Genomic DNA, 56,780 nt, shown 5'->3' on the forward strand with positions numbered 1-56,780 from the left:
TTGGTGACCTCTTCGATCACCTTCGGCATGCGGGTCATACCACCGACCAGAACAACCTCATCAATGTCGCCCGCCGACAGACCTGCGTCTTTCAATGCGGCCTGACAGGGTTTCATCGATTTCTTGATCAGATCGCCGACCAGCGATTCCAGCTTGGCACGGGTCAGTTTCATGACCATGTGCAGCGGCTGACCGTTGGCGCCCATCGAGATGAACGGCTGGTTGATCTCAGTCTGCGAGGTCGAGGACAGTTCGATCTTGGCTTTTTCCGCGGCTTCTTTCAGACGCTGCAGGGCCATCTTGTCGCTGGACAGATCGACACCGTGTTCCTTTTTGAACTCACCCGCCAGGTAGTTGACGATGCGCATGTCAAAGTCTTCACCACCCAGGAAGGTGTCGCCATTGGTCGATTTGACTTCGAACAGCCCGTCGTCGATTTCGAGAATGGTCACGTCGAACGTACCACCACCAAGGTCATAGACCGCGATGGTTTGGGTTTCTTCTTTGTCCAGACCATAGGCCAGCGCAGCCGCTGTCGGTTCGTTGATGATCCGCAGCACTTCTAGACCGGCGATTTTGCCTGCATCTTTGGTGGCCTGACGCTGAGCGTCATTGAAATACGCGGGAACGGTGATGACCGCCTGCGTAACTTCTTCACCCAGATAGCTTTCTGCGGTTTCCTTCATCTTGCCCAGAGTGAAGGCCGAAATCTGGCTTGGGGAGTATTTTTCACCGCGGGCTTCCACCCACGCGTCACCGTTGCCGCCATCCACGATGGCGTACGGCACCATTTTCTTGTCCTTCTGGACTTCTGCATCATCCACACGACGACCGATCAGACGCTTGACGCCAAAGATCGTGTTGTCGGGGTTGGTGACCGCCTGACGTTTTGCAGGCTGACCGACCAGACGCTCATCTTCGGTGAAGGCGACGATCGAGGGCGTGGTCCGCGCCCCTTCTGCGTTTTCAATGACCTTTGGCTGAGAGCCGTCCATGATGGCCACACACGAGTTGGTGGTGCCGAGGTCAATACCGATTACTTTTCCCATATATTCAATCCCTTTCTCTTCAAGGCGATGTCTCGAGGTCCGGACCCGTTATGGCATCCGGTCCCGATCTGGTTTGCGCAACAGCACTACACCATCGCGCGTCCCGGCGTATATAAGGGCGAGATCAGAGGCCTGCAAGCGGTGTAAAAGGCTGGTTTTCGGGAATCTGCGGCCTTTTTTGGTAAGGTTTTGGCAAGGATTGGGGAATCTTCAATGGCGCGGCTGCTCTTGCGCGGGTTTGACATCAGAAAAGCCTATCTGGACGTTGCGGCACAAACGCAACTGATTGAGGCGTTGCGCCCGATTCTGAAATCGGCGCCGCTGTTCCGGCCTGTCACGCCTTCCGGCAAGGAAATGTCGGTGCGCATGACCTCAGCCGGAGCGTTTGGTTGGGTCACTGACAAAAGGGGGTACCGATATCAGGCGCAGCACCCTAAAGGAACGGTGTGGCCCGACATTCCTGATACGATACTGGGTATCTGGCGCAAGCTTGCCAGCACCCAACGCGATCCGGATTGCTGTCTGATCAACTATTACAGCGAAGGTGCGCGCATGGGGCTGCATCAAGACAAGGACGAGGCCGATTTTTCTTGGCCTGTCCTGTCGATATCCCTGGGCGACGATGCCCTTTTCCGCATCGGAAACGAAACCCGGGGCGGCAAGACCGAGTCGATCTGGCTGAACTCCGGCGACGTCGTGGTCATGGGCGGCCCCGCCCGCCTGACCTACCATGGGGTAGACCGCATCCGTTTCGGTTCATCCAAACTGTTGCCCAAAGGCGGACGGATCAACCTGACCTTACGGGTGGCAAACTAGCGGCGTGCGCCCCAACTGGCCGACACATGCTGGCGGGTGTAAAAAATCCCCAGCAATCCAATTGTCAGCAATGCTAGGCCAACCCAAAGCGCGTATTCCCAACTGGAGTTACGTGGAAAGTAGTTACGAAAGATAAAACCACGGCATTGGTCAATTATGTGAAACAACGGGTTCCAGGCAAAGAAACTCAGCAAGAAGCCACCCAACGCATTCCCTACAACCATTTTGCCCGAAAAAATCATGTTCATGCGTCGATACAAGTTTTTGAGAATTTCAGAAGTCCCGGGGAACCACGGCTTGAGCGCCATGAAAACAACGCCCACCGCGCATCCCGTAAACCAGGCCAGGATCAGCATATAGAACGCGCCGCCGGGCTCTTGGATCTCCAGCGGCTCAATTATGACGCTGTAGGCGAAGAGGATCACAAGGATCGAAACCAATTGCGTATAAAGCGATCCGAAGGCAGTCGCCAACAATGCGACCATCATATTCATCGGAGAATGTAGCATCATCGGGTTGTTTCCTGCAGCCACGCCAGCGACGGTCGAGACGGCTTTGATGTGAGTCAGGAACAGAAAGACACCTGATAAGAGAAACAGGATAAAGTTACCCCGGATCTTGGCCACACGTGTGCCCAACATCGACAAGATCAGATAAAAAACGGTCACAAGTGCGAGAATTTGCACGATATTGATGATGATCGCGATCACGGCATTCGCGTGTTTTGATCGTATCCCTTGCACAACCGCATGATAAACAAGCTCAGCAGTCGTGAAAGCGCTGCCCAAAAGCGTCTGTTTTCGCTTAAAATAAAACACTCAGTACACTCTTTCCCGCTGAACTGCCTGCAAACTGCCACGAAATTCTTGCCGTTTCGTAACCGCCGCATCATAAGGCCCACAAGGATTTCGATCAACAAACTACAGCAACGGAGCATTTTTGTGACCTATGACGCCCTTATTCCCGTAATCAGACGTCTGGCGCTGGAAGCCGGGGACACGATCATGCAGATCTACGAGGCGGATGATTTCGACGTCAAAGTCAAATCCGACGCCAGCCCCGTGACCGAAGCGGACGAGGCCGCCGATGCCCTGATTTCGGCGGGCTTACGTGCTGCATTCCCGGAAATTCTGTTGGTGACCGAGGAGCAGGCTGCCTCACATTTGGAAAAAGGGGACACGTTTCTGATCGTCGATCCTCTGGACGGGACCAAGGAATTCATCAACCGGCGTGGTGACTTCACGGTGAATATCGCGTTGGTCGAAAACGGTGTTCCAACCCGCGGCGTTGTTTATGCACCGGCCAAAGGGCGCATGTTCTACACCCAAGCGGACGGTCAATCGGTCGAAGAATCCGGCGCGCTTGACAAGGCGCAAGCTGGCGACGTGACCGTGATATTAGTGTCTGAACCAGACAATTCAGCGTTGATGGTCGTCGCCTCAAAATCTCACCGCGATCAGGCGACCGAGGATTACATCAACAAATATCAGGTCAAAGACAGCAAAAGCGCGGGCTCGTCGCTGAAATTCTGTCTGGTCGCCACTGGCGAGGCGGACCTTTATCCCCGCGTCGGGCGCACGATGGAGTGGGATACAGCCGCTGGTCACGCCGTTTTGGCCGGTGCCGGTGGCAAGGTTGTTCGCTTCGATGACCACACGCCGCTGACCTATGGCAAGGACGGCTATGCAAACCCGTTCTTTATCGCCTACGCTCCGGGCGTTGACCTGAAGGAGGCCTGATGTCTGTTCTGATTGCGATCCCTGCACGCTATGCCTCGACCCGTTACCCAGGAAAGCCGCTGGTTCCGCTGACCGGGGCAAATGGCAATGCGATGACCCTGATAGAACGATCCTGGCGCGCCGCCTGTTCCGTATCGGGTGTAGACAAAGTGGTTGTCGCCACCGATGACGACCGCATTCGCGACGTGGCCCAAGGGTTCGGGGCCGAAGTGGTGATGACATCCGTGACCTGCGGGAATGGCACAGAACGCTGCGCCGAGTCGCATACTGCGCTGGGCGCTGGCTATGAGATCGTCGTTAACCTGCAGGGGGACGCCCCGCTAACCCCTCATTGGTTTGTCGAAGACCTAATCGCTGGTCTGCGCGCTGCACCTGAGGCTGGTGTTGCCACCCCGGTTCTGCGCTGCGACGGCGATGCTCTGAACAGCCTGCTGAACGATCGCAAACATGGGCGCGTTGGAGGCACCACCGCTGTGTTCGAAGCCGATCACAGCGCGATGTATTTCTCGAAAGAGGTCGTGCCTTTTACCGCAGAAACGTTTTCTGGCGACAAGCCGACCCCGGTGTTCCACCATGTCGGCGTCTACGCGTATCGCCCCGATGCTCTTGCCGCCTATCCAACATGGCCTGTGGGACCGTTGGAACAGCTGGAAGGGTTGGAACAGCTGCGGTTTATGGAAAACGGTCGAAAGGTTCTGTGCGTCGAGGTCGAGGCCAGGGGGCGTCAGTTCTGGGAGTTGAACAATCCGCAGGATGTGCCGAAACTCGAAGAGATGATGGCCGCGATGGGGTTGGATTGAACCTTTTTCCGCTGAAATTTCGTCCAAGACATCATCTACCTGAGCGCGGTACTACAATTCGGAACGAATTATGAAAAACATTCTTGTGACCGGTGGCGCCGGGTACATTGGATCTCATGCATGCAAAGCGCTGTCTCGGGCAGGGTACATACCGGTCACTTTCGACAATCTGGTAACTGGTTGGCAAGACGCGGTGAAATTCGGGCCCTTTGAACAGGGCGATCTGCTGGATCGCGCCCGGCTGGAGGAAGTGTTCGCCAAGTATGAACCCGTGGCGGTGATGCACTTTGCAGCCCTCAGCCAGGTGGGCGAGGCGATGTCCGAGCCCGGTAAATACTGGTCGAACAATGTGACTGGTTCGCTGAATTTGATTGAAGCCGCAGTTGCCGCCGGATGTGAGAACTTTGTCTTCTCGTCCACCTGCGCCACCTATGGCGAGCATGACAATGTGGTACTGGACGAAGACACGCCGCAACTGCCGCTGAACGCATACGGCGCCTCAAAACGTGCCATCGAAGATATCCTGCGCGATTTCGAGGCCGCGCACGGGCTGAACCACGTGATCTTCCGGTATTTCAACGTGGCCGGTGCCGACCCTGATGGCGAGGTGGGCGAGTTCCACCGCCCGGAAACCCACCTTGTGCCGCTGATGCTGGACGCCATCGACGGCAAGCGCGACGGGCTGACCGTTTTTGGGACGGACTACGAAACACCAGACGGCACCTGCATCCGCGATTATGTACATGTTTGCGATCTGGTCGATGCCCACGTTTTGGGATTGAACTGGTTGGAACAAGGCAAAGACAGCCGCGTCTTCAACCTGGGCACCGGATCGGGGTTTTCGGTGATGGAGGTGATCAGCCACTCCAACGCCGTCACCAACCGCGACGTGCCTTATGCAATCGGACCGCGCCGGGCTGGGGATTGCACAAAGTTGGTCTCGGGTTCTGTGCGCGCTGGCGAGGAACTTGGATGGTCGCCCAAAAGGTCCACATTAGAGACGATGATTGCCGATGCGTGGCGCTGGCATCAGAACGGCCATTACGAAAAATGAGCCTATTGTGACTGGTACAGGGGAAGAAACGCTTCCGCCCATCTCATGGGTGCAAATGTACAAGTTGCGGCTAAAACGGCAGCGATTGTTGTGGCGGTCCTTTCGCAGCCGCCATCAATTGTCCAGTCTGAGCGACCGCACGGCGAACATCATACCTAGTGGTATTCTGGCCTTCACCACGCTGCGCAATGAAATCACCCGCCTGCCCTGGTTCCTGCGCCATTATCGTGCATTGGGGGTTGATCACTTTCTGATCGTCGACAACGACAGCGACGATGGCTCGGTGCCCTTTCTCAGGAAACAGCCGGACGTGTCACTGTGGCAGACCCGGGACAGCTATCGCATGTCGCGCTATGGGCTGGATTGGCTGACTTGGTTGCAAATGTGCTATGGGCACCACCACTGGACTCTGATGGTCGATGCGGATGAGTTGTTGATTTACCCCAATCATGACACCCGGCCCCTACCGGACCTGACGAAATGGTTAGATGATCAGGGACGTGTAGCGTTTGGCGCGCTGATGCTGGATCTTTATCCCAATGGCCCGCTGGGGGAACAAGGCTATGATCCTGAAAACGACCCGACCGAGGTGGTGAGTTGGTTTGATGCCGCCCCCTACCGCGCACAACGGCAAAGCCCGCTGGGCAACCTTTGGGTGCAGGGCGGCGCGCGCGAGCGTATGTTCTTTGCCGACGCCCCACGCCGATCCCCGACGCTTAACAAAATCCCGTTGGTCCGGTGGTCGCGGCGCTACGCCTATGTGAATTCGTGCCATTCCGCATTGCCACGACATCTGAACGCCAGTTACGGAGGGCCCGGCGGCACAGCACCATCTGGTGTTTTGTTGCACACCAAATTCCTGCCCGAAGTTGTGGAAAAATCAAAGATCGAGAAAGAGCGCCGGCAACACTTTCACGATCCCGAACAGTTTGCAGACTACTATGACGGCATCACGGATCGCCCCGCCATGTGGGCGCCAGAGTCCAAGCGATACACCGGTTGGAACTCATTGCAGCAACTGGGTCTGATGGGAACAATTGATTGGGAAAGCCACAACTCAAACTAACGGTTTTTAAAGTCGTTGCTTCGAAAGATGGAAAAATGGCATAAAACGGCAATTGTCCGGTACCACTCTGGCTTGTAAAGGCTCCGGGCACGCTCGCGTAAATAACAAAGGTTGGGCAGTCGCGTGGGCCTATTGGATTCATACCGAATGAGATTGCGGCGTAAGCGCCGTTTATTGCGTTGCCTTCGAAAGCGGCGCGACCTTGTTCCCGTTTCCGTAAATACAAATTCGATAACACGGAAAGACGTCCTGCTAGTCAGCGTCATACGGAATGAGAAAATTCGCCTGCCGTATTTTCTGACCTACTACCGGCAGCTGGGCATCAACCATTTTCTGTTCGTTGATAACGCCAGCAATGACGGATCACTGGAATATCTGGCGGGTCAACCCGATGTGTCGGTCTGGCGCGCTGATGCAAGCTATAGACGTGCGTCGTTTGGGGTGGACTGGACAAACTATCTGTTGCGCAAATATGCGCACCGCCACTGGGTTCTGACCGTCGACCCGGACGAATTCTTCATCTATCCATTCTGCGATACCCGGCCGATCCGCGCCCTGACTGACTGGCTGGACGGCTGCGCCGTGCGCAGCTTCAGTGCAATGCTGATCGACATGTATCCCGAAGGGCCGGTCGAAGACGCCATCTATTCCGAGGGGCAAAACCCGTTCGAAATCGCCAAATGGTTTGATGCAGGAAATTATACGATCACAAAGAACCCGACATACGGAAATCTCTGGATTCAAGGCGGACCCCGCGCGCGCGTGTTCTTTAAGGACACGCCGAAAAAAGCGCCTGCGCTGAACAAGATTCCGTTGGTGAAATGGGACAAGCGCTATGTCTATGTCAGCTCGACCCATGCGCTGCTGCCACGCGGGTTGAACAAGGTGTTTGATGAATGGGGTGGCGAAAAAACAAGCGGTGCGTTGTTGCACGCCAAACTCATCAGCACACTGGGCGAGAAGGCCCAGGAAGAGATGGAGCGCGGCCAGCATTACCGCAGCTCTGGGGAATATCGCGCCTATGCCGAACATTTGGCAGACATGCCCGAGTTCTGGTGCGACAAGTCCGAAGCTTATATCAACTGGCGACAACTTGAGATTTTAGGCCTCATGTCAAAAGGAAACTGGGCATGAGCAATCTGGGCATCATTATGCTGGTTCACACCGCGCTGAACCGTGCCGGGCAAGTGGCCCGCCACTGGACGTCTTCGGGGTGCCCGGTGGTGATCCATGTGGACCGCAAGGTGCCAAACAAGGTCTATGCGGAATTCGTTGCCGCCTGTGCGAATGACCCGCTGATCCGGTTTTCTGACCGTCATGTCTGCAACTGGGGTGGGTGGGGCATCGTTGCCGCCTCGCAATCTGCCGCCGCACTGATGCTTGAGACATTTCCCGATGTCCGCCATGTTTTCCTGACTTCGGGGTCCTGTCTTCCTTTGCGGCCAGTGGATGAACTGGTCAATTACCTCTCGGACAGGCCGCGCGTGGATTTCATTGAAAGCGCCACTACCTCTGATGTGAGCTGGACCATCGGAGGCTTGGATCAGGAACGCTTTACCCTGAGATTTCCGTTCTCGTGGCGCAAGAACCGCAAACTGTTTGACGCCTATGTGAAACTGCAACGCGCGTTGCGCATTCGACGCCACATACCCGAAGGGCTTGTGCCGCATATGGGTAGCCAGTGGTGGTGTCTGACCCGCCAAACTCTGTCGGCCATATTGCAGGATCCAAAACGCGAGACCTATGATCGGTATTTTCGGCGCGTCTGGATACCTGACGAAAGCTACTTCCAGACGCTAGCGCGCCTGTATTCCACCCATATCGAAAGCCGGTCTCTGACACTGTCCAAGTTCGACTATCAGGGTCGTCCGCATATTTTCTATGACGATCACCTGCAGCTACTGCGCAGGTCCGACTGTTTTGTTGCCCGCAAAGCCTGGCCTAACGCGGATCGCCTGTATCAAGCCTTTCTAACCGATCAGGCCGGCGCCATGAAACCCACAGAGCCCAACCCAAGCAAAATTGACCGGGTGTTTTCCAAAGCGGTCGAACGGCGCACACGTGGGCGTGACGGGTTGTACATGCAAAGCCGGTTTCCACGGCACGGCAACGAAAACGGGCTGACGTCCTCTCCGTATTCGGTTTTTCAGGGCTTTTCCGAAGTGTTCGAAGATTTTGAACCCTGGTTGAGCAACATCACCGGCGCGCGTATCCACGGGCATCTGTTTCACCCGAAGCGCGCTGAATTCGCTGGAGGAGAAACCATCGTCAACGGCGGCCTCAGCGATTGCGCAAAGCTGCGGGACTACAACCCAACGGCTTTCCTTTCGAACCTGATCTGGAACACGCGCGGCGAAAAACAGTGTTTTCAGTTCGGCCCCGCGGACACGCAAGAAATCAACTGGCTTCTGGCTCGGGACAAGAATGCGCTGATTTCAGTCATAACCGGGGCCTGGGCGATTCCGCTGTTTCGATCAAACCTAAACTTTGCCGATATCCGCGCCGAGGCCGCGCGGCTGCAGCAGATCGAAACCAAGCAACTGGAAATCCTGTCTTCTGTCTGGACCAAGGCGCGGGTTCGCAAGTGGACACTGGCAGAATTCGTTGAATCTCCGGTCGAGCCATTGCAGACCGCGGTCGAGGATACCGGAACCACCCAAACCAGCCACCTGACCGAAGCACCAAAAATGGTGGATCTGTCAGGGTTCGGACAGTTCCTGCAAAACCTAAAGAACCAGGGGATGCACCCTTATCTGATGGGCGATTTCCCACCGGATGACAGTTTTGCCGACCGGGTCCGGCCATATCGAAAACCCTATCTGGTGCAGTAAAGATAAATGACGCCCCAATTTGACTATTTTATCATTCTTGCAGCCATGCGGACCGGTTCCAACCTGCTTGAGGCGAACCTGAACGCCATCGAAGGGGTCACCAGCTATGGCGAGGCGTTCAATCCCCATTTCATCGGGCGCTTAAAATCCGACACTCTGCTGGGCATCTCGGTGGAAGAGCGGGATCGTAACCCTTCCACATTGCTTGAGGCAATCCGGCAGGCACCAGGGGAACTGAACGGGTTTCGCCTTTTTCAGGGACATGATCCACGTGTGTTAGAGCCAGCTTTGGGCGATCCGCGCTGCGCCAAGATCATTCTGACCCGAAACCCTCTGGACAGCTTCATCTCGTTGAAGATTGCGCGCGAAACCAAGCAGTGGCAGCTGAAAAATATCAAGCGTCGTCGCGAAGCGCGGGTTGAGTTCGATGCCGAAGCGTTCATGAAATACCTGAACCGGCAGCATGAATACCACCTGATGCTGTCGCAGCGTTTGCAGCAAAGCGGCCAGACCCCATTTTACATTGCCTATGAAGACCTGAACCAGGTGCACCTTCTGAATGGTCTTGCCGCCTGGTTGGGTGTGTCAGGCAGGCTGTCGGCGATCGACGAAACACTCAAACCGCAAAACCCCGAGCCGGCGCTGGCGAAAGTGACGAACCCCGATGAGTTGGAGCAGGCGTTGTCACAGATCGACAGCTTCAACCTGCACAGCACTCCGAATTTCGAACCACGCCGACGTCCATTGGTTGCGAATTACGTTGCCGCACCAAAGACACCGCTGATGTACATGCCCATCCGCGGGGGAATGGAAAGTCCGGTAACAAGGTGGATGGCCGCGCTGGACCATGTTGATGTCGAGCAATTGCTGACCAATCAGAACAGGAAACAGACGCGTCAGTGGTTTCTTTCCAATCCCGGGCATCGAAAGTTCGCCGTGCTGCAACACCCATTGGCGCGCGCGCATCGGGCCTTTTGCAGACATATCCTCAACACAGGTTCCGGCGCCTATCCGAAAATCCGACACGTCCTGCGCAACCGGTTAAAGATTCCGATCCCCGGACAATTGCGTGATGGCAATTACCCGGTTGAGCAGCATTACGAGGCGTTTTCCGCTTTCCTGACATTCCTGCGCCAGAATCTTGCCCTACAGACCGCCATACGCGTGGATGCGGCATGGTGCAGTCAGTCGCAGGCCCTTGAGGGGATGGCGCCCTTCGCATTGCCCGACCTGATCCTGAGGGAGGATGAGGTCACGACAGCCCTGCCCGACCTGGCGCGCCGGATGGGGCACAGCACACCGCCCCTACCCGAACTCAGTGAACCGGATTCCCCGTTCACTCTGGCTGAGATTTATGACGACAAACTGGAAACGCTAGCCGCCCAGGCCTACCAGCGTGACTATATGAAGTTCGGATTTGAGTCTTGGAAACCGATTAGGGGCGCAGAGTAATCAGCGTTCCCCGGTTTACCATTGAATAGATCTCTTCGATCTCGTCATTCTTGACGGCGATGCAACCCGCAGTCCAATCTAACGTCTTTTTGGCGCGCTTACGCTCTTTGCGACGGTTCGGTTGTCCGTGGATAAAGATATCGCCGCCGGGATCGACACCCATGGCCTTCGCCTTCGCGACATCCTCAGAATTCGGGTACGAGATCCCCAGCGACAGATGATAACGGCTATTGGGATTGCGCCGATCGATCAGATAGCTGCCTTCCGGCGTACGCCCATCACCGCGCTTGGCTTTGGTGCCGTTGGGCGCAAATCCAAGATCAACCTTGTATTCTTTCAGGATCTTATCATTGTGCAGAAGATATAGTTTCCGCGAGCCCTTGTTGATGACCAGAGAGGTCACTTCGGGTCCGTTGTAAGTTAGAATTCTGGGGTTGGCCGAGGCACAAGCTGAGAGGCTCAGCGTTGCCATTGCACCCAATCCAAATGCTCGACGATCCATGTTCACTGCCTGCTGCTCTTTTTTTCTGTATTATGCCAGAAAATGTGAAAACTGAAATCACTTTTTGATGTTTTGCTGCTCTGTCAGGCGACGTTCGATGCTTTCAAGCCGCTCCAGCACTTCGTCACGATAGGCATCGGTTTTGACTTCGTCTTCGGCATGGTGCGCGTCTTGCATCGAATTCACGATCAGACCAACCAGCAGGTTTACTACCGCAAAAGTGGTCACCATGATGAATGGCACAAAGAACAGCCAGGCGTAAGGATAGATCTCCATCACCGGGCGCACGATCCCCATGGACCAGCTTTCCAGCGTCATGATCTGAAACAGTGTGTAGGCAGACAGGCCCAGATCGCCGAACCAGTCCGGGAAGGTCTGCGAGAACAGTTTGGTTGAAATCACCGCACCGATGTAAAACAGGATCGCCATAAGAAGGAACACGCTGGCCATGCCAGGCAAGGCCGAAATAAACCCTTCGACCACGCGGCGCAGGCGTGGCGCGACCGAGATGACACGCAGAACCCGCAAAATCCGCAATGCCCGCAGCACCGACAGACCGGACCCACCCGGTACAAGAGCAATGCCGACAATCACAAAATCAAAGACATTCCAGCCGTTGGTAAAAAACCTGCGCCCTGTAGCCAGCAGTTTAATCGCAATTTCAACAACGAAAATGGTCAGGCAAAGGCTATCCAGTGTTACGATCAATGGACCTGCAATTTCCATAAGGGTGGGTGATGTCTCCGTCCCCAGCAGCACGGCGTTGAAGATGATGACACCGGTAATGAACTTCCCGAAAGCTGGTGCTTCGATAAGGGTCAGCAGGCGTTGTGTGATCCCCATTCGGGTAGTCTCCTGTAAGTCTTAAGGGTTCAGGGTGAACCGTGCCGCAAGTTCGGTGTGTGACGACCATCGAAATTGGTCAACAACCTGTACCCATTCAAGGGTGTAGCCCGCATTAACAAGAATTTTCGCATCGCGGGCGAAGGTCACCGGGTTGCAGGACACATAAGCAATCACCGGGCGCAGGGCCTGCGCCAGTTCGGTCACTTGCGCCTCGGCCCCGGCGCGTGGCGGGTCGATCACCACAGCATCAAAAGACTTTAGCTCATCCGGCATCAGCGGTCGCCGAAACAGGTCCCGTGCCTCGGTCGTTATCCGTTTGAGGCCCTGCGCCCTGCGCCACCCCTGATCCAGCGCTTGCGTCATCGCTGCTTCGCCCTCAACGGCGTGAACTTCGGCCCCCTCTGCCAGAGGCAAAGAGAATGTGCCGCTGCCAGCAAACAGATCCACAACGCGCTTGGAACCACCCACAGCTTCGGAAACCGCCTTTAGTAGAGCCTGTTCTCCGTCTTTTGTCGCCTGTAGAAACGCGCCGGGCGGCGGAACAACATTTGCCTGACCAAAACGCTGAACGGGTGGCTGGCGCATGGCAATTACTTCACCATCCCAGCTGAGCCGGGCAAGACCGTTTTTCTCGGTCGCTTGTGCCAAAGTCAGCTCTAGCGGGCCGTCCAGCGGTTTGCCGCCTTTGACCGCCACATCAAGCCCGGCTTCGGACAAGGTTAGCGTCACCGCCAACACCCCTTTACGGCTGCCACCCAGAACCGCCAGTGCTTCGGCCACCGGAATGGCCGCGATCAGGGCCGGGTCGAGCAAATGGCAATCCGGGATCTTGGTGATCGTGTCTGACGCGCGGCCATGGAAACCGGCCAGAGTGCCCTTTTTGGTCCGTCGTACCGCGATCGTCGCGCGACGGCGGGACCGTTCTGGCGACGTATGGATCGGGCGCATCGACGCCTCCAACCCCTGCGCGGCCAGCGCGGTACGCACCACTTCGACCTTCCAATCCGCAACGAATCCATCTGCCGCGTGCTGCAACTGGCATCCACCACAGGATTTGTAGTGACGACACGGTGCCTTGACCCGCTGATCCGAGGGCGTCTCGACACGGATATCTGTCAGAAATTGATCCAGCAGCGTGCCGCTGACGACCTCATCCGGCAAGGTGCGCGGAGCGTAAACGGGGCCATCAGCGATGCCGTCGCCTTGATGACCAAGGCGGGTAATGGTGTAGGTTTGCGTCATGAGGGCCTGATACCGGGGCTTGGCCGGCAACAAAACCCTTATTCCGCAGCCTCGGCCTGAATGAACCCGCCTGACTGACGATGCCAGAACCGGGCATACAGCCCACCCTGGTCCAACAACGCGTCATGTGTGCCGGTTTCCACGATACGCCCTTGGTCCAGGACAATAATCCGGTCCATCTCGCTGAGTGTGGACAACCGATGCGCGATAGCCAGAACCGTCTTGCCTTGCATCACCCGATGCAAAGCCGTCTGGATCGAGGCCTCAACCTCGGAGTCCAGTGCCGAGGTTGCCTCATCCAGCACCAATATAGGCGCATCCTTGAGGATGGCGCGCGCCAACGCGATCCGCTGACGCTGACCACCGCTAAGCTTCACTCCGCGCTCGCCCAGATGTGCTTCATAGCCGGTGCGTCCGTGGGCATCCTGAAGGCTGAGGATGAATTCATGCGCCTCGGCCTTTTTGGCCGCCTCGATCATTTCCTCTTCCGAGGCGTCAGGGCGGCCGTAAAGAATATTCTCCCGCGCCGACCGATTGAACATCGCGGTTTCCTGCGTGACCATGCCGATCTGACGGCGCAAGCTGTCCTGCGTTATTCCGGATACGTCCTGACCATCTATCAAGATCGTGCCCTTTTCACCGTCGTACAGGCGCAACAGCAGCGAAACCAAGGTTGATTTCCCTGCCCCCGAAGCGCCGACAATGCCCAGTTTCTCGCCGGGGTGCACGGTCATGTTCAGGCCTGATACACCGCCAACATCCCGACCGTAGGCAAAGCTGACATGGTCAAAGGTGATCTGGCCTTCGAGCACGGACAACTCCGCCGCGCCCGTTTGATCCTCAACCCGTTCACGCTTGGCCAGCGTATTCATGCCGTTCTCGATCTCGCCAACATTGGCGTAAAGACCCATGAGGGTGAAACTGACCCAGCCTGTCATCTGGGCAATTCGGATGGAAATGGCACCTGCGGCCACAATGTCACCGGCTGTCGCAGACCCCGCTTGCCACAGCCACAGCGTTGCACCTATCAGCAAAACCGGCAGAACCCCGGCCAACAGCATCAAGATAAAGCGGAAACTGGCCGACAGGCTTCCGAACGCCAACATCTTTTCTCGCAGATCAACCATGGAATTCCGCGCGGCCTGATCTTCGAAGTCAGAGTGGGCAAACAGTTTAACGGTTTTGATATTGGTGATCGTGTCGACGACTTGCCCGGACACCATCGCGCGAGCGCCTGCCCGCGCCGCTGAGCGTTTACGGATGCGCGGCAGATACCAACGGACAAGCAGGAAATACACAACCAGCCAAGCCGCAAATGGCAGCATAACCAGCGGATGAATAGACCCTAACAAAAGCAATGAGCCCGCCAGCGAGGCCAAGGCAAACACGATCGCACTAATCGTCTCGGATACCACCGACGCCATCGCGTTGGATGTTTGCATCTGCTTCTGCGCGATCCGCCCTGCAAAATCGTCGTCAAAATAGGTGACCGACTGGCCCAGCGTCCACCGGTTCAGCTTGGCCAGAACCAACGGCGTGATATTGGGCATGACGATATAGTTGTTGGTCAACGACGAAAGCCCGAACAGGGCTGGCCGCAGTAGCATGAAAAACGCAACGACCCCAAGGATCATCCAGACGTTGTTGGCGGTCAGAAAGTTCTCGGGTCCGCTTGTGGTTGCTGCGTCAATGACCAGGCCCAGCATCCACGCAGTGCCCGCCTCCATCGCACCCGCAGTAGCCGAGAAAAACGCCGCGACGAAGATCATTGGCCATGCGCCAGACAGGCACCAGCGAATGAACGCCCCCAGCGATTGCGGCGGGGGCGTTTCGATGTTTTTGAACGGGTTTATGAGGTCGGCAATCCTCATTCAGCGGCCTCCGGATTCAGGAAGCCCCCAGATTGCCGCGCCCAGAACTGGGCGTAAAGCCCACCTTGCGCCAACAGTTCGGAATGGCCGCCTTCTTCGACGATCCGACCACCATCCATGACCAGAATACGGTCCATCTGCGCGATGGTGCTCAGCCGGTGGGCAATGGCGATCACGGTTTTTCCTTGCATCATACCGTAGAGAGTTTCCTGAATTGACGCTTCGACCTCGGAATCTAGAGCGGATGTCGCCTCGTCCAACAGCAAAATGGGTGCGTCCTTCAGGATCACCCGCGCCAGCGTCACGCGCTGCCGCTGACCACCGGACAGTTTCACACCCCGCTCGCCCACATGCGCATCATACCCCGTGCGCCCTTCTGGGTCTTGCAGATCAAGGATGAACTCATGCGCCTCAGCCTGTTTGGCGGCGGCAATCATCTGTTCTTCGGTGGCATCGGGGCGACCATAGAGGATGTTGTCACGCACCGACCGATGCAACAGGGCGCTGTCCTGCTGAACCATACCGATATGGCTGCGCAAACTGTCCTGCGTGACCCTGGAAATGTCCTGACCGTCAATCAGGATCGCGCCCTGTTCAACGTCGTAAAACCGCAAAAGCAACTTAACTAGGGTCGATTTTCCCGCACCGGACCGCCCGATCAGACCGATCTTTTCGCCCGGATTGAGGGTCAGATTGATGTGATCCAGCCCGCCGGTCTTGCGACCGTAATGGTGTGACAGATCACGGATGTCGATCTGACCCTTGCTCAACTGCAAGGGCTTGGCATTCGGCACATCCAACAGGTCAACGGGCTGGGCAATGGTCTGCATGCCTTCGGCCACGACACCAAGCTGACGGAAGAAGCTGGTCAGCGCCCACATGATCCATCCGGTCATCGCGTTCAGTCGCAGGGTCAAAGCAGTCGCCGCCGCAACGACACCCACAGATGCACTCCCTTGCATCCACAGAGAAATGGCCCAACCAACCACGCCGACGATCAGCAAACCGTTCAGAGCGACCAGTACCGCATCCATTATGGTGAAAATCCGCATTTCGACCTGAAAGGTACGACGCGTTTCTTCAATGGCTTCGCGGGCATAGTCCAACTCTTGTTCGTTATGGGCGAACATCTTGACCGAATGGATGTTGGTATAGCTGTCCACCACCCGACCCGTCACAGCCGAGCGCGCATCGGACGCAGCCTGCGAAGCCGGACCCACCCTTTTCACCGTCCAGCGCACCAGTATGGCGTAAAGCGCAAACCAGATCAGCAGTGGCAACAGCAACCGTGGATCCGCCGCCATCAACAGGATCGCAGCGCCAATCAGATAGGCAATCGAAAATGAGATGGCGTCAAACACCTGAAACACGGCCTCGCCTGCGGCAGGCGGCGTTTGCATGATCCGATTGGCAATGCGACCGGCAAAATCATTCTCGAACCAACCGACGGATTGGCGCAGAACGTGTTTGTGGGCACGCCAGCGGATCAGGGTGCCAAAGTTCGGTAGGATCGTGTTGTTTAACAACAGCACATCCACGACATGCAGCATCGGGCGCAGCAGCAGCACAAACGCCGCGACCAGGATAAACTCGGTGCCGTGGTTCTGCCAGACCTCGGCCGGAGGGCCCGACAGCAGGTCAACCACCCGGCCCATGTAGTAAATCAGGCCAACTTCAACTGCCGCAACAACGACAGAGATTAAACCAGCCCAGAAGAACACCCGCATGAACGGTTGCGAGTAATCCAGCATGAACGGCCACAACCGCGTCGGCGGCGTGTCGGTTTCCTTGTAGGCAACAAAAGGGTCAACGAGGTTTTCGAAATAGCGAAACATGGAGAGTGCTCCGGTTGAGCAGAAAATTAGTCATGCGAAGAAAGATGGCGTCAGAACACCACCCTTACGGGTCAAAGTGTTCCAGCCTTAGCTGTCCCAGATCCCGTAATACATTCGCATCCCTCCATTCATGTGACAGGGGCAAATAATCATAAACTCTTTTACTTGTCATCCCCTTTTGAGACTTCCTTTATCCGCCAAGCAGATCTTCGCGGCCCAGTGTGAACCCCGAAGCGATCCACTTCGCCTCAAGATCGGCCAGTTTCTTGCCCAGCGCAGGGCCGGTGAACTCGGGGATCAGATCAGTTGCCCTGATCGGGAAGGTCGCGCCCGCACCAACGTTGAGATCGTGCTTTATCGAGTCTAACCAAGGCTGTTCCAAAAAGGCACACCGCAATAGCGCTTCATGAAGCCCGTCCGTTTCACCGTACCGAAATCCCAATTCGGCAAAGCTGACCGGGCTGGACGCCTCATCCCGCATTCGTGTCAGGCGCTGCAATTGCGCGCGGCTCAGGCGCAGGGTTTGCGCGATCTCGGACGGCGCAATCGCCGCCAGTCGCCGCACCGGTTCCGGATCAGCGCCTGCCTGCTGTTCCAATGCAATCAACGGGGCCAATGCACGATCATCAGCACCCGGCAATAGTTGCACCAGTACTCCGGCGCTGCGCATTGCGGCGACGGATGGCGCGGGGTCTGGTGCGCCCAGAAGCTTTAAAAGTTCAGCACCCACGCGTTCGCGGGACAAGCCGGCCAGACCGTCCAGGTTGGACGCAATGGCGGCCAGAGCGTCGGGATCGAACCCTGCCTCGACATCGCCATACCAGGCGTGAAACCGGAAATAGCGCAGCGAACGCAGATAATCCTCGCGAATGCGGTTCGCGGCAGTGCCGATGAACCGGACGCGGCGCGCTTGCAGGTCTGGCAAACCGTTCAGAGGGTCCAAAATTGTCCCGTCGGGCCGTGCATATATCGCGTTCATCGTGAAATCGCGACGCGCGGCATCCTCTTCGACCTTGTCGGAAAAAGCGACAACGGCGCGGCGGCCATCAGTTTCCACGTCACGACGAAAGGTAGTGATCTCATGCGGGATGCCTTGGCTAACCACAGTGATTGTGCCGTGATCGATCCCGGTGGGTATGGCCTTGAGCCCAGCTTGCTGTGCCAGCTCGACCACTTTGTCGGGCCGCGCATCTGTGGCGATGTCAATATCCGATACCGGAGCGCCCAACAGCGCGTTGCGCACACATCCACCCACAAACAAGGCTTGGTACCCGGCATCGGTCAGGGCAGCGCAGACCTGTTGCGTTGCCGATTCCGACACCCAGTCTTCTTTGATTTGCGTCATTCGTTGATCCGTGCTGCCAATCCCCGCAGAATTCGGGCTGTTGCGCCCCAGATGTAATAAGGGCCGAAAGGTACCGTGTAGTAATACCGCCTTTGTCCCCGCCAGTGGCGCGATTCAACGATATAATTCGCAGGGTTGAGCACATGTGCAAGTGGAACTGAAAACACCTCGGCCACTTCGCCCAGTTCAGGCACTGGATGGAAAGGTTTCCGCAGGATCGCCACCACAGGTGTGACGGTGAATGAGGTCACTGTTTCATGCGTAGGTAGGTGGCCAAGAATTTCCGGCATTTCTTGCGGCAGTCCGATCTCTTCGCGCGCCTCACGCAATGCAGTGGCAGTCACGTCCGCATCGCCGTTATCCTGCTTGCCGCCTGGAAACGCTATCTGCCCCGGGTGATGCTTAAGCGCCGAGGATCGCTTGGTCAAAATCAAGCGCGGGGCGCCATCTGCGACTGAAATCGCAACCAAAACACCGGCAGGGCGCAGTTTGCGACCCTCAGGCAGGGCAAAATCGGGATTCAGGTCAAAATCACTGGACCCGTTACCGGGGCGGCGCAAGACCGCCCGCAGCTGATCTGTTGGATCAGGCGTTGTCAGCATCAAATCCGACCGTGGCAGGATCCAGCACATAATGTGCACCGCAGAACTGACAATCAGCCGTCACGTCGCCTTCGGGCGTGGTCATCTTTTCGATGTCCTTGGCCGAATAGATCGACAGGCTCTGACGAACACGGTCTTCTGAACAGGTACACCCGAATTGCACTGATTGCGCATCGTACACGCGCGGCTGTTCCTCATGAAACAGCCGGACCAACAGATCCGTAGGTGCAATCGACGGGCCGATCAGTTCCAAATCGTCGACCGTATCCAGCAGGATGTTGACGCGACCCCAGTTTTCACCTTCTTCACCATCGACAAGGTCATCTGCAGTCAGGATGTTCCCTTCGCCCTCGCCTGATGCCACGAAGGGTGAAGCCTTGGGCATGTGCTGCAGCATGACGCCACCCGCGCGCCAATGTTCTCCAACGCCCGGTTCGGTCGATTTGCCAAAGCTCAGCGAAAACCGGGTCGGCAATTGTTCCGACTGGGCGAAATACGCCTCAGCACAGGCACTCAGCGACCCACCCGCCAAAGGGGTGATTCCCTGATACGGCTGGGTCCCCTCACCCTGGTCGATCATGATGGCAAAATACCCCTCGCCCACCTGATCGAAAGGCACACCATCAGTCAGACGGTCGCGGTCAAAGCTGGCATAGGCGCGAATGCGGGCCGGCTCCCCCTCTTGCTGAGGCGCATAATAGTCGGTCGCAATCATGCGCACCGGACCTTTAGACTGAACCTGCAGGGACAGCTTCCAGCGCAGCGCAACTGTCTGGCCGATCAATGCGGTCAGCAGGGCCATCTCGGCCACCAGAGCCTCGACCTTTTCTGGATAGTCATGCTGGCTCAGGATGCCATCAAGCACACCATCCAGACGGGCCACGCGGCCGCGCATATCCGATACATCAAGTTGAAAGGGCAGGACGGTGTCGTCCCACGCGATTTTTGTTCCAAGAGACATGGGGTTTCCTTACACGCCACAGGTTGGCATACCGCCAGCATATAGGTCGAACTATTCGGGTTTTAAGGGGCCATACATGATCAGACGGTTTGGTGAAACCCCTCAGGCCGGGCGAACATATACACGCCGGGTGGGTGTTTATGCATTGCTGCCCCGAGGCCGCAGCCTTTTGCTGACCTGTCAGACAGAACCCGGACCCGATCTGCAATTGCCCGGCGGCGGAATTGATCCGGGCGAATCGCCCATCACTGCCCTGCACCGAGAAGTGTTCGAAGAAACCGGCTGGTTGATCGCGTCGCCCCGCCGCATCGGTGCTTTTCGTCGGTTCACTTATATGCCCGAATACGATTTGTGGGCCGAAAAGCTGTGCCATATCTATCGCGCGCGTCCCATCCAGCGCATGGGTCCACCGTCTGAGCCGTTCCATGAAGCCATATGGATGGACACCGCCGATGCGGTCCAATTGCTGGGCAATGACGGAGATCGCCACTTTGCCGCGCTGCATGAACAGCGGCTTTAGTGTCCGTTGTATTCAAAGAAAACAGCCGAAACATCATCATCCATACCTCGGCCAGGTGCCATCGCTTGCGTCAGCCGCCAGAACATATCGTCCAGGAACTCCGTTCCGTTTCGGTCCGGCCCGCAATCCAGCGCCATCTGTCGCAAGCCATCCTCGTCCAGCAGGCCACCGTCGGCGAGGCTGCATTCTGTGAACCCATCGAAATACAGCAATAGCCTGTCGCCGGGTTGCATTTAGAACTCGGTCCGCTGAAACGTGACGTCCGGCAGCAATCCAATAGGCAACCCGCCCTCGCCCAGAAATTCCGTTCTGCCGTCCTGACATAACAACAGCGGATGAGGGTGCCCGGCCTGCACCATTTTCACATACCTGTTGCGCAGATCTACGATGGCATAGACCATCGTGAAATACTCTTCGATCCCCGTATCCGCCATCAGTCGCGAGTTCAGGGTTTCGGCAACTTCTTCCGGCGGTAGCAGAGCATAAAATTTGTCGAACCGCCGCGCCATCGCCACGTTCTGGTCGAAATGATTGCTGGACAGATAGCCCCCAAAGCGTGCAGTCATAATCGCAGACGTGATGCCATGCCCGGACACATCGATACTGTAGAACCCAAGCCTGTTCACACCCGGAGAGAACATCCCCACCAGATCGCCGCCGATATGACCGCAGGGTTTCAGCAACATGCTGACCCTAGACTTACCGAATTCGCGCGTCAGCTCGGGTACCAGCGATTCCTGTATCTTGCGCGCCTGGATCAAGTCCCTGTCGATCGCGTCATGGGCGACGCGCAGTTCCTCAAGCGCGGTTTCGATCATCTGATTTTTCTTGGACAATTCGCGCTGCATATCCAGAATGCGCGCACCGGCTGATATACGCACGCGCAGCTCATCCGCCTCAAGCGGTTTGATCAGAAAATCATCCGCACCGGTATCCAGACCGCGCGCCACCTCTTGCTTTTCGCTTTTGGAAGTCAGCAGGATGAAGTAGCTGTATTGCTTGTTGTCCAAGGCGCGGATCGCCTTGCAGAAATCCAGCCCGCTCATCCCCGGCATCACCCAATCGCTGAGGACAAGATCCGGCGGGTCCGCTGCGCACATTTCAATCGCAACATCACCGCTATCGGCCTCAAGCACGTCAAATCCCCATTTTTTGAGCGAGGCGACCAGAATACGCCGCTGCAGGCGGCTGTCATCAACGACAAGCACCTTTTGGATCACACCAAAATCCAGATCTGATCCACTTTCTGCCTGACTGACCCTTGTCACCTTAACCCTCTGCCCAGCGGCGCTTATCAGAATGGGAAGACCCTATCGCGCCGCAGTTTAACAATGGGTGAAAGCCGAAGTTCATTCCGCTTAACCTGCTCTTTACCGGTTCTGCGGTACCAAATCTCCTGGCAGATAAAGCGAGGATGGCATGATCAACTGGTCCAGGGTCCGGCAACTAAGGGACGAGGTTGGCGCCAGTGAGTTTGATGAGGTGGTGCAGATCTTCCTTGATGAGGTGAACGAAGCCCTTACCCTGCTTCGGAACGACACCGCCCGCACCGAGTTTGAACAAAACCTGCATTTCGTAAAAGGTAGCGCGCTGAGCCTTGGGTTCGAAACTTTGGCCAAGCTGTGTCAGGACGGGGAACGACAATCGGCACAAGGGGACAGCCAGGCGGTCGACTTTGCCAATATCCTCAGCATTTTTGAACGCTCAACCGCCGAATTCAAGGCGGGATTATGCAGTTTTTAGCGAATGTCAGCGCGGCTTCTTCCTGTTCGCGACGCTACATTTCCCGGCAATTCCAGAAACCGAAATGAAGATTGAACAGGCCGGAGAGACACACAAATTGATCGTGGCTTCAGATCACGAACTGCGCCAGCGTTTCGTCTTCGGTGATGTCGGTATAGGTAAAACCCGCATCATCAAGATGCGCAAACAGGCGCACAAAATTCTCAGGCTTTCGCGTTTCGATACCGATCAGCACCGACCCGAAATTGCGCGCCGACTTTTTCATGTATTCAAAACGTGCAATATCGTCCTCGGGGCCCAGGATGCCCAGAAACTCTTTTAATGCACCCGGACGTTGTGGCAGGCGCAGGATGAAGTATTTCTTGACGCCGGAATACCTCTGCGCTCGTTCCTTGACCTCAGGCAATCGTTCGAAATCAAAGTTGCCGCCTGAGGTGACGCACACCACGGTCTTACCCCGGATAAAGCTTTGCACGTCGCCCACAGCCTCAACCGCCAGAGCCCCCGCTGGTTCCAGTACGATGCCTTCGACGTTCAACATTTCGATCATGGTGGTACAGATACGATCTTCGGACAGAACCAAGACGTCGGACAAATGGCGGGATTTCAACAGCTCAAACGGCTTTTCACCGATCCGGCCCACTGCCGCACCGTCGACAAATGTATCTACGTGATCCAGAGCCACCGGATGGCCCGCCGCCAAAGCCGCGCGCAGACAGGCGCCACCCGCCGGCTCCACGAACAGACAATGCGTCCGATCCCCGAACCATGTGGCCACGCCAGACGACATGCCACCACCACCCACTGGCAAGATGACATGATCGGGAACCCGTCCAAGCTGTTCCTCAATCTCAACCGCTAAGGACGCCTGACCTTCGATCACGTCCTCATCATCAAAGGGCGACAGAAAGTACCCACCTTGCTGGGCGCACCAGTCTTGCGCGGCGGCCAGCGTGTCGTCGAAATAGTCTCCGGTCAGGTGGATCTCGATATTGTCGCCGCCGAAAATCCGGGTCTTCTGGATTTTCTGCTGCGGCGTGGTCACAGGCATGAAAATGACACCGCGTACGTTCAGGTGTTTGCACATATAAGCAACACCCTGCGCATGATTGCCCGCACTGGCGCAGACGAACAGATCCTGCCCTTGCTGCTTTCGCATGGCATTGAACGCGCCGCGGATCTTGTAAGACCGCACCGGGCTGAGATCCTCACGCTTAAGCCAGATATCGGCGCCATAGTGGTCGGACAGGTGGGCATTCCGTTGCAACGGCGTTGCCGGAAAAACAGAACGCATCACTTGTTCGGCGGCGCGGGCGCGGGTCATGAAATCGGTCATGAACGCTTCACTCGCTTATCCCGACTAAAAGGGCAAGGAATACATATGTGTACGGGCGCGGTCAGGTGAGTTCCCGCTTTTCGATGAAGATTCCGTACATGGTTGTCAGGATGCTAACGTTGATCATCGGCAGAACCAAAGTCCCAAAAAACACCGTCAACAAGATTCCCAGCACCGGAATGATTGCCAGAGCCGTAAAAACAAGCTGCACAAGAAATTGGAACAGGAACGAAACAACGAGCAGCACCAATACCGAGCCTGCGATACCCTGCGTTTTGGTCCATGCTTCGCCGAGTGTGATGGGGTCCCCAATGGCGGCTGCAGGCAGGATAATCGACAGCCGGTAAAAGCACACCAACAAAAAGACCACGTAAACCAAAAACAGGATGATCGACAAACCCGCGAGGCTTTCCCCAAGCAATGCAAAGACCAGCCCCATTGGCATCCACGCGACTACCATCAGTATTCCCAACATCAAGGCGCGTCCTAAATAGGCGAGAATTCTATCGAACCGAAAGGTTGGGAAGATACCAGTGGGATATTCTTCGAGCAGGATATAGCGGTGCCAAGAAACCGCGATCCAGAAGATTGTGACAAGAAGCACGGCGATCAGGCCAATAACGAATAGAAAAATACCGCCTACTGAAGCTCCCGGTGGCAATTCTCCTGCGCCTTCGTCAAAAGCTTCCAACGGAAAACCTGACACCATGAATAACGCTACGATCAACGCTGTTGCGATCAAAGCAGGACCTACAGTAATCTGCAGAACCTGTTTGATGTTCCCAAATACCATCCGCACGGAATGGACAAAAATCTGCCAACCCAACATCTTTGAACCGCCCTCTCAACCAAGCCTTGTTTTATATACAAGTGTTTCACCCCAATTCAGACCCTGCGTCAACGCAGATAACTTGCCCCCGCTCACAAAACCCGTTAGGGGCCAATCGTCTTACGAATAAGGGGAAGTCAGATGTCCGCGCCCAAGAAAGTTGTTCTGGCCTATTCCGGTGGCCTTGATACTTCGATCATCCTGAAATGGCTGCAGACCGAGTATGGTTGTGAGGTCGTAACCTTCACTGCCGATCTGGGTCAGGGTGAGGAACTTGAGCCAGCGCGCCAAAAGGCCGAGATGCTGGGAATCAAGCCCGAGAATATCTTTATTGAGGATGTCCGCGAGGAATTCGTCCGCGATTTTGTCTTCCCCATGTTCCGCGCCAATGCGCTGTATGAGGGTCTGTATCTGCTGGGCACCTCGATCGCGCGCCCGCTGATTTCGAAACGTCTGGTTGAGATTGCTGAAGCCACCGGTGCCGACGCGGTGGCCCACGGCGCAACCGGCAAGGGCAACGATCAGGTGCGGTTCGAACTCGCGGCTTACGCGCTGAACCCCGACATCAAGGTGATCGCGCCCTGGCGCGAATGGGATCTGACCAGCCGGACCAAGCTGTTGGAATTTGCCGAAGCGAACCAGATCCCGATCGCCAAGGACAAACGCGGCGAGGCACCCTTCTCGGTTGATGCCAACCTGCTGCACACTTCGTCCGAGGGTAAGGTTCTGGAAGACCCTGCCGATATGGCGCCCGACTATGTCTATCAGCGCACGGTTCACCCCGAGGATGCGCCGAACGAGCCTGAATTCATCGAGATTGGTTTTGAAAAAGGCGACGCGGTCAGCATCAATGGCGAAGCGATGAGCCCCGCAACCATCCTGACCAAGCTGAACGAATATGGCGGCAAGCACGGCATTGGGCGTCTCGATCTGGTCGAGGGTCGCTTTGTTGGCATGAAATCGCGCGGCATCTATGAAACACCGGGCGGAACCGTCCTGCTGGAAGCGCACCGTGGTATCGAATCCATCACCATGGACCGTGGCGCAATGCACCTGAAGGACCAGTTGATGCCGCAATATGCGGAGCTGATCTATAATGGCTTCTGGTACTCGCCTGAGCGAGAGATGTTGCAAGCTGCAATCGACAAGTCGCAGGAACATGTCACCGGAACCGTGCGCGTGAAACTGTACAAAGGTTTGGCCTCGACCGTTGGCCGCTGGTCGGATCATTCGCTCTATTCTGAAGAGCATGTAACCTTTGAAGACGATGCCGGGGCATACGATCAGAAAGACGCGGCTGGCTTCATCCAGTTGAACGCGTTGCGTCTGAAACTGCTAGCCTCGCGCGAAAAGCGTCTGTCCAAATAATTCTTGCCATCGTTGCAACGACGAACCCGGTGCCCGAAAGGATGCCGGGTTTTTCTTTGTCTTCGCTGACAAGTCAGTTCCAGTAGCGTCACCCTTGCCTGCTTTGCCTGTTTGTCTTTACGCAAAGGTCAACGGGGAAAGGACATACCATGCTTCAGGACATCGCCGACGGGATCCAGAAAGGTCTGAACGGCAAGACATTTGACGGCTCTCTCAAGTTCGATTGCGGTGATGACGGGGTGATCGTGCTGATCGACAATCAGGCGACGACACAAGATCAGGATGCAGACTGCACGATCCAAATTTCACAGGAAAACCTGACCAAGCTGCTGACCGGCAAGCTGAACCCAATGACCGGCGTGGCATTGGGCAAGCTCAAGATCTCGGGCAATATGGGTGTGGCAATGAAGCTGGGGCAACTGCTGGGGTAAGCGCCGATAAACTCGTCTCACCAGCGCGTGACAAACCATGTCAGCGGATTGCAACGGCAGAAAAGTAGGGGCAGCCTGATCTCAGAAGGAGATCTGCCATGACCCGGACCACATACCTCTGTTTCGTTAAACCGTCGCTTCTGTTTGTCCTGATCACACTGGCCGCGATGCTGCGTGCCCTGCCCGCGCCAGCTGCCGGCACTGAAACCCTGACCGTCGCCGGAGGGTGTTTTTGGTGTGTTGAATCCGATTTTGAATCGGTTCCCGGCGTGATTGGCGCCGTATCCGGCTTTACCGGCGGTAAGACTGCCAATCCGACTTATGACCAAGTGACGAAAGGTGGCACCGGACATTACGAGGCTGTTCAGATCACCTTCGACTCTTCGCGGGTTTCCCGTGAAACACTGCTGAGCATGTTCTTCCGTTCCGTTGATCCAACCGATGCGGGTGGCCAATTCTGTGATCGCGGCAACAGCTATCGCACTGCTGTTTTTGTCTCTAACACAGGCGAAAAGGCGTTGGCGCAGAAAGCCAAAGCCAATGCGCAGCAGGCGCTGGGTCAAACCGTAGTTACCCCCATCTTGAACGCGGGCACCTTTTACCCGGCCGAAGCTTACCATCAGGATTACTATAAGGGCGACAAGCTGGTGCTCACCCGCTTTGGTCCGAAACGCCAGAAAAACGCATACAAAGCCTACCGCAAAGCCTGCGGTCGGGATGCGCGCGTCAAGCAGCTCTGGGGTAGCAACGCACCATTCGCCGGATCCTAACCGAACCGGGCTTCCAGCACCTCTTTGAGGTCGGGAATAACATCCGCCGTGCCGTGCCGCGTGACCATCAGGGCCGCGGCACGATTTGCTTGTGCAATCGCCTGCGGCATCGGCAACCCGCGATCCATTCCGGCCAGAACGTAACCGGTAAAGGTATCCCCCGCGCCGGTCGTGTCCACGGCTTTTACTTTGTGTGCCGAAATCTCAAGTGCCTCACCATCCTTGGGTAGGTAGCGCGCGCCTTTAGACCCCAACGTGACCAGTACATGCTTAACAGGCAATTCAGCGACGGATTGACCCGTACTTTCGCGCAGCTGTTCTGCTTCGACCTCATTCAGGATCAGGAAGTCCAGATAAGGCAGCACCGCCTGCACGGCATCAGCCTGAAACGGCGCGGCGGCATAGCAGACGGTCAGTCCAAGATCACGGCCCATGCGGGCGGCCTCGACCTGGGCGTTGGTCTCGTTCTGCATAACCAGCAGATCACCGGGAACAGCCTGCGATAAGGCCTGTCCCAGCTGATCCTGCTCGATGGCGTGGTTCGCGCCGGGATACAGTATGATTTGGTTCTCACCCTGCTTGTCCACCGCAATGATCGCGTGACCTGTGGGCGCGTCGACCTCGGCGATGAACCGGGTGTCGACGCCGTATTCAGTCATACGGTCCCGCGCCCAGCGCCCGTCAGATCCCACGCCGCCGATATGCGCCACACGCGATCCGGCACGCGCCGCTGCAACGGACATGTTGGCCCCTTTGCCACCCAAAAACCGCTCCAAGTTCGAAGCGGCCAGGGTTTCACCAGCAGTGGGCAGATGCGGCAGGGCATAGATCATGTCCGCATTGATCGAGCCTAGGTTCCAGATCGTCACGGTTTATCCAATATCGCAAGAGGCCAGAATGGCCATGTTCAGAATGTCATTTGCTGTCGAGCCGGTCGAACAGATCTGAATCGGCTTATCGACACCGGTCAGGATCGGGCCAATGACGTTCGCGCCACCCATCTCTTGCATCAGCTTGGTCGAGATCGAGGCCGAATGCCGTGCTGGAACAATCAGGATATTCGCCGGGCCCGTCAGACGCGAGAAGGGATAAGCCTCCTGCTGTTCCACGTTCAGCGCCACATCCACGGTCATCTCGCCATCATATTCGAAATCGACGCCTCGCTTATCCAGAATCTCGGGCGCAACATGCATTTTCTCAGCCCGCTCAGATACCGGATAGCCGAAGGTGGAAAAGCTGACAAAGGCAACGCGTGGGTCCAGCCCCAAATGCCGCGCGATCGAGGCCGAGCGTTCGGCGATATTGGCCAGGTCATGCTCATTCGGCCATTCATGGACCAGCGTGTCACCAATCAGAACGATCTTACCCTTGTGCAACAGCGCCGTCACACCAACGGCCCCATGTTCGGCATCCGCGTCAAACACATGATTGATGCGCTCCAGCACATGTGCCGATTTCCGCGTTGCACCGGTGACCATGCCATCGGCGTGACCATGCGCCAACATCAGGCAAGAGAACACATGGCGATCCCGCGCGGCCAGACGATGGATATCCTTGCGATCAAAACCACTGCGCTGCAGACGCTTGTAAAGGAAATCCTTATAGGCTTCGAGATGCGTGGTTGTGGAGGCGTTAATCACCTCCAGCTCGCGCACCGCGTCCTCCAGACCGGCGGCTTCCAGCTTTTCCTTTACATCGTCTGGACGACCAACAACCAGCGCCTTGCCAAAGCCCGATCGCTGATACATCACCGCCGCGCGCAAGACGCGTGGATCGTCGCCTTCGGCAAAGATCATCCGGCTTTGCGCCTGACGTGCGCGGGCGTTCAGGCCGCGCAGGATGCTGGCGGTCGGGTCCATGCGGGATTTCAGGCTCAGCTCATAGGCGTCCATGTCGATGATCGGGCGGCGGGCTGCCCCAGTGTCCATCCCGGCCCTTGCCACGGCGGGCGGAATACGGTGAATCAGGCGTGGGTCGAACGGCGTCGGGATAATGTAATCCCGGCCAAAAGTCAGAGATTTGCCATAGGCCATGGCGACCTCATCCGGCACATCCTCGCGCGCCAGATTGGCCAGTGCATGGGCACAGGCGATCTTCATCTCGTCATTGATAGCGCGGGCGTGAATGTCCAGCGCGCCGCGGAACAGGTAAGGGAAACCCAGAACGTTGTTCACCTGGTTCGGATAATCGCTGCGCCCGGTGGCGACGATGGCATCAACACGAACCTCATGCGCCTCTTCCGGCGTGATCTCAGGATCTGGGTTCGCCATGGCAAAAATCACGGGATTGTCCGCCATGCTGGCAACCATATCCTGCGTCACCGCGCCTTTGACCGACACGCCAAGGAACACGTCCGCGCCCCTCATCGCCTCTTCCAATGTGCGCAACTCGGTGGTGATCGCGTGGGCGGATTTCCACTGGTTCATGCCCTCGGTTCGGCCTTGGTAGATCACGCCCTTGGTGTCGCAGACGATGCAGTTCTCGTGTTTTGCACCCATCGACTTGAGCAGCTCGATACAGGCGATACCCGCAGCGCCCGCGCCATTCAGGACGATTTTCACGTCTTCGATCTTTTTGCCCGAGATACGCAGCGCATTCAGCAGACCCGCCGCACAGATCACGGCCGTGCCGTGCTGGTCGTCGTGGAAGACAGGGATATCCATCTCTTCCTTCAGGCGCTGTTCGATGATGAAACACTCAGGCGCCTTGATGTCTTCCAGGTTGATACCACCAAAGGTCGGTCCCATCAGACGCACGGCGCGGCAGAATTCGTCCGGGTCCTCGGTATCCAGTTCGATATCGATCGAGTTCACATCAGCGAACCGTTTGAACAGGACTGATTTGCCCTCCATCACCGGCTTCGAACCCAGCGCACCCAGATTTCCAAGGCCCAGAACCGCCGTGCCGTTCGAGATCACCGCAACCAGATTGCCCTTGTTGGTGTAGTCGTAAGCAGTCTCTGGGTTTTCGGCGATAGCTTCGCACGGAACCGCCACACCGGGGCTGTAGGCCAGCGACAGGTCGCGCTGCGTGGTCATGGGAACGGTGGCCTGAACCTCCCACTTGCCGGGTGTCGGGTCGAGGTGAAAGGCCAGCGCCTCTTCTTTGGTGATCTTCGCTTTGGGCATGTGATGGGTCGTTTCTTTACATCTGCGGGACTTTTGCCTCATAGCGCAGGCAGGCGCGCGCCTCAACGAGAATACTTTTCACCTTTCGTCGAGATGGGTGGATTTGTAAGGTCGCGACCGGAATACGCCAAAAGGGGTCAGCCTTGTCCACAGTCACGCCGATGATGGCGCAATATCTCGAAATCAAAGAGGCGCATGCCGATGCCTTGCTGTTTTACCGCATGGGCGACTTTTACGAGATGTTCTTTCAGGACGCCGTCAACGCCGCCGAAGCGCTGGACATCGCCTTGACCAAACGCGGAAAGCACAACGACACCGATATTCCGATGTGCGGCGTACCGGTCCATGCGGCCGAGGGGTATCTGCTGACGCTGATCCGAAAAGGGTTTCGCGTAGCCGTCTGCGAACAGATGGAAAGCCCGGCTGAAGCCAAGAAAAGAGGCTCTAAATCAGTTGTAAAGCGCGATGTTGTGCGTCTGGTGACACCTGGGACGTTGACCGAAGATGCCCTGCTTGAGGCACGCCGCCACAACTTCCTGGCCGCCTATGCCGAGGTTCGCGACGAGGCCGCGCTGGCTTGGGCCGATATCTCAACTGGCGCACTTCACGTGATGCCTTTGACCTCAGTGCGCCTCAGTCCCGAACTGGCCCGGCTGGCACCATCCGAGTTGATCGTGGCCGATGGTGTGCAGGACAAACTGAACGAACCCGTTATGGATCTGGGTATCTCGCTGACCCCAATCGGGCGTGCCAGCTTCGACAGCACTGCGGCGGAAAAGCGCATCTGCGGGCTGTTTCACGTGGGCGCACTGGACGCGTTCGGCAGTTTTGGCCGCGCCGAAATCTCGGCCATGGGCGCACTGATCGACTATCTGGAAATCACGCAAAAGGGTAAACTGCCGCTTCTGCAAACCCCATTGAAAGAATCCGAGGACCGAGTCATTCAGATCGACGCCGCCACACGGCGCAATCTGGAACTGACCCGATCCCTGTCCGGTGGCCGCGCTGGTTCGCTGCTATCTGTGATGGATCGTACTGTCACACCGGGTGGCGCAAGGCTATTGGATCAACGACTTTCCAGCCCATCCCGCAATCTGGATATCATCCATGGGCGGCTGGATGCTGTAACTTTTGCGGCCGAAGACAGCCTGATCACATCAGACCTGCGCGAGGCTTTGCGCAAAACCCCAGATCTGGACCGGGCGCTGTCCCGCCTGTCACTGGATCGGGGTGGCCCGCGGGATCTGACCGCCATTCGCAACGGCCTGACACAGGCCGCCGCAATCGCTGAACTCTGCGCGAGTCAAGACCTGCCGGTTGTCCTAGCCACCGCCCTGCAAAATCTGGTCGGATTTGACGACCTGCTGAACCTGCTTGACGAAGCGCTTGTGGCCGAACCCCCATTGCTGGCCCGGGATGGCGGGTTCATCGCCCCGGGTTATGATGCCGAACTGGACGAAGCCCGCACCCTACGCGACGAAGGTCGTTCCGTCATTGCCGGGTTTCAGCAGAAATATGCAGAACACACCGGCATCACGTCGCTCAAGATCAAGCATAACAATGTGCTGGGCTATTTCATCGAAACAACGGCTACCCATGCCGACAAAATGCTGAATCTTCCATTTTCGGAGACCTATATCCACCGCCAAACAACCGCCAACCAAGTCCGGTTCACGACAATGGAGCTGTCCGAGATCGAGGCCCGCATTCTAAACGCCGGAAACTTGGCACTTGAGGTAGAAAAGCGGCTCTATGCAAGGCTTTCTGGTGAAATTCTGGATAAGGCCGCACGGCTCAACCAAGCCGCGCGCGGTTTGGCTGAACTGGATCTGACCACTGCTCTGGCCGATCTGGCGCGTGGTGAGAATTGGTGCCGCCCACAGGTTGATGCCTCGCGCGCGTTCGATGTTCAGGGCGGAAGACACCCGGTGGTCGAACAGGCATTGCGCCAGCAAAACGGCGACGCCTTCATCGCCAATGACTGCGATCTCAGTGCTGATAAAGGCGCGGCGATCTGGCTGCTGACAGGTCCCAACATGGCCGGTAAATCGACCTTCCTACGCCAGAATGCCCTGATTGCCCTGCTTGCCCAGATGGGCAGTTACGTGCCTGCGGAACAGGCGCATGTCGGGCTAGTCAGCCAACTGTTCAGCCGCGTCGGAGCTTCGGATGATTTGGCCCGCGGACGCTCGACCTTCATGGTCGAAATGGTCGAAACCGCCGCCATCCTCAATCAGGCTGATGACCGCGCTCTTGTTATTCTTGATGAAATAGGTCGCGGCACGGCCACCTATGATGGCCTGTCCATCGCCTGGGCCACGCTGGAACATCTGCACGCCTCCAACAAATGCCGCGCCCTGTTCGCAACCCATTACCATGAACTCACCGCACTTGCCGGCAAACTGGAAGGCGTGGAAAACGCCACCGTTGCTGTCAAAGAATGGGAAGGCGAGGTGATCTTCCTGCACGAAGTCCACAAAGGCGCGGCTGACAGGTCCTATGGTGTCCAGGTCGCCCAATTGGCAGGACTGCCAGCTTCAGTCGTTGAACGTGCTCGTATCGTGCTGGACCAACTTGAAAAAACCGAACGTGAAGGGGGGAAGCAAAAGACCCTGATCGACGATCTGCCTTTGTTTTCAGCCGCCCCGCCACCGCCACCACCAGCGCCCAAAGCTTCTCCGGTAACCGGCATGCTAGACAATATTCTGCCGGATGAGCTTACCCCGCGAGAAGCACTCGACCTGATCTACAAACTGAAAGAGGCGGCCAAAACCTGACCGCCCCTTCATCTTTTCAAAAATACTCTCGCCCAAGGCTTGGCTTCAACGAAGCCAATTAACTTGCCGGAGTAGACGACACCCCAACCTGCGCCGGCCGCAGCAGGCGATCATGCAACATGAAGCCTTCTGCGGACACCTGTATTATGTCACCTGCACGGGTACCCGGCACCGGGGCCTCGAACATCGCTTCGTGCACGTTGGGATCAAACCGGTCGCCAACTTCGGGCGTGATCACTTCCATTCCATGCTTTTGGAACACGTCCTTCAGCGCACGCATGGTCAGTTCCACGCCTTCCAGAAGGGGTCCTGCCACTTCTTTCTGCTCATCGGTCGCGGCTTCAAGCGCACGTTTCATGTTGTCATAAACTGGCAGCATGTCGCGGGCCAGTTTCGATCCGCCATATTGTTCCGCATCGCGGCGCGCCCGGTCACCCCGCTTGCGCGCATTTTCCGCATCCGCCAGCGCGCGCATGAACTTGTCTTTGAAATCATCCCGCTCAGCACGCAGCGCATCAAGTTCCAGCGCTTCTTCACTGATCTCAGCAAATTCCTCGGCCAGCTCTTCCGCCTCGGCGGCTGCGATATCGTCCAGAAATTCTTCGTTCTTGGGCTCTGCCATCTCTTACCCTCTAGCTCCGGTCGGAAATCAGTTTGCCGACCAGTTGCGCCGTATAATCCACGATCGGCACGATCCGCCCATAATTCAGACGAGTGGGTCCGATGACCCCAACCGCACCAATTATCTTTCGATCAGCGTTCATATATGGAGACACCACCAAAGAGGAACCCGAAAGTGAGAAAAGTTTGTTCTCAGAGCCGATAAAAATGCGCACACCCTCGCCTTCTTCGGTCAATTCGAGGAATTCAGCAATGTCTTGCTTTCGCTCCAGGTCGTCAAACAACGTTCGGATTCGGTCCAATTCCTCGGCTTCGCCTGGCTCACCCAGCAGATTCGCCCGCCCGCGCACGATCAAACGGGCCGAGTCTGTCCCGTCCCCATCCCAGGCCGCCATGCCGCTTTCGACCATCTCGCGCGCCAATACATCAATTTCCTGCCTGCGCGCGGTAATCTTGGTCTGCATCTGACGCAGAACTTCGCTGAGCGTTCGTCCTTCGATCAGGGAATTCAGAAAGTTCGCCGCCTCGCGCATCGAACTGGGTGTCTGACCCGGCGGAGGCGTGAATAGCCGGTTTTCCACATGCCCATCCGCAAAGACCAGAACCACCAAAGCGCGGTCATGGGCCAGCGAGACGAACTCAATATGCTTGATCTCGGACTCTTGCTTGGGGGTCAGAACCAGCGATGCGCCATGTGTCACGTGTGACAAGGCCGAACCAACTCGGTCCAGCATCCCGCCTACATCACCCGCGTTAGAGCCTAGTGTTTCATCCAACTTCTGCCGATCGTCTACACCAAGATCACCCACTTCCAGCAACCCATCGACGAACATCCGCAGACCCATCTGCGTGGGCACACGGCCCGCACTGACGTGAGGGCTGTCGAGAAGACCCAAAAATTCGAGATCCTGCATCACATTGCGTACGGTGGCAGCGCTGACCTTTTCCGACAATGTGCGAGTCAGCGAGCGGCTTCCGACCGGTTCGCCGCTGTCCAGATAGCTCTCGACGATCAACCGGAACACCTCGCGTGACCGGTCATTCATATCGTCCAGAACTCTACTTGCTTCGCTCATCGGCAATCCTCTGCTGGATTGGCATTAAATCGCAGACATCTGAAAGGTCAATCGGGGTTGCATCCTAATGCACGGGGACGTTATCCCCAACCCAGCAAACAAAGGATTATCCATGCGACCCTCAGGACGAGACTTAAGCGAAATGCGCGCCGTTTCAATCGAAACGGGGTTTACCAAACATGCCGAAGGTTCCTGCCTGATCAAAATAGGCGATACCCATGTCCTGTGCACCGCCACGATTGAGGATCGCGTGCCGCCGTTCATCAAGGGCTCGGGCCTGGGTTGGGTTACTGCCGAATACGGTATGTTGCCCCGCGCAACAAACACCCGCATGCGGCGCGAGGCGGCCAGTGGCAAGCAGGGCGGCCGTACCGTAGAAATTCAACGCCTGATCGGTCGCTCGCTGCGCGCAGGCGTGGATCGGGTTGCATTGGGTGAGCGTCAGATCACCGTGGACTGCGATGTTATCCAGGCTGATGGCGGCACCCGCTGCGCCTCGATCACCGGTGGTTGGGTGGCGCTGCGTCTGGCCGTGAACAAGCTGATGAAAACCGGTGACGTCATTTCCGACCCGCTGGTCGATCCCGTCGCCGCTGTATCCTGCGGCATCTACGCGGGCCAGCCTGTCCTGGATCTGGACTATCCCGAAGACAGCGAAGCCGGCGTTGACGGTAACTTCATCATGACCGGATCAGGCAAACTGATCGAAGTGCAGATGAGCGCCGAGGGCTCTGTTTTCAGCCGTGATCAAATGAACCAGCTAATGGATCTGGCAGAAAAAGGCGTGGGTGAGCTGGTTGCGGCCCAAAAGGCAGCCACCGCATGACCCGCAAGTTCGACGGCGACAGGCTGCTGGTGGCCACGCACAACAAAGGCAAGCTTGAGGAGATGACCCATCTCCTTGAGGCCTTCGGTGTGAAGGTTGTTGGCGCGGCAGAGATGAACCTGCCGGAACCGGAAGAAACCGAAGATACATTCGTCGGTAACGCCCGGATCAAGGCCCATGCGGCGGCACAAGCTACCGGCCTGCCTGCCCTGTCGGACGATTCCGGAATCACGATCGACGCGCTGGACGGCGCGCCCGGTGTCTACACCGCCGATTGGGCAGAAACCGGCAATGGCCGCGATTTCCTGATGGCGATGACCTGCGCACATGATGAGCTCGAGGCCGCACAGGCGCCTCATCCCCGCACTGCACAATTTCGCTGCACGCTGGTCCTGGCCTGGCCTGATGGTCATGACGAAGTGTTTGAGGGCGTCATGCCCGGTCAGCTTGTCTGGCCCATCCGTGGGGAAAACGGCTTCGGTTATGACCCGATGTTCCAACCGGACGGGCACGATGTGACTTGTGCGGAAATGATTCCGGCGGAAAAACACAAAATCAGCCATCGCGGACGCGCCGTAAACGCCTTTGTTCAAGGCTGTTTCGGTGGATGACTGGCGGCATGGAGGTTTCGGCCTCTATGTGCACTGGCCTTTTTGCGAGGCTAAGTGCCCCTATTGCGATTTCAACAGCCATGTTTCGAAAAATATTGATCAAAAACAATGGCTTAAAGATTACTTAGCTGAACTGCACCGCTCGGCATCTGAAACCCCAGATCGGGTTTTAAGCACGATCTTCTTTGGTGGCGGCACGCCGTCCCTTATGGCACCAGAAACGGTGGCAGCCATTATCGACGAGGCGCGCAAGCTTTGGCGCCCCGCAAATGACATGGAAGTCACGCTTGAGGCCAACCCCGGATCAGTCGAGGCAGGCCGGTTTGCCGCCTATCGCGATGCAGGCGTGAACCGAGTTTCCATGGGCGTTCAGGCCCTGAATGACGAGGACCTGCGCCGATTGGGTCGTATCCACACGGTCTCCGAGGCCCGCGCCGCATTTGATATCGCCCGCGACTGCTTTGACCGCGTCAGCTTTGACATGATTTACGCACGTCAGCATCAAACCCCTAAGGCCTGGCAAGCAGAACTAACCGAGGCGCTGTCGATGGCCATCGATCACCTCTCGCTCTATCAATTGACGATTGAGGAAGGCACCGCCTTTGGGGACCGGTATGCAGTTGGTAAGCTGCGTGGACTGCCCGAGGATGACCACGCCGCCGACATGTATCTGGCCACACAAGAGATCTGCGAAGCCCACGGCCTGCCCGCCTATGAGGTTTCCAACCATGCCCGTCCGGGGGCAGAATCCCGGCACAACTTGATCTATTGGCGTTACGGAGATTACGTCGGTGTCGGACCCGGCGCGCACGGGCGTATTACGCTGGACGGCCAGAAGATAGCGACAGAGACCTATCTGTCACCCAACGCCTGGCTCAGTGCTGTTGAAAAAGGAAACGGCGAGAAAGAAAGATCATTGCTATCTACGCAAGATCAGGCAAGTGAATACCTTATGATGGGTATAAGAATTTCTGAAGGACTAGATGTTGATCGTTTCAATGCACTTTCCGATCTCACACTGCCAGAAAACAAACTGAGAGACCTGGAAGAGCTGGGTATGATACACCGATCAAACGGCCGATTGATCGCCACCAAAGATGGTCGCGCAGTCCTGAATGCGGTCATTCGAGAGTTATTGGGATAAACGATGCAGTACCTCTGGGCCGCAATGGGATTGATCTGCGTCGGGTTGGCTGTTGTCGGCATTGTGTTGCCGCTGCTGCCGACGGTCCCGTTTCTTTTGCTGGCCGCGTTCTTTTTTGCCCGATCTTCCTCCCGACTGCACACTTGGCTGGTCAGTCATGGAACCTTCGGGCCGATGATCTTGGATTGGCAACGCTCGGGCGCCATTCGTCCGGCCGCAAAAAAGGCGGCCACCCTGTCGGTTGCCGCCGTTTTTGGATTGTCTGTCGTTCTTGCGCTTCCAAGCCACGTCCTGATCATTCAGGCAGTTGTCCTTAGCGGGGTTATGATTTTTATCTGGACCCGCCCTAACGGCTGAGCTTGGCGCAAAGATCGTCCAATTGATCAAGGTTTTCGTAGGTCAGCACGACCTGCCCCGTTTCCGATCCCGCTTTGTGGTTGATGGCTACTTTCATCGCCAGAATGGCCGAAAGATCCTTCTCCAACGCGCGCGTATCCGCATCCTTGCCAGCATTCAGATTTCTGGACCGCGGCGCCGCCTGAGGAGCATCCTCCTGCTGTTGTTTTTTCACCAGCGCTTCAGTCGCACGCACGCTCAGCCCGTCCTTGACGACGATCTTCGCCAGCTCAGAGGGGTCTTCAGCTGTGATCAGCGCCCGGGCATGACCGGCAGACAGTTTTCCTTCAACAACAAGCTTCTGAACGTCCATCGGCAACGACAGCAAACGCAAAAGGTTCGCAATATGGCTGCGGCTTTTACCCAGTGCTTCGGCCAGCTTTTCCTGTGTATGGCCAAAACGATCCATCAACTGCTTGTAACCCGCGGCCTCTTCAACAGCGTTCAGGTCTGCGCGTTGAATATTCTCGATAATGGCGACTTCCAGAACTTCGGTGTCGTCAAAATCCCGCACAATAACCGGGATATCATGCAGCTGCGCCATCTGAGCCGCACGCCAGCGGCGTTCGCCTGCCACGATTTCATAGTCGCCGCCGCGAACCTCACGCACGATCAGCGGCTGAATGATGCCCTTTTCCTTGACCGAGGCCGCAAGTTCATCCAATCGCTCTTGCTGAAAGGTTCTGCGTGGCTGGTTCGGGTTCGCTCGCAGTTTTTCAATCGGAACTTTCATATCCGGACGGCGCGGGTCTGTGGGCATAAGCCCCCCGGTATCCTGCGTCACATCCGCCATCAAAGCGGAAAGTCCCCGGCCCAAACCTCTGGGTTTTGTTTTTTTGGCGGCCACGGTGCCCTCCTCACTGTCGCTTAGGCGGCGACTTTCTTGTTCTTGTGCATGACTTCCCGGGCCAGGTGCCGGTAAGCCATCGCCCCCAGTGATCCCGAGTCGTATTGCAAAACGGGCAACGCGTAAGACGGAGCCTCGCTGACCCGCACATTTCTGGGTATCTTGGTTTTAAATACCATCTCACCCAGATTGTCACGCGCGTCTTTTTCGACCTGGCGGGACAAGTTGTTGCGGTTGTCATACATGGTCAACACAACACCTTCGATTCTGAGGTCCGGATTCGCAGTCTGGCGCACCTCTCGGATAGTCAGCATCAATTGCGATAATCCTTCCAACGCAAAGAACTCACTCTGCAACGGCACCAGGACAGAATGTGCGGCGACCATAGCGTTGACGGTCAGAAGGTTTAACGAAGGCGGGCAGTCGATTAGCACAAAATCCAGGTCAAACTTGTCGATTGCGGTTTGACGCAGTGCGTCATGCAACAGATAGCTGCGTTTTTCATTGGATATCAGCTCAATATCCGCCGAGCTTAGATCAACCGTCGCCGGGACAACAAACAACCCCTCGATTTCGGTTTCCTGAACGACCGCCTCTAAAGGCGCGTCATCCAGTATCAGGTCATACGTCGTCCAATCCCGATCCTCGACCCCCAACCCGGTGGACGCGTTCCCCTGAGGATCAAGATCGACAACCAGCACTTTGCATCCAGCCTCAGCCAGGCCGGCCGCAAGGTTGATCGCTGTTGTGGTTTTCCCAACCCCGCCCTTCTGATTGGCTACCGCAATAATCCGGGGCCCTGAGGGACGAGACAAATCAACCACGTGATACTCCTTTGATTTTAAGGATAACGGCCTGAGGCTCAGTTAAACTTGTAATCGGGTCAACGTCGAAATTCCATTCTTCCTGCGCCTCTTCCAGCTCTTTTTTCCACCTTTCGCCTTTCGGCAACAGCGCCAGCCCCTTTTTGCTCAAATGTCTGTCGCAAAAGGACAATAGTGTAGGAAGATCAGCAAGGGCCCGCGCAGAAAGGATATCTGCGCTCAATGGTTCAACCACTTCGATTCGCTTGGACACAACAGTGCATTTCGCGCCGCACTCGCGTGCAACGTTGCGCAGAAAGGCGGACTTTCGTTGGTCACTTTCAATAAAGGTGAACTGAGCGTCTGGTGCGTCTTCAATGGCCATTATGGCACAAACCATCCCGGGGAATCCGCCTCCGCTACCCAAATCCACCCAGTTTTCGAATAGGCCTGCGCATCTATAAACTTGTACGGAATCCTTTATGTGTCGAACCCAGATGTCATCCAAGCTTTTCCGTGAAACAAGATTAATCTTCGGGTTCCACCGCCAAACAAGCTCCACATAGATTGTGAGACGCTCGAATGTTTCACGTGAAACATCCAAATCATCAATAGTGGTCCCATTCATACCTTGCGGACCTTCTGATCGCGACGAAGCTTAGCCAATAATAACGTCAGTGCCGCAGGGGTAACTCCTTCGACACGCCCCGCCTGCGCAATGTTCTCAGGCTTTGCATTTGAAAGCTTTTGCTTCATTTCAGAAGATAACCCCTCCATCGCAAAATAGTCGAAACCCCGTGGAATCTCATAAGATTCATCGCGTTTCATCGCCTCAACATCTTTTTGTTGCCGGGCAATGTAGTTTGCGTACAAAGCGTCCCGCTCTACTTGCAGACGAATCTCCTCCTCAACACTCTCAATCTCGGGCATCAGAGGAACAAGATCACCAAAGTGAACATCCGGGAATGCCAGAATAGCCATCCCGTCCCTGCGGTTTCCATCTTGATTGACATTGATACCAGCTGCCCGAACTTCTTTGGGAGTAAAGGTCTTTTCTGTAAGTTGGGACTTTGTGGCGGACAGCCTCTCCATTTTATGGGTAAACACTCTCTTCCGCTCACCGCCAACACAGCCGATATCCAAGCCAATTGGCGTGAGGCGCTGGTCTGCGTTATCCGCACGTAGTGATAAACGGAATTCTGCGCGTGACGTGAACATGCGATAAGGTTCCACAACACCGCGTGTTGTCAGGTCGTCGATCATCACGCCGATATAGCTATCAGCACGTGTAAAATGTAGTGGCTCCCGGCCAAGCACCTTTAGCGCAGCATTGAACCCCGCAACCAAGCCTTGCGCAGCTGCCTCCTCATATCCTGTGGTTCCGTTTATTTGCCCTGCTAGATATAGTCCTTCGACATCTGGTAGCGCGAGAGTCGATGTCAAAACACGCGGATCCACATAATCATACTCAATCGCATAACCAGGCTGCAGGATCTCTGCCGCCTCAAGGCCTTTGATTGAATGCACATATTCAAGCTGCACGTCCTGAGGTAAAGAGGTCGAAATCCCGTTTGGATAGATTGTGTGATCATCGACGCCTTCGGGCTCCAGGAAAATCTGATGTGATTCCTTATCAGCAAAACGTACGATCTTGTCCTCGATGGATGGGCAATACCTGGGGCCCACCCCATCAATATGTCCGCCATACATCGCAGATCGAGACAAGTTTTTTTCAATGATTTCGTGCGTCCGCGCGTTTGTATGCGTGATTCCGCAGGAAATCTGTGGGGCAATCACCGTTGTTGACAAGAATGAAAACAAGGTTGGGTCATCATCCCCGTCTTGCTGTTCCAGATCACTCCAATCAATCGTCCGACCATCCAGCCTCGGCGGTGTTCCTGTTTTCAAACGCCCCAGGGGTAGCTCGAAACTGTCGAGCCGTTCTGCCAATTTGACTGACGGGCGATCACCCATACGACCGCCGGGCCGAGATACATCACCAATATGAATGACACCGCGCAAGAAGGTTCCGGACGTCAGGATAACCGTTTTGCTCTTGATTTCAGAACCGTCGGCCAGTTTCACACCTGAAACTTGGTTCCCGTCCATCAGGAAATCGACAACTTCCCCGGTAACGACGAAAAGATTTATCTGTTTTTCCGTCTCTTTCTGCATGGCCGCGCGGTACAGCGCACGATCTGCCTGTGTTCTGGGACCTTGAACGGCTGGTCCTTTGCGTCGATTAAGCAAGCGGAATTGAATGCCGGCCTGATCGGCAACACGTCCCATGACACCATCCAGGGCATCAATTTCACGGACCAAATGGCCTTTACCCAGCCCACCAATTGCCGGGTTGCAGGACATGACACCTATATCTGATGCGGACAAAGTGACCAGTGCTGTCTTGACACCCATACGCGCTGCCGCATGAGCTGCTTCGGTACCCGCATGGCCTGCGCCAATTACAATCACGTCGAAATCTGAATGTTTCACGTGAAACACTCCTTACTTACCCAGGCAGAAACTCGAGAAGATCTCATCCAAAAGGTCTTCAACACCGATTCTGCCAACCAAGGTTTCAAGTGCACGGATTGCCGTGCGTAATTCTTCTGCTGCGATATCATACAAGTCTGGACCCGATTTCAGAACCGCCATGGCAGAACTCAGGGATTCCCGCGATTTGATCAAAGCAACCCGGTGCCTTTCCCGCGTCGAAATACCACTGCTTGTAGTTCGGGTACTAAGTACATCCGAAATCTGGGAAATGAGTTGATCAATACCCTGCCCGGTTTTTCCGGATATTCCACCTTCGGACGGATCTCGAAGATCAGATTTCGGCAAAACCTGTATATCGCCATTCATCATCTGAACACCCAGGTCCTTCGGGTCATCTGTCAGGAACACACGCAAATCAGCTGAATCCGCCCGCTTTCTAGCCAGTTCAATTCCCAGGCTTTCGACGTGATCCTCAGTTTCCCGCAATCCTGCGGTGTCCAGCAACGTGACCGGAAGTCCTGCAAGATCCATTCTAACCTCGATCACATCGCGAGTAGTTCCGGCATATTCCGAAGTAATCGCCGCCTCTCGCCCTGCCAGAGCATTTAGCAAGGTTGATTTTCCGGCATTCGGAAGACCAACAATCGCGACTTCAAACCCTGTTCGAATTCGCTCTGCAACCGTTACCCCATCTGCTTCACGTTGCAGATCAGCCATAACGCCCTTCACAAGGGATTTGACCTCGGGTGTAACGTCTTTTGGAATGTCCTCATCCGCGAAATCAATGACGGCTTCCAGCAAGGATGCAGCACGGATCAGATCGCGTCGCCACCTTTCCGCCAGAACACCTAAATCACCAGCCAGAATAGTCTGCGCTTGTTTGCGTTGCGCCTCGGTTTCCGCATCAATCAGATCAGCAAGACCTTCGACCTGCGTCAGGTCCATCTTGCCGTTTTCCAGCGCGCGTCGGGTGAACTCACCAGGCTCCGCCAGCCGCAGCCCGTCCATATCGGAAAGGCATCGCATCACTGCGTTCACCGAAGCTGTGCTGCCATGGATCTGCAGTTCGGCCACGTCTTCGCCGGTAAAACTGGCCGGGGCCTGAAAGGTCAGAACCAGCCCGTCATCCAACCGCGCGCCATCAGCGGCGCACAGCGAATGGACCCGCATGCCACGAGATGGCAGCGGGCTTCCGGTTAAGCTGGCAGCTGCGGAATGCGCGTGTGGTCCCGAGAGGCGGATGACCGCCACCCCGGCTTTACCTTGCGCGCTGGCCAAGGCGAATATCGTATCCATTCGAAGGCCTCGCGTCGTTTAAGACCTGTGTCAGGTGTTCATCGAATCGAAGAACTCACCGTTCGTCTTGGTCTGTTTCAACTTGGACAACAGGAACTCGACCGCGTCGGTTGTGCCCATCGGGTTGAGGATACGACGCAAGACGAATGTCTTGGCCAGATCGCCCTTGTCGACCAGCAGATCCTCTTTCCGGGTGCCGGACTTGAGGATGTCGATGGCCGGGAACACGCGTTTATCTGCGATCTTGCGATCCAGAACGATTTCCGAGTTACCGGTGCCTTTGAATTCTTCGAAGATAACTTCGTCCATCCGACTGCCCGTGTCGATCAGCGCGGTGGCGATGATGGTCAGCGAACCACCCTCTTCGATATTCCGCGCGGCACCAAAGAACCGCTTGGGCCGTTGCAGAGCGTTCGCGTCCACACCACCGGTCAGAACTTTACCCGACGATGGCACCACAGTGTTGAAGGCCCTACCAAGTCTTGTGATCGAGTCGAGAAGAATAACAACATCTCGTTTATGCTCGACCAAACGCTTGGCTTTTTCGATCACCATCTCAGACACAGCCACGTGGCGCGTTGCGGGTTCGTCGAAAGTTGAAGACACAACTTCACCCTTCACCGAACGCTGCATGTCGGTCACCTCTTCGGGGCGTTCGTCGATCAGCAGAACAATCAGATAGCACTCTGGGTGGTTCTGTTCGATCGAATGCGCGATGTTCTGCAGGATCACTGTTTTACCGGTCCGCGGCGGCGCCACAATCAGCGATCGCTGACCTTTACCGATAGGAGCCACCAGATCAATCACACGGGCCGACTTGTCCTTGATGGTGGGATCCTCGATCTCCATCTTCAGGCGTTCATCGGGATAGAGCGGCGTCAGGTTGTCAAACGCGATCTTGTGTCTGGCTTTTTCCGGTTCTTCAAAGTTGATCTTGGTGACCTTGATCAGCGCAAAGTAACGCTCATTGTCATCAGGCGCTTTGATATCCCCTTCGACCGTATCACCGGTGCGCAAGGAATGCTGGCGGATCATGTCGGGTGAGACATAGATATCATCCGGACCTGGCAAATAATTCGCCTCGGGCGAGCGCAGAAAGCCAAAGCCGTCTTGCAGCACTTCCAGCACGCCGTCGCCGCCAACGGTCCAGCCTTCATCCGCGCGTTCGCGCAGAATCTGGAACATCATCTCGCCTTTTCGCATGGTCGAGGCGTTTTCGATCTCCAGCTCTTCGGCCATCGCCAGAAGGTCTTTGGGGCTTTTGGCCTTCAGGTCGGCCAGATTCAGGGATTCAGTGGACATGATATATACCTTCGCCGCTGACATTGCGGCACGAAGTGGAATTTCAGTAAGGAAGATACGCCGCCCGGACGGGCGTGTTGATCCCTACATAAGCGCGCGGGCCGTCGGAGTCAAACAGGCCCTCAGAACTTCACAACGACCGCCAGAACGATGATAACCATCAGAACGGTGGGAACCTCGTTCATCATGCGAAACTGCCGCCCAGTGAGCTTATTTCGGCCTTCCAGGAAATCCCTACGTCTCGCCATCAACCAATGATGGAACCAGGTCATGCCTATTACGGCAGCACCCTTGATCCAGGGCCAGGACCATTCCCACCCGACAATGCCGGGCGTGAACACCATGATCAACCCGCAGAGCCACGCTACATACATCGCAGGGCGCATGATCACACGCAGCAGCTTCTCTTCCATCTCAAAGAAGATGGTTTCTGCGCCTTCGAGCTTTTGGGCTTTCTCAACGTGATAGACGTATAGTCTGGGCAAATAGAACAAACCTGCCATCCATGAGATCACAGCCATGATGTGCAATGACTTCACCCACGGGTAAATCGTGAAAAGAAGATCGATCATTCTGGCTCCGAGCGTTGGTTGGAACCCTCCCTAATAAAAAAATAGGAAAAGAAAAAGGATGATGGTTTTGTAGGGTGAGTAAATTCCGTGGATTACTTTTTTACGCATGTGTTTTCCCCAGGTGGATAGAATTGTGCCGCGAATGGATGATTCTGTTGATTTCAATTTTTATAATTAAGATTCAATATCTTAGACTGAAATCATTCAAACTTATCTGGGGATAACTAGTTGAGTAAGACAGGAAATCCCAGTTTTCCCGCGCAGCAAAGTTATCCTTGTCCCAAAAGGACGGTCTTCGAAGGACTCAGGGAAGTTTCAGGCGAAATTCCCGGGGTTGCGTGTCAACCGGAAAACCATACAAACCATCCTAGAACGCTCAACGATTTGCTCATGGGGTTTTCCACATGTCTGTCCCCATCATCCTCGCCTCGGGGTCATCTATCCGCGCGCAGCTTTTGCGCAATGCGGGCGTGCCGTTCACGGTGCAAACCGCGCGGGTTGACGAAGACACCGCAAAGCGCGCCCTTTTGGCCGAAAACGCGCCACCACGGGATATCGCAGACACTTTGGCCGAAATGAAGGCCCGCAAGGTTAGTGACAAGAAACCAGGCGCGATGGTTCTGGGCTGTGATCAGGTGCTGGACTTCGATGGCCAGCTTTTGTCGAAACCGGAAACACCCGAAGACGCGCTGGCGCAGTTGAAGGCTATGCGGGGCAAGCGGCATATACTGTTGTCTGCGGCCGTGATCTATCAGAATGGTGAACCGATCTGGCGCCACGTTGGTCAGGTACGTCTGCGCATGCGGATGAGCTCGGACGCCTATCTGCGCGACTATGTTGATCGCAACTGGGACAGCATTCGCCATGCGGTCGGGGCTTATAAGCTTGAAGAAGAAGGTGTGCGCCTGTTCGCGACCATTGACGGCGACTATTTTAATGTTTTGGGTATGCCCCTGTTGGAGTTGCTGAATTTTCTGGCTGTGAAAGGGATGATTGATCAATGACGGACAACCAAATTCCATTGGCCGGCGTGATTGGGCATCCGATTGGACATTCAAAATCCCCTAAACTGCATGGACATTGGCTAAAGACCTATGGGCTGCCCGGGCACTATGTCCCTATGGACGTCGCACCCGAGGATTTGGAGAGTGTACTGCGGACCCTGCCCAAAGCCGGGTATGTCGGCGCAAATGTAACCGTCCCCCATAAAGAAGCCGCATTGCAGATTGCGGATCACGTGTCGGATCGGGCGGCAAAGATTGGTGCGGCAAATACACTTGTCTTTCAGCCTGATGGCTCGATCCACGCAGACAACACCGATGGCTACGGATTTATGGAAAACCTGCTTGCAGGGGCGTCCGACTGGAACCCACAGGACGGGCCGGCCGTGGTCTTCGGCGCGGGTGGAGCTGCGCGCGCCGTTTTGCAGGCACTGGTAGATGCCGGAGTGCCCGAGATCATGCTGACCAACCGCACGCGTGCCCGGGCCGACCAATTGAAAGCAGAGTTTGGGCCGCGCATTACAGTGGTTGATTGGGTCAAGGCCGGCAATGTGATCGAGAATGCGGAGCTGGTGGTGAACACAACATCTCTGGGTATGCAGGGACAGCCCGAATTGCGTGTGCCGTTGGATGGTTTGCAGCCGGGTGCTGTGGTTACCGACCTTGTCTACGCCCCTCTGAAAACCAAGCTTCTGCAAGCGGCCGAAGAGGCCGGGTGCACAACAGTTGACGGTCTGGGCATGTTGCTGCACCAGGCGGTTCCGGGCTTTGAGCGTTGGTTTGGAAAACGGCCCGAGGTAACGGATGAGTTGCGCGCCACGGTGCTGGGATGAGCTTTGCACTTGGCCTGACAGGCTCGATCGGAATGGGCAAAAGCACCACGGCACAGATGTTCGTGGATGAAGGCTGTGCGCTTTGGGATGCGGATGCGGCTGTGCATCGGCTGTATTCAAGGGGCGGCGCTGCGGTAAAACCAATGCGCGACGCGTTTCCTGAGGCAATTGTTGATGGCGTGGTTAGTCGGGATGCCTTGAAACAGACCATTTCCGCGGACCCAACAACATTGAAAGTGATCGAAGGCATCGTTCACCCTTTGGTGGCCGCCGACCGGGCGGGTTTTCGGGATAGCGCCACGGCGGACATTCTGGTTTTCGACATCCCTTTGTTGTTTGAAACAGGCGGCAATGCGGCGATGGATGCGGTTGTTTGTGTTCAGGTCCCGGCCGACGAGCAAAAGCGACGTGTGATGGAGCGCGGAACGATGACTGAGGCGCAGTTCGAACAGATCCGCGCCAAGCAGATGCCCAATGACGAAAAATGCGCGCGGTCGGACTTTGTGATCGTGACGGACACACTGGACCACGCCCGCGCACAGGTTCAGGATGTGGTCAGACAGATACGGGCGGGGATGGCAGATGCGTGAGATTGTACTCGATACCGAAACCACGGGGTTTGATCCCGAAAGCGGTGACCGGATCGTTGAAATCGGTGCAGTCGAACTGTGGAACCATATGGCCACGGGTGAGACCTATCACGTTTACATCAACCCCGAGCGTTCGATGCCCGAAGAGGCGTTTGGCGTGCACGGTATCGGCCCCGACCTGCTGGACACTCCGCGCCCCCCGGAAAAGGGCGAAGTCACGCTGAAAGACAAGCCGGTTTTTGCCAAGGTTGGTCAGGGCTTCCTTGATTTCATTCAGGATTCCAAACTGGTGATCCACAACGCCTCGTTCGATATGAAATTTCTGAATGCGGAACTCAGATGGATGGGGTTGCCGCAGCTGCCGATGGATCAGGCGCTGGACACGCTGGCGATTGCGCGCAAACGGTTTCCGGGATCGCCCGCATCATTGGATGCGTTGTGTCGACGGTTCAACATCGACAATACGAACCGTGTTTTGCACGGGGCGCTGCTGGACTCGGAAATTCTGGCCGAGGTTTATCTGGAGCTTATTGGCGGGCGACAGCCCGACTTTGGCCTGTCCACCAGCGCGGCTTCTGCCGGTGGCGGAGGGGACGATTGGCGGCCTGCTGCGCGCCCGACGCCGCTGGCGTCGAAAATTACCGAAGAAGAACGCGCGGCACATGAGACATTTGTAGAAAAACTGGGCGAAAACGCCCTGTGGACCCGCGCCTGAGCCCTTGCCCGGCGCGGGTCGTACCGATTAGGCTTCGGTTTTTTCGGTTTCGGCCTGACGGCGCATCAGCTCGTTACGGTACAGCGCAACAAAGTCGATATTATCCAGGTTGACCGGCGGGAAACCACCGTCACGGGTGATGTCGCTGACAATGCGGCGCAGGAACGGGAACAGCATGCGCGGGCACTCGATCATCAGGAATGGGTGCAACTGGTCTTCTGCCACGCCTTCGATGTGGAACAGGCCGCAATAATCCAGCTCGCACAGGAACAGAACGTCTTCCATGCCCTTAGCTTTCGAGGTCAGGTTCAGTTTGACGGCGACTTCGTACTGATGCTCGGTCGGGCGCTTTTTGGCGTCCAGGTTCACCTGAACGGCAATCTCGGGCTGAACGTCACCAGACACGCCTTTTTGCGCCATCACGTTTTCAAAAGACATATCGCGAATGAACTGTCCCAGAACGCGCATCTGGATCTGAGGGGCGGTCTGTGCCGCGGTGTTTTCTGCAGGGCTTTCGTCAGCCATGGATCTACTCCGAAAATGAAATTTGCCACTGCTTAGCAAGTTGGGCGCGGCACCTCAATGCTGGGGTGGACCTTCGACCCATTTGGATGGCTTTGAGGGGTTCTGACGCGGGCGAACCTCAGTAAAATCTCCGTCGATCACGTCATCCTGATCAAACTGGGTGGGACCAGTGCGGAACTGCGCGCCGGTGCCCATCTGGAAATGCGTGATGGTCGCCTTGGATTTCAGGTATTTGAATACGGCCACTCGAATACCTGGAACAAGCAGTGCAAAGCCAACGGCATCGGTGAAAAATCCCGGCGTTAGCAGCAAAACACCAGACAGCAAGATCATCGCGCCATGGGCCAAAGGCTCGGTCGGGTCATCCAATTCAGCAAAGGACCGCTGCAAATTGGCCAGTGCCATGCGACCTTGTGTCCTGACCAAAACCGTGCCGATTACGGCTGTCAGAACGACTATCGCCAGCGTCGGCCACAGTCCGATCAGGCCGCCGACCTGAATGAACAGGGCGATCTCGATGATGGGCACCAACAAAAATGCCAAGAACAAGTACATCTGCGTTATCCTTTCCCTTAGGCCGGGCTGTGGACTTGCCACGATCTGTCACCTACATAGTGGCATGAGGTCGCGTATACAAAGTCGCGGTCTGAAAAGAGGATGAAATGAACGAACCGATGATCCAGTTGCTGGTCCTGGCCGGAATTGCCGTTTTCCTGATCCTGCGCCTGAAAAGCGTGCTGGGTACACGTGAGGGTTTTGAGAAACCCCCTGTTCAACAGCAACCCGAGGCGGACAAGTCGCGTCGCGGCTTCGAGGTGATCGAAGGCGGGCCGGATCATGACATCACAGACCATGTCGCCGAAGACAGCGAACAGGCGAAAACGCTTGCCGCGATGAAGCGGGTCGAGCCCGAATTCTCTGTTGGTGAATTCGTGCAAGGCGCCCGCGGAGCCTATGAGATGATCGTCATGGGGTTCGAAAAGGGCAATCTGGATGAAATCCAGCCCTTCCTGTCCGAAGAGGTGTTTGACACATTTGTTTCAGTCGTGGCGGCCCGTGAAGATCAGGGTCTGACGATCGAGGCCGAGTTTGTAGGCGTGCGCGAAACCGCGCTGGCGGATGCGACCTTCGACAAAGACACAAACCAGGCGGAAATCACCATGCGGTTTGTGGGTGAGCTGACCTCGGTCGTGCGTGATCGTGGCGGTGATGTCATCGAAGGCAACCCAAACACTATTAAACGCCAAAAGGACAGCTGGACCTTTGCCCGTGTCATGGGCGCTGATGATCCAAACTGGCTGCTTGTTGCCACGGACGCATGATTGGCGCGCTCCGGTCGCTATTTCTGGTGGCAGTTATGACCACTGCCGCCAGCGCTGAACCGACGCGATCAATTCTTTCTTTTGACGATCTGGATGGATGGGCTGCCGACGATCACGGGGCGGCCCTTTCGGTATTTCTGAACACTTGCGGTGATTTGAACGATCCGGATTGGCAGGCATTGTGCCGCGTCGCCCAAACCTACGACGCAGATGCGGCGCGCTCGTTTTTTGAGCTGTTCTTTCGTCCGGTTCTGGTCGAGGACGGAGAAGAGGCTCTGTTCACCGGCTACTTCGAACCTGAACTGGACGGGTCTAAAACCCGGACCGACCGGTTTAAATATCCGATTTACAAAATACCGCCAGAGGCGCGGGCCGAAGGGCTTTGGCTCAGCCGCCGTGAAATCCTGACGGGCGACGCGATGCAGGGCCGCGGCCTTGAGATCGCTTGGGTGGATGACCCGGTTGAGCTGTTCTTTCTGCAAATTCAGGGCTCGGGGCGTGTGCGCCTTCCAGACGGCAGTGCCCTGCGCGTCGGCTATGGCGGCGCAAACGGTCACCCCTATCGTTCCATCGGGACTGAGCTGATTCGTCAGGGGGCGCTGGGTGCGCATGAGGTTAGTGCTCAGATGATCCGCGCATGGGTCCGCAAAAATCCCGAAGCAGGGGCCGAGTTGCTGTTTCACAACCCCTCTTACGTGTTCTTCCGCGAGGTCTCGCGCGTTGCGCCCGAGCTTGGGCCGTTGGGTGCCATGAACCGGTCGGTCACCACGATGCGCAGTATTGCAGCTGATCCGGCTCATTCGCCGCTGGGTGCCCCTGTTTGGGTGGAAAAGGACGGCAAGACCCCGTTGCGAAGGTTGATGATTGCGCAGGACACCGGTGCAGCCATCAAAGGGGCGCAGCGCGCGGATATCTTCTTTGGCACAGGGGACGAGGCGGGAAAGGCCGCCGGGCGCCTCAGGGATCCGGGGCGGATGGTGTTGCTGCTGCCGATCCAGCGGGCCTATGCCCTGTTACCGGATGAATTCTGATGTCCCGACGCAAATTGACGGCAGACGAGGTCGAGCTGTGGCGCAAGGTCGCCAAACAGGCTGAGCGGCTGCATCCCGAAATTCCACAATCGGTCCACCCGGTCACGCTGCCCAAACCCAAGCCGAACAAACCGCCAAAACCCCGGTTTGAGGCATTCGAGGTCGGACAAAACGCGGCCGGTAAACCCGTGCGAAATGCGTTAAAGCCGTCGATCAGTGAAAATTTGCGTACCAGCCCGGTGCAAATGGACACCAAGGCATTTGGCCGTATGAAACGCGGCAAGATCAAGCCTGAAGGGAAACTGGACCTGCATGGCATGCGCATGGACACTGCGTATCCGGCGCTGACCCGGTTTATTCTGACGGCCCAGGCGTCCGGTAAGCGCCTTGTTCTGGTTGTTACTGGAAAGGGCAAGGACAGGGACGAACCTGGCCCAATCCCAACCCCGCGCGGCGTGTTGCGCAATCAGGTGCCGCAGTGGTTGGCCTTGCCGCCGCTTGCACAGGCGGTTCTGCAGGTGACCCCGGCCCATATCAGCCACGGTGGCGAAGGGGCCTATTACGTCTATCTGCGCCGGCCGCGTTAAAGCGTGCGCACAGCGCGCGTAATTCCGATTTTAGCCGACAGGCATACAAGAATGAAAACACCGCCGACCCACAGGAACTGTGTGCTCAGCGGTATACCGGCGTCGATCAATATCCCGGTAAGGCCGGGGCCGATTGCTGATCCTAAAACCATAACTGCTGTGGCCATCGCCTTGATCGCCCCAATGTGCCTGGTGCCGTAAAATTCAGCCCAAAAGGCGCTTGGTAGCGTGTTGTTTGCTCCAACCGTCAGGCCCAGAAAGATCATTGCGATCAAGGCGCCGCCGATCGAGTTTGTCATTCCTGCGATCACAAAACCAATTGCGATCGGGATTTGGTAAAAAGGCATCAATCTCGCGGTGCCCCATTTGTCCAGCGCCCAGCCGGCAGCAAACATCCCAATCAAGGATACGCCAGTGAAAACCGGAAACAGGGCGACCAGTTCGATATGCTGCCAGCCTTTGATTTGGGCCAGATGCACCTGATGGAAGAAAAACGCGGTGATAAAGGCCGATGGGGCCAGTATAGTCGGGGCCATGAACCAGAACAGAGGGTGAAACAGCGCGTCTTTCCGGGTCCAATGGCGGCCCTGCATCCCTGTCGCTGAATAGGCATCCGCCAGACTCTGCGGTGTGCGCTCCTGACGCAAAAGCCGTGTCAGAACGGGTATCCCCATCAGGACGAACACTGCGGACAACACCCACAGCCATCGCCAGTCCAGAAACGCCATCGCGGCCACGAAAGCCAGCGGCAGCAGTGCCTCACCAACCGCGTAGCCAACCGATGCAATCGACAGGGCTTTGCCACGTGTAACGATGAACCATCGCGCCATGGCGACCTGTGCCAGATGGACACTCATCCCCTGCCCGAACAGGCGCAACAAAAAGATCACCAGCGGCAACAGGACAAGCCAGCTGTTCACAGCCATGGCAACTGCCGCCACGGCCAGACCGGTCAGAACGGCGGGCCCCAATACGCGGACGCGGAAAACATCTGTCAGCCCGCCAGCCCAGATCATAACGATGGCCGAAACGGTGGTGCCCAAAGAGTAAAGACCGCCCCACGCGCCGTGCCCAAGGCCAAATTCCGCGCGAATGTTTCCGGCGAAGATCGAGATGAAGAAGGTCTGCCCAAAGCTGGACAGAAAGGTCAGCAAAATTCCCGCGCCCAACCAGGTGGCATTGTCCCGCAGATACTGACGCAGGTTGAACTGCGTCACGGAGAGCTGACCTGCGCCTGTCCTGTTTCGGTTAGAACAATTTCGGTCGCACCGTCTGGATTGCGTTGGCTGGGCGGAACCAGAATGTCGATGCCCGGTCGATCTTCGCGCCCAAATGTATTATTTACGCGTCGCAACGAACTGAGGATCGACAAGAGTGCCGGAGAGGTGGCGGCAACGAAATGCGAAGACTCGGCGTCTTTGTTGAACGCAGTTGTATCAATCACGTTTATCGGGAACTCTTCGAGTGTTTCCAGCGAACTGATCCGGCCCAATCTCTCGCCCTCATCCGTTCCGCGAAGGCGAGCGGAGATATTCAAAATTTTGTCTTTTTGCGAAACCATAACCAGGAAAGGATCTGGTGGGTTCTTAATACGCTTCATCTGCGACCGAAACACGTCGACATCCAGATCAGGGGAAATCAAGATGACCCCTTCGATGTTCCTGTTGGCCCAGCCCGGTTCTTGTAGTTCAGCCTGTCGCATCATCTCCATTGACAGGGCACCACCCATTGAATGCGCGACCAAAATAATGCGTTTGACACCCATTGATTTCAGGTCACGGATCGTCTGCTCCAACCCGTCTCGTGCGAACAACATACTGTCGAGATCGTAGGCATATCCATACCCTGTCGCGCGGCTAGGCCAGGAGTAAACCAGCGTGGAGCCGGGAAGACCAATGTCATGGGTCAGCTGGGCCGCGCGGAAAATCGTCTCGGTTTGGGTCGAGTTGTAGCCGTGTACAAAAATCGTAACATCGTCTTCGCCGCGCAAATGTTCGCGTAAACCCTTTGGCCCGCCCAGTTCGGTCACATTTGTAAGAACAAATTCTTTTTTCGGGTTCGGGTTCGCATAAGAGAATTTCAATGTTCCCGGTGTGTGTGATGGCGGGATCGACACGGTTGTTTCCAAAAACTTCAGAGCTTCCCCACGTTTGAATCCATAAGTTCCGTTTGCTTCACGCGCTCGCGTCGTGGCTGCGAATATCTTTTCAGGCGTTCCGACAGTTACGGCCGAGGGAACAATCTCGGTTACCGTCCGATCGACACAGGCACTTAGCGGCAAGGATGTAATCAGAATTATTAAATAGCGCAGCACTGGTCAGCCCTCTGGGTGAATTGCGACTACGCTATCTCATTCTGGCCCGGCGTCCAGCGGCGCAGGGCGGAATAAACGGCAAAAACCGGCTGGCGATGTTACAAAACGTAACGGCTGAGGTCAGTGGATTTGGTCAATTCGCCCAGATTGTCGTCCACGAATTGCGCATCAACCGTGATCGAAATTCCGGCCTGATCGGGCGCGGTAAAGGACAGCTCTTCGAACACGCGCTCCATCACCGTGTACAAACGACGCGCACCGATGTTTTCGACGCTTTGGTTCACATCAGCCGCGATACGCGCAAGGGCCGCGATTCCGTCATCGGTAAAGCTGATCGTGACTTCTTCGGTGTCCATCAAAGCGGTGTATTGACGGGTCAGGGCGTTGTCGGTTTCGGTCAGGATGCGCACGAAGTCTTCTTCGGTCAGCGCGCGCAATTCCACGCGGATCGGCAGACGGCCCTGCAGTTCCGGCAACAGGTCCGAAGGTTTGGCGATGTGGAAGGCACCCGACGCGATGAACAGGATATGGTCGGTTTTGACCGGGCCGTGCTTGGTGGATACCGTCGTGCCTTCGATCAAAGGCAGCAGGTCGCGCTGTACCCCTTCGCGACTGACATCGCCGCCCCGCGCGTCAGTGCGAGCACAAACCTTGTCGATCTCATCCAGGAACACGATGCCGTTCTGTTCAACGGATTCCAGCGCGATGCGGTTAACGATCTCATCATCCAGCAGCTTGTCGGCCTCTTCCCCGATCAGTGCTTCATAGCTTTCCGAGACGGTCATTTTGCGTTTCACGGTACGCCCGCCAAAGGCCTTGCCGAATATATCGCCCAGATTCATCATCCCCATCTGGCTACCGGGCTGGCCGGGAATATCGAACATTGGCATCGGGTTCGACGAGTCGGACAGCTCCAGCTCAATCTCGGTATCATCCAGCTCGCCCGCTTTCAGCTTTTTGCGGAACATCTCGCGCGTGCCTTCGCGGGCATCGGTGCCTGCAATGGCCTCGATCACGCGGTCTTCGGCGGCTTGATGCGCCTTGGCTTTGACATCCTCGCGCAAATATTCGCGGGTTTGCAGGATGGCGGCGTCCGCCAGATCGCGCACGATCTGTTCCACGTCACGACCGACATAACCCACTTCGGTAAACTTGGTGGCTTCGACCTTGATGAAGGGCGCGCGGGCCAGTTTGGCCAGGCGGCGGCTGATCTCGGTCTTGCCGACACCGGTGGGGCCGATCATCAGGATGTTTTTTGGATAAACCTCGTCCCGAATGTCGTCAGCCAACTGCTTGCGCCGCCAGCGGTTGCGCAGCGCCACGGCCACGGCCCGTTTGGCATCCTTCTGCCCGATGATGAAACGGTCCAGTTCCGAGACGATCTCGCGCGGGGTCAGGTCGGTCATGTGAGTTCTATCCAATTGTTTCGCACCGGAACCTAATCATAAGCCACAAAAACACAAGCTGATCACGAAAAACTCACGCCAACACACGGTCTGCACACGGAAAATCGTGGTGATGTGAATCGCCAGACAGAAAATAGCTGCGCATAGTCTGCGGCGACGGGCAAGTTCGCCTGCACTTTGAAATGGAGACCCACATCATGATGACTCGTCGTTCGCTCTTTTTGAATGCCGCTGCAACGGGCGCCGCTCTGACTCTGGCCAGTGCCAATGTCGCCGCCGCCGGCGGTGCCAAGAAAAAGGGCACATTCGAGGGCCGCTCGAAGCACATCACCACCGGTTCGGTCAAAGTGGTCAAGGACGGAGAGCGCTATATCGTTGAGCTGGGCGATGACTTTTCTCTGGATAACGGTCCCGACCCGCGCGTGGCCTTCGGCAAAGATGGCACCTATGACCCCAACTCGAAGCTGGGCGCGCTGCTGAACCTGAAGGGCAAGCAGTCTTACGCCGTACCGCCGACCATGGATATCTCGGGCTATAACGAAGTTTACATCTGGTGTGACGTCGCCGGCGTTCCGCTGGGCGTTGCAGCGCTTTCGTAACCCAACGACGAATTGCGCCCGGAGGCCGGTAAATTACCGGCCTCTGACAAGGCGTTAGGTGCCTTAGCGCCTGTCTGTTACACTCACCTCAAGGAACCAGTTCCAAGGTGTGTATCATGACGAAGATTGCCAAGATTACGTTATTGTTCGTGGTGTTCGTGGATCTGATCGGACAAGGGCTGGTCTTTCCCATCATCAACTCTTTGATCATGGAAACAAAATCCGGGTTCCTGCCGGAAAGCACTTCTATGGGTCAGCGCCATTTCTTCTATGGGCTGGTGATTGGGTGCTTCTTTCTGTCCTGGTTTCTGGGTGTGGTCTATGTCTCAAAGGTCTCCGACTCCATCGGGCGTAAGAATGCTTTGCTGGTGTGTTTAGGCGGCGCGCTGGCCGGTTATGCCATCACCATCACGGCACTTTACCTTAACAGTTTGCTTCTACTGATCGTTGGTCGGTCGATCACTGGCTTTACGGCGGGTAATCAGCCTATTGCACAAGCGGCGATGATCGACGGCAGTACCGATGCCGCTGACCGTGACCGCAATATGGGGTATATCATCACCGGCGTCAGCTTTGGTCTGGTCGGCGGCCCGATTATCGGAGCTGTTCTGTCCGACGCGGCGATACTGGGCAGCTATGCCACGCTCAAGATGCCGTTCTACGGCGCGTTTGTTCTGGTGATGATCGCCATCTTCCTGGTGAGCTTTTTCTTCAAGGACACCCGCACCGAGCGCGCGGCATTTGTCTTTCGCCCGCGCGATATCACCGACAGTCTGATCGCGGTACGTGAACACCCGTTGGTTCTGAAAATCCTGCCCGTCTATGCGCTGTTCATGATTGCCAATGTCACGTTCTACGTATTCGTCGATAATTTCCTGACCAGTGCATGGGGCTACGGCGTGATCGGTGGCAGTATGGCAATGGTGGTCATCGGCTTTGCTTTGGCGTTTTCCA

General features: G+C 56.3%; 55 protein-coding genes and 1 pseudogene (2 of these 56 only partly in view). 27 read left to right on the forward strand and 29 right to left on the reverse strand.

Going from position 1 to position 56,780, the window contains the following annotated elements:
* Positions 1-1,049: the 5' portion of a molecular chaperone DnaK gene (dnaK, locus tag RUA4292_RS20320; RefSeq protein ID WP_058279232.1), read on the reverse strand. The gene continues 862 nt to the left of window position 1, outside the view; the window shows 1,049 of its 1,911 coding nt (coding positions 1-1,049); it begins with the start codon at positions 1,047-1,049; its stop codon lies off the left edge, out of view.
* A gap of 213 nt (positions 1,050-1,262) precedes the next feature.
* Here dnaK and RUA4292_RS20325 point away from each other — a divergent pair, with 213 nt between their 5' ends.
* Entirely contained in the window at positions 1,263-1,865 is a 603-nt protein-coding gene (locus RUA4292_RS20325; RefSeq protein ID WP_058279233.1) for an alpha-ketoglutarate-dependent dioxygenase AlkB family protein, read from the forward strand.
* On the opposite strand, the gene RUA4292_RS20330 is transcribed toward RUA4292_RS20325, so the two are convergent.
* Positions 1,862-2,683 (reverse strand): ABC transporter permease, encoded by an 822-nt coding sequence (locus tag RUA4292_RS20330; RefSeq protein WP_058279234.1) that lies wholly within the window; start codon positions 2,681-2,683, stop codon positions 1,862-1,864. The two genes, RUA4292_RS20325 and RUA4292_RS20330, sit on opposite strands and share 4 nt — an antisense overlap.
* Before the next feature lie 123 nt (positions 2,684-2,806).
* On the opposite strand from RUA4292_RS20330, the gene cysQ reads away from it, so the two are divergent.
* The 7 genes from cysQ (at position 2,807) to RUA4292_RS20365 (ending at position 10,807) form a co-directional block, all read left to right on the forward strand.
* Positions 2,807-3,604: a 3'(2'),5'-bisphosphate nucleotidase CysQ gene (gene cysQ, locus RUA4292_RS20335; RefSeq protein ID WP_058279235.1), complete on the forward strand. Its 798-nt coding sequence runs from the start codon at positions 2,807-2,809 to the stop codon at positions 3,602-3,604.
* Positions 3,604-4,404, forward strand: coding sequence for a 3-deoxy-manno-octulosonate cytidylyltransferase family protein (locus RUA4292_RS20340; RefSeq protein ID WP_058279236.1), 801 nt, complete (start codon positions 3,604-3,606; stop codon positions 4,402-4,404). Before cysQ ends, RUA4292_RS20340 begins: the two co-directional genes overlap by 1 nt.
* A gap of 70 nt (positions 4,405-4,474) precedes the next feature.
* Positions 4,475-5,458, forward strand: coding sequence for a UDP-glucose 4-epimerase GalE (gene galE / locus RUA4292_RS20345; RefSeq protein ID WP_058279237.1), 984 nt, complete (start codon positions 4,475-4,477; stop codon positions 5,456-5,458).
* A 55-nt stretch (positions 5,459-5,513) separates the two neighbouring features.
* Positions 5,514-6,524 (forward strand): glycosyltransferase family 2 protein, encoded by a 1,011-nt coding sequence (locus tag RUA4292_RS20350; protein WP_058279238.1) that lies wholly within the window; start codon positions 5,514-5,516, stop codon positions 6,522-6,524.
* A 147-nt stretch (positions 6,525-6,671) separates the two neighbouring features.
* On the forward strand, positions 6,672-7,658 hold the full coding sequence (locus RUA4292_RS20355) for a glycosyltransferase family 2 protein (RefSeq protein ID WP_058279239.1): 987 nt from the start codon (positions 6,672-6,674) through the stop codon (positions 7,656-7,658).
* Positions 7,655-9,355, forward strand: coding sequence for a DUF5927 domain-containing protein (locus RUA4292_RS20360; protein ID WP_058279240.1), 1,701 nt, complete (start codon positions 7,655-7,657; stop codon positions 9,353-9,355). Before RUA4292_RS20355 ends, RUA4292_RS20360 begins: the two co-directional genes overlap by 4 nt.
* Positions 9,356-9,361: 6 nt before the next feature.
* Positions 9,362-10,807, forward strand: a complete 1,446-nt coding sequence (locus RUA4292_RS20365) for a hypothetical protein (RefSeq protein WP_058279241.1) — start codon at positions 9,362-9,364, stop codon at positions 10,805-10,807.
* On the opposite strand, the gene RUA4292_RS20370 is transcribed toward RUA4292_RS20365, so the two are convergent.
* The 8 genes from RUA4292_RS20370 to hslO all read right to left on the reverse strand — a co-directional run bounded on the left by RUA4292_RS20370 (position 10,791) and on the right by hslO (position 20,011).
* Positions 10,791-11,309: a L,D-transpeptidase family protein gene (locus RUA4292_RS20370; RefSeq protein ID WP_058279369.1), complete on the reverse strand. Its 519-nt coding sequence runs from the start codon at positions 11,307-11,309 to the stop codon at positions 10,791-10,793. The two genes, RUA4292_RS20365 and RUA4292_RS20370, sit on opposite strands and share 17 nt — an antisense overlap.
* A 57-nt stretch (positions 11,310-11,366) precedes the next feature.
* On the reverse strand, positions 11,367-12,152 hold the full coding sequence (locus RUA4292_RS20375; protein ID WP_058279242.1) for an ion transporter: 786 nt from the start codon (positions 12,150-12,152) through the stop codon (positions 11,367-11,369).
* Positions 12,153-12,173: 21 nt separating this feature from the next.
* Positions 12,174-13,397, reverse strand: a complete 1,224-nt coding sequence (locus tag RUA4292_RS20380; protein WP_058279243.1) for a class I SAM-dependent RNA methyltransferase — start codon at positions 13,395-13,397, stop codon at positions 12,174-12,176.
* A 38-nt stretch (positions 13,398-13,435) separates the two neighbouring features.
* Complete coding sequence (locus RUA4292_RS20385; RefSeq protein ID WP_058279244.1) at positions 13,436-15,268, reverse strand: ABC transporter ATP-binding protein; 1,833 nt, start codon at positions 15,266-15,268, stop codon at positions 13,436-13,438.
* Positions 15,265-17,103 carry an ABC transporter ATP-binding protein gene (locus RUA4292_RS20390; protein WP_058279245.1) on the reverse strand — a complete coding sequence of 613 codons (1,839 nt, stop codon included), beginning with the start codon at positions 17,101-17,103 and terminating at the stop codon, positions 15,265-15,267. The genes RUA4292_RS20385 and RUA4292_RS20390 overlap by 4 nt, the downstream gene beginning before the upstream one ends.
* Before the next feature lie 190 nt (positions 17,104-17,293).
* Positions 17,294-18,448 (reverse strand): CCA tRNA nucleotidyltransferase, encoded by a 1,155-nt coding sequence (locus tag RUA4292_RS20395; protein ID WP_058279246.1) that lies wholly within the window; start codon positions 18,446-18,448, stop codon positions 17,294-17,296.
* A complete protein-coding gene (locus tag RUA4292_RS20400) occupies positions 18,445-19,050 on the reverse strand; it encodes a CoA pyrophosphatase (protein ID WP_058279247.1) in 606 nt (201 codons plus the stop codon). The genes RUA4292_RS20395 and RUA4292_RS20400 overlap by 4 nt, the downstream gene beginning before the upstream one ends.
* Positions 19,034-20,011, reverse strand: a complete 978-nt coding sequence (gene hslO / locus RUA4292_RS20405) for an Hsp33 family molecular chaperone HslO (RefSeq protein WP_058279248.1) — start codon at positions 20,009-20,011, stop codon at positions 19,034-19,036. The genes RUA4292_RS20400 and hslO overlap by 17 nt, the downstream gene beginning before the upstream one ends.
* A 76-nt stretch (positions 20,012-20,087) precedes the next feature.
* On the opposite strand from hslO, the gene RUA4292_RS20410 reads away from it, so the two are divergent.
* Positions 20,088-20,531, forward strand: a complete 444-nt coding sequence (locus RUA4292_RS20410) for an NUDIX hydrolase (RefSeq protein WP_058279249.1) — start codon at positions 20,088-20,090, stop codon at positions 20,529-20,531.
* Here RUA4292_RS20410 and RUA4292_RS20415 read toward each other — a convergent pair.
* Positions 20,528-21,799 (reverse strand): annotated as a pseudogene (locus RUA4292_RS20415) (PP2C family protein-serine/threonine phosphatase). The gene RUA4292_RS20410 and the pseudogene RUA4292_RS20415 sit on opposite strands and share 4 nt — an antisense overlap.
* Positions 21,800-21,950: 151 nt before the next feature.
* Between RUA4292_RS20415 and RUA4292_RS20420 the strand changes: the two are divergent.
* Positions 21,951-22,274: an Hpt domain-containing protein gene (locus tag RUA4292_RS20420; protein WP_058279250.1), complete on the forward strand. Its 324-nt coding sequence runs from the start codon at positions 21,951-21,953 to the stop codon at positions 22,272-22,274.
* 109 nt (positions 22,275-22,383) lie between these two features.
* On the opposite strand, the gene ilvA is transcribed toward RUA4292_RS20420, so the two are convergent.
* A complete protein-coding gene (gene ilvA / locus RUA4292_RS20425) occupies positions 22,384-23,610 on the reverse strand; it encodes a threonine ammonia-lyase IlvA (protein ID WP_058279251.1) in 1,227 nt (408 codons plus the stop codon).
* Positions 23,611-23,671: 61 nt separating this feature from the next.
* A complete protein-coding gene (locus RUA4292_RS20430) occupies positions 23,672-24,439 on the reverse strand; it encodes a hypothetical protein (RefSeq protein ID WP_058279252.1) in 768 nt (255 codons plus the stop codon).
* Positions 24,440-24,580: 141 nt separating this feature from the next.
* Here RUA4292_RS20430 and RUA4292_RS20435 point away from each other — a divergent pair, with 141 nt between their 5' ends.
* The 3 genes from RUA4292_RS20435 (at position 24,581) to msrA (ending at position 27,008) form a co-directional block, all read left to right on the forward strand.
* The gene (locus RUA4292_RS20435) at positions 24,581-25,807 is read left to right on the forward strand and encodes an argininosuccinate synthase (RefSeq protein ID WP_058279253.1); all 1,227 of its coding nucleotides are present in this window, start codon (positions 24,581-24,583) and stop codon (positions 25,805-25,807) included.
* A 149-nt stretch (positions 25,808-25,956) separates the two neighbouring features.
* A complete protein-coding gene (locus RUA4292_RS20440; protein ID WP_058279254.1) occupies positions 25,957-26,238 on the forward strand; it encodes an SCP2 sterol-binding domain-containing protein in 282 nt (93 codons plus the stop codon).
* A 98-nt stretch (positions 26,239-26,336) separates the two neighbouring features.
* On the forward strand, positions 26,337-27,008 hold the full coding sequence (gene msrA / locus RUA4292_RS20445; protein ID WP_058279255.1) for a peptide-methionine (S)-S-oxide reductase MsrA: 672 nt from the start codon (positions 26,337-26,339) through the stop codon (positions 27,006-27,008).
* Here msrA and RUA4292_RS20450 read toward each other — a convergent pair.
* Both RUA4292_RS20450 and RUA4292_RS20455 read right to left on the reverse strand, forming a co-directional pair.
* Positions 27,005-27,877, reverse strand: coding sequence for a ribokinase (locus RUA4292_RS20450; protein ID WP_058279256.1), 873 nt, complete (start codon positions 27,875-27,877; stop codon positions 27,005-27,007). The genes msrA and RUA4292_RS20450 overlap by 4 nt on opposite strands.
* A gap of 3 nt (positions 27,878-27,880) precedes the next feature.
* On the reverse strand, positions 27,881-30,136 hold the full coding sequence (locus RUA4292_RS20455; protein WP_058279257.1) for an NADP-dependent malic enzyme: 2,256 nt from the start codon (positions 30,134-30,136) through the stop codon (positions 27,881-27,883).
* 161 nt (positions 30,137-30,297) lie between these two features.
* Between RUA4292_RS20455 and mutS the strand changes: the two genes are divergently transcribed.
* A complete protein-coding gene (gene mutS, locus RUA4292_RS20460) occupies positions 30,298-32,913 on the forward strand; it encodes a DNA mismatch repair protein MutS (RefSeq protein WP_058279258.1) in 2,616 nt (871 codons plus the stop codon).
* Between the two features lie 58 nt (positions 32,914-32,971).
* On the opposite strand, the gene RUA4292_RS20465 is transcribed toward mutS, so the two are convergent.
* Together RUA4292_RS20465 and hrcA are read right to left on the reverse strand one after the other, a co-directional pair.
* Positions 32,972-33,535 carry a nucleotide exchange factor GrpE gene (locus tag RUA4292_RS20465; RefSeq protein ID WP_058275130.1) on the reverse strand — a complete coding sequence of 188 codons (564 nt, stop codon included), beginning with the start codon at positions 33,533-33,535 and terminating at the stop codon, positions 32,972-32,974.
* Between the two features lie 10 nt (positions 33,536-33,545).
* Complete coding sequence (gene hrcA / locus RUA4292_RS20470; RefSeq protein WP_058279259.1) at positions 33,546-34,610, reverse strand: heat-inducible transcriptional repressor HrcA; 1,065 nt, start codon at positions 34,608-34,610, stop codon at positions 33,546-33,548.
* 112 nt (positions 34,611-34,722) lie between these two features.
* Here hrcA and rph point away from each other — a divergent pair, with 112 nt between their 5' ends.
* Genes rph through RUA4292_RS20490 form a run of 4 tightly spaced genes read left to right on the forward strand, consistent with a single transcriptional unit; the run spans position 34,723 to position 37,548 of the window.
* Complete coding sequence (gene rph, locus RUA4292_RS20475; protein ID WP_058279370.1) at positions 34,723-35,436, forward strand: ribonuclease PH; 714 nt, start codon at positions 34,723-34,725, stop codon at positions 35,434-35,436.
* Positions 35,433-36,047 (forward strand): RdgB/HAM1 family non-canonical purine NTP pyrophosphatase, encoded by a 615-nt coding sequence (gene rdgB / locus RUA4292_RS20480; RefSeq protein WP_058279260.1) that lies wholly within the window; start codon positions 35,433-35,435, stop codon positions 36,045-36,047. The genes rph and rdgB overlap by 4 nt, the downstream gene beginning before the upstream one ends.
* The gene (gene hemW, locus RUA4292_RS20485) at positions 36,040-37,191 is read left to right on the forward strand and encodes a radical SAM family heme chaperone HemW (protein ID WP_058279261.1); all 1,152 of its coding nucleotides are present in this window, start codon (positions 36,040-36,042) and stop codon (positions 37,189-37,191) included. The genes rdgB and hemW overlap by 8 nt, the downstream gene beginning before the upstream one ends.
* A 3-nt stretch (positions 37,192-37,194) precedes the next feature.
* Positions 37,195-37,548, forward strand: coding sequence for a YbaN family protein (locus tag RUA4292_RS20490; RefSeq protein ID WP_058279262.1), 354 nt, complete (start codon positions 37,195-37,197; stop codon positions 37,546-37,548).
* Here the strand turns inward: RUA4292_RS20490 and RUA4292_RS20495 are convergent.
* The 7 genes from RUA4292_RS20495 to RUA4292_RS20525 all read right to left on the reverse strand — a co-directional run bounded on the left by RUA4292_RS20495 (position 37,538) and on the right by RUA4292_RS20525 (position 44,903).
* Positions 37,538-38,434, reverse strand: coding sequence for a ParB/RepB/Spo0J family partition protein (locus tag RUA4292_RS20495; protein WP_058279263.1), 897 nt, complete (start codon positions 38,432-38,434; stop codon positions 37,538-37,540). The two genes, RUA4292_RS20490 and RUA4292_RS20495, sit on opposite strands and share 11 nt — an antisense overlap.
* Before the next feature lie 20 nt (positions 38,435-38,454).
* Positions 38,455-39,258: a ParA family protein gene (locus tag RUA4292_RS20500; protein ID WP_058279264.1), complete on the reverse strand. Its 804-nt coding sequence runs from the start codon at positions 39,256-39,258 to the stop codon at positions 38,455-38,457.
* Positions 39,251-39,865: a 16S rRNA (guanine(527)-N(7))-methyltransferase RsmG gene (gene rsmG, locus RUA4292_RS20505; protein ID WP_058279265.1), complete on the reverse strand. Its 615-nt coding sequence runs from the start codon at positions 39,863-39,865 to the stop codon at positions 39,251-39,253. The genes RUA4292_RS20500 and rsmG overlap by 8 nt, the downstream gene beginning before the upstream one ends.
* Positions 39,862-41,730: a tRNA uridine-5-carboxymethylaminomethyl(34) synthesis enzyme MnmG gene (gene mnmG / locus RUA4292_RS20510; protein ID WP_058279371.1), complete on the reverse strand. Its 1,869-nt coding sequence runs from the start codon at positions 41,728-41,730 to the stop codon at positions 39,862-39,864. The genes rsmG and mnmG overlap by 4 nt, the downstream gene beginning before the upstream one ends.
* Positions 41,731-41,742: 12 nt before the next feature.
* Complete coding sequence (gene mnmE / locus RUA4292_RS20515; RefSeq protein ID WP_058279266.1) at positions 41,743-43,029, reverse strand: tRNA uridine-5-carboxymethylaminomethyl(34) synthesis GTPase MnmE; 1,287 nt, start codon at positions 43,027-43,029, stop codon at positions 41,743-41,745.
* Between the two features lie 30 nt (positions 43,030-43,059).
* Positions 43,060-44,331: a transcription termination factor Rho gene (rho, locus tag RUA4292_RS20520; RefSeq protein ID WP_058275260.1), complete on the reverse strand. Its 1,272-nt coding sequence runs from the start codon at positions 44,329-44,331 to the stop codon at positions 43,060-43,062.
* A 122-nt stretch (positions 44,332-44,453) separates the two neighbouring features.
* On the reverse strand, positions 44,454-44,903 hold the full coding sequence (locus tag RUA4292_RS20525) for a CopD family protein (RefSeq protein ID WP_058279267.1): 450 nt from the start codon (positions 44,901-44,903) through the stop codon (positions 44,454-44,456).
* A 404-nt stretch (positions 44,904-45,307) separates the two neighbouring features.
* Here RUA4292_RS20525 and RUA4292_RS20530 point away from each other — a divergent pair, with 404 nt between their 5' ends.
* From RUA4292_RS20530 to dnaQ, 4 genes are read left to right on the forward strand one after another with little or no spacing between them, the layout of a single operon-like run.
* The gene (locus RUA4292_RS20530) at positions 45,308-45,907 is read left to right on the forward strand and encodes a Maf family protein (protein WP_058279268.1); all 600 of its coding nucleotides are present in this window, start codon (positions 45,308-45,310) and stop codon (positions 45,905-45,907) included.
* Positions 45,904-46,737, forward strand: a complete 834-nt coding sequence (locus RUA4292_RS20535) for a shikimate dehydrogenase (RefSeq protein ID WP_058279269.1) — start codon at positions 45,904-45,906, stop codon at positions 46,735-46,737. The genes RUA4292_RS20530 and RUA4292_RS20535 overlap by 4 nt, the downstream gene beginning before the upstream one ends.
* Positions 46,734-47,327, forward strand: coding sequence for a dephospho-CoA kinase (gene coaE, locus RUA4292_RS20540; RefSeq protein WP_058279270.1), 594 nt, complete (start codon positions 46,734-46,736; stop codon positions 47,325-47,327). Before RUA4292_RS20535 ends, coaE begins: the two co-directional genes overlap by 4 nt.
* Positions 47,320-48,042, forward strand: a complete 723-nt coding sequence (dnaQ, locus tag RUA4292_RS20545; RefSeq protein ID WP_058279271.1) for a DNA polymerase III subunit epsilon — start codon at positions 47,320-47,322, stop codon at positions 48,040-48,042. Before coaE ends, dnaQ begins: the two co-directional genes overlap by 8 nt.
* 27 nt (positions 48,043-48,069) lie before the next feature.
* Here the strand turns inward: dnaQ and secB are convergent, their stop codons facing one another.
* Both secB and RUA4292_RS20555 read right to left on the reverse strand, forming a co-directional pair.
* A complete protein-coding gene (gene secB, locus RUA4292_RS20550) occupies positions 48,070-48,567 on the reverse strand; it encodes a protein-export chaperone SecB (protein WP_058275145.1) in 498 nt (165 codons plus the stop codon).
* 54 nt (positions 48,568-48,621) lie between these two features.
* A complete protein-coding gene (locus RUA4292_RS20555) occupies positions 48,622-49,122 on the reverse strand; it encodes an FxsA family protein (RefSeq protein WP_058279272.1) in 501 nt (166 codons plus the stop codon).
* A gap of 107 nt (positions 49,123-49,229) precedes the next feature.
* On the opposite strand from RUA4292_RS20555, the gene RUA4292_RS20560 reads away from it, so the two are divergent.
* Genes RUA4292_RS20560 through RUA4292_RS20570 form a run of 3 tightly spaced genes read left to right on the forward strand, consistent with a single transcriptional unit; the run spans position 49,230 to position 51,507 of the window.
* Positions 49,230-49,889 (forward strand): Tim44/TimA family putative adaptor protein, encoded by a 660-nt coding sequence (locus tag RUA4292_RS20560; protein ID WP_058279273.1) that lies wholly within the window; start codon positions 49,230-49,232, stop codon positions 49,887-49,889.
* On the forward strand, positions 49,886-50,920 hold the full coding sequence (gene mltA / locus RUA4292_RS20565; protein WP_058279274.1) for a murein transglycosylase A: 1,035 nt from the start codon (positions 49,886-49,888) through the stop codon (positions 50,918-50,920). The genes RUA4292_RS20560 and mltA overlap by 4 nt, the downstream gene beginning before the upstream one ends.
* Positions 50,920-51,507, forward strand: a complete 588-nt coding sequence (locus tag RUA4292_RS20570) for a Smr/MutS family protein (RefSeq protein ID WP_058279275.1) — start codon at positions 50,920-50,922, stop codon at positions 51,505-51,507. The genes mltA and RUA4292_RS20570 overlap by 1 nt, the downstream gene beginning before the upstream one ends.
* Here the strand turns inward: RUA4292_RS20570 and RUA4292_RS20575 are convergent.
* The 3 genes from RUA4292_RS20575 to hslU form a co-directional block, all read right to left on the reverse strand.
* The gene (locus tag RUA4292_RS20575) at positions 51,504-52,724 is read right to left on the reverse strand and encodes an MFS transporter (protein ID WP_058279276.1); all 1,221 of its coding nucleotides are present in this window, start codon (positions 52,722-52,724) and stop codon (positions 51,504-51,506) included. The two genes, RUA4292_RS20570 and RUA4292_RS20575, sit on opposite strands and share 4 nt — an antisense overlap.
* The gene (locus RUA4292_RS20580; RefSeq protein WP_058279277.1) at positions 52,721-53,821 is read right to left on the reverse strand and encodes an alpha/beta hydrolase; all 1,101 of its coding nucleotides are present in this window, start codon (positions 53,819-53,821) and stop codon (positions 52,721-52,723) included. The genes RUA4292_RS20575 and RUA4292_RS20580 overlap by 4 nt, the downstream gene beginning before the upstream one ends.
* A 98-nt stretch (positions 53,822-53,919) precedes the next feature.
* Entirely contained in the window at positions 53,920-55,227 is a 1,308-nt protein-coding gene (gene hslU / locus RUA4292_RS20585; RefSeq protein ID WP_058279278.1) for an ATP-dependent protease ATPase subunit HslU, read from the reverse strand.
* Between the two features lie 197 nt (positions 55,228-55,424).
* On the opposite strand from hslU, the gene RUA4292_RS20590 reads away from it, so the two are divergent.
* Together RUA4292_RS20590 and RUA4292_RS20595 are read left to right on the forward strand one after the other, a co-directional pair.
* Complete coding sequence (locus tag RUA4292_RS20590) at positions 55,425-55,826, forward strand: DM13 domain-containing protein (protein ID WP_058279372.1); 402 nt, start codon at positions 55,425-55,427, stop codon at positions 55,824-55,826.
* A gap of 116 nt (positions 55,827-55,942) precedes the next feature.
* Positions 55,943-56,780, forward strand: the 5' portion of a protein-coding gene (locus RUA4292_RS20595) for an MFS transporter (protein WP_058279279.1). Its footprint extends 404 nt past the window's final position; the window shows 838 of its 1,242 coding nt (coding positions 1-838); the start codon lies at positions 55,943-55,945; the stop codon falls past the right edge of the window.

It is taken from the genome of Ruegeria atlantica (assembly GCF_001458195.1).
Lineage (GTDB): Bacteria > Pseudomonadota > Alphaproteobacteria > Rhodobacterales > Rhodobacteraceae > Ruegeria > Ruegeria atlantica.

What these genes read in the sequence shown, in the direction of transcription:
- RUA4292_RS20375 (WP_058279242.1), bottom strand. Translation starts at nt 12,152, where the DNA reads ATGGGGATCACACAACGCCTGCTGACCCTTATCGAAGCACCAGCTTTC.
- RUA4292_RS20380 (WP_058279243.1), bottom strand. Translation starts at nt 13,397, where the DNA reads ATGACGCAAACCTACACCATTACCCGCCTTGGTCATCAAGGCGACGGC.
- RUA4292_RS20435 (WP_058279253.1), top strand. Translation starts at nt 24,581, where the DNA reads ATGTCCGCGCCCAAGAAAGTTGTTCTGGCCTATTCCGGTGGCCTTGAT.
- hslU (WP_058279278.1), bottom strand. Translation starts at nt 55,227, where the DNA reads ATGACCGACCTGACCCCGCGCGAGATCGTCTCGGAACTGGACCGTTTC.
- RUA4292_RS20390 (WP_058279245.1), bottom strand. Translation starts at nt 17,103, where the DNA reads ATGTTTCGCTATTTCGAAAACCTCGTTGACCCTTTTGTTGCCTACAAG.
- hrcA (WP_058279259.1), bottom strand. Translation starts at nt 34,610, where the DNA reads ATGAGCGAAGCAAGTAGAGTTCTGGACGATATGAATGACCGGTCACGC.
- galE (WP_058279237.1), top strand. Translation starts at nt 4,475, where the DNA reads ATGAAAAACATTCTTGTGACCGGTGGCGCCGGGTACATTGGATCTCAT.
- coaE (WP_058279270.1), top strand. Translation starts at nt 46,734, where the DNA reads ATGAGCTTTGCACTTGGCCTGACAGGCTCGATCGGAATGGGCAAAAGC.
- RUA4292_RS20420 (WP_058279250.1), top strand. Translation starts at nt 21,951, where the DNA reads ATGATCAACTGGTCCAGGGTCCGGCAACTAAGGGACGAGGTTGGCGCC.
- RUA4292_RS20340 (WP_058279236.1), top strand. Translation starts at nt 3,604, where the DNA reads ATGTCTGTTCTGATTGCGATCCCTGCACGCTATGCCTCGACCCGTTAC.
- rho (WP_058275260.1), bottom strand. Translation starts at nt 44,331, where the DNA reads ATGTCCACTGAATCCCTGAATCTGGCCGACCTGAAGGCCAAAAGCCCC.
- RUA4292_RS20560 (WP_058279273.1), top strand. Translation starts at nt 49,230, where the DNA reads ATGAACGAACCGATGATCCAGTTGCTGGTCCTGGCCGGAATTGCCGTT.
- rdgB (WP_058279260.1), top strand. Translation starts at nt 35,433, where the DNA reads ATGACCCGCAAGTTCGACGGCGACAGGCTGCTGGTGGCCACGCACAAC.
- RUA4292_RS20365 (WP_058279241.1), top strand. Translation starts at nt 9,362, where the DNA reads ATGACGCCCCAATTTGACTATTTTATCATTCTTGCAGCCATGCGGACC.
- RUA4292_RS20410 (WP_058279249.1), top strand. Translation starts at nt 20,088, where the DNA reads ATGATCAGACGGTTTGGTGAAACCCCTCAGGCCGGGCGAACATATACA.
- RUA4292_RS20535 (WP_058279269.1), top strand. Translation starts at nt 45,904, where the DNA reads ATGACGGACAACCAAATTCCATTGGCCGGCGTGATTGGGCATCCGATT.
- RUA4292_RS20430 (WP_058279252.1), bottom strand. Translation starts at nt 24,439, where the DNA reads ATGTTGGGTTGGCAGATTTTTGTCCATTCCGTGCGGATGGTATTTGGG.
- ilvA (WP_058279251.1), bottom strand. Translation starts at nt 23,610, where the DNA reads ATGACCGATTTCATGACCCGCGCCCGCGCCGCCGAACAAGTGATGCGT.
- msrA (WP_058279255.1), top strand. Translation starts at nt 26,337, where the DNA reads ATGACCCGGACCACATACCTCTGTTTCGTTAAACCGTCGCTTCTGTTT.
- mnmE (WP_058279266.1), bottom strand. Translation starts at nt 43,029, where the DNA reads ATGGATACGATATTCGCCTTGGCCAGCGCGCAAGGTAAAGCCGGGGTG.
- RUA4292_RS20455 (WP_058279257.1), bottom strand. Translation starts at nt 30,136, where the DNA reads ATGCCCAAAGCGAAGATCACCAAAGAAGAGGCGCTGGCCTTTCACCTC.
- RUA4292_RS20385 (WP_058279244.1), bottom strand. Translation starts at nt 15,268, where the DNA reads ATGAGGATTGCCGACCTCATAAACCCGTTCAAAAACATCGAAACGCCC.
- RUA4292_RS20325 (WP_058279233.1), top strand. Translation starts at nt 1,263, where the DNA reads ATGGCGCGGCTGCTCTTGCGCGGGTTTGACATCAGAAAAGCCTATCTG.
- secB (WP_058275145.1), bottom strand. Translation starts at nt 48,567, where the DNA reads ATGGCTGACGAAAGCCCTGCAGAAAACACCGCGGCACAGACCGCCCCT.
- RUA4292_RS20465 (WP_058275130.1), bottom strand. Translation starts at nt 33,535, where the DNA reads ATGGCAGAGCCCAAGAACGAAGAATTTCTGGACGATATCGCAGCCGCC.
- dnaQ (WP_058279271.1), top strand. Translation starts at nt 47,320, where the DNA reads ATGCGTGAGATTGTACTCGATACCGAAACCACGGGGTTTGATCCCGAA.
- rph (WP_058279370.1), top strand. Translation starts at nt 34,723, where the DNA reads ATGCGACCCTCAGGACGAGACTTAAGCGAAATGCGCGCCGTTTCAATC.
- mltA (WP_058279274.1), top strand. Translation starts at nt 49,886, where the DNA reads ATGATTGGCGCGCTCCGGTCGCTATTTCTGGTGGCAGTTATGACCACT.
- RUA4292_RS20440 (WP_058279254.1), top strand. Translation starts at nt 25,957, where the DNA reads ATGCTTCAGGACATCGCCGACGGGATCCAGAAAGGTCTGAACGGCAAG.
- RUA4292_RS20555 (WP_058279272.1), bottom strand. Translation starts at nt 49,122, where the DNA reads ATGTACTTGTTCTTGGCATTTTTGTTGGTGCCCATCATCGAGATCGCC.
- RUA4292_RS20590 (WP_058279372.1), top strand. Translation starts at nt 55,425, where the DNA reads ATGATGACTCGTCGTTCGCTCTTTTTGAATGCCGCTGCAACGGGCGCC.
- RUA4292_RS20370 (WP_058279369.1), bottom strand. Translation starts at nt 11,309, where the DNA reads ATGGATCGTCGAGCATTTGGATTGGGTGCAATGGCAACGCTGAGCCTC.
- RUA4292_RS20355 (WP_058279239.1), top strand. Translation starts at nt 6,672, where the DNA reads ATGAGATTGCGGCGTAAGCGCCGTTTATTGCGTTGCCTTCGAAAGCGG.
- hslO (WP_058279248.1), bottom strand. Translation starts at nt 20,011, where the DNA reads ATGTCTCTTGGAACAAAAATCGCGTGGGACGACACCGTCCTGCCCTTT.
- RUA4292_RS20350 (WP_058279238.1), top strand. Translation starts at nt 5,514, where the DNA reads ATGTACAAGTTGCGGCTAAAACGGCAGCGATTGTTGTGGCGGTCCTTT.
- RUA4292_RS20530 (WP_058279268.1), top strand. Translation starts at nt 45,308, where the DNA reads ATGTCTGTCCCCATCATCCTCGCCTCGGGGTCATCTATCCGCGCGCAG.
- RUA4292_RS20360 (WP_058279240.1), top strand. Translation starts at nt 7,655, where the DNA reads ATGAGCAATCTGGGCATCATTATGCTGGTTCACACCGCGCTGAACCGT.
- rsmG (WP_058279265.1), bottom strand. Translation starts at nt 39,865, where the DNA reads ATGAATGGGACCACTATTGATGATTTGGATGTTTCACGTGAAACATTC.
- RUA4292_RS20395 (WP_058279246.1), bottom strand. Translation starts at nt 18,448, where the DNA reads ATGACGCAAATCAAAGAAGACTGGGTGTCGGAATCGGCAACGCAACAG.
- RUA4292_RS20490 (WP_058279262.1), top strand. Translation starts at nt 37,195, where the DNA reads ATGCAGTACCTCTGGGCCGCAATGGGATTGATCTGCGTCGGGTTGGCT.
- RUA4292_RS20525 (WP_058279267.1), bottom strand. Translation starts at nt 44,903, where the DNA reads ATGATCGATCTTCTTTTCACGATTTACCCGTGGGTGAAGTCATTGCAC.
- mutS (WP_058279258.1), top strand. Translation starts at nt 30,298, where the DNA reads ATGATGGCGCAATATCTCGAAATCAAAGAGGCGCATGCCGATGCCTTG.
- RUA4292_RS20400 (WP_058279247.1), bottom strand. Translation starts at nt 19,050, where the DNA reads ATGCTGACAACGCCTGATCCAACAGATCAGCTGCGGGCGGTCTTGCGC.
- RUA4292_RS20570 (WP_058279275.1), top strand. Translation starts at nt 50,920, where the DNA reads ATGTCCCGACGCAAATTGACGGCAGACGAGGTCGAGCTGTGGCGCAAG.